57 protein-coding genes and 1 pseudogene (1 of these 58 only partly in view) are annotated in these 55,989 nt (G+C 63.0%); 39 read left to right on the top strand and 19 right to left on the bottom strand.

Going from position 1 to position 55,989, the window contains the following annotated elements:
* Positions 1 to 31 precede the first annotated feature (31 nt).
* From X738_RS58805 to X738_RS58795, 3 genes are all read left to right on the top strand, one after another.
* The gene (locus tag X738_RS58805; protein ID WP_023799419.1) at positions 32 to 1,537 is read left to right on the top strand and encodes an ABC transporter substrate-binding protein; all 1,506 of its coding nucleotides are present in this window, start codon (positions 32 to 34) and stop codon (positions 1,535 to 1,537) included.
* Positions 1,538 to 1,607: 70 nt separating this feature from the next.
* Positions 1,608 to 2,333, top strand: a complete 726-nt coding sequence (locus X738_RS58800; protein ID WP_031255006.1) for an SDR family oxidoreductase — start codon at positions 1,608 to 1,610, stop codon at positions 2,331 to 2,333.
* 31 nt (positions 2,334 to 2,364) lie between these two features.
* Positions 2,365 to 3,432: an ABC transporter ATP-binding protein gene (locus tag X738_RS58795; RefSeq protein WP_023799417.1), complete on the top strand. Its 1,068-nt coding sequence runs from the start codon at positions 2,365 to 2,367 to the stop codon at positions 3,430 to 3,432.
* Between the two features lie 32 nt (positions 3,433 to 3,464).
* Here X738_RS58795 and X738_RS58790 read toward each other — a convergent pair whose 3' ends face one another.
* The 3 genes and pseudogenes from X738_RS58790 to X738_RS58780 form a co-directional block, all read right to left on the bottom strand.
* Positions 3,465 to 3,821: a DUF488 domain-containing protein gene (locus X738_RS58790; RefSeq protein ID WP_023799416.1), complete on the bottom strand. Its 357-nt coding sequence runs from the start codon at positions 3,819 to 3,821 to the stop codon at positions 3,465 to 3,467.
* 112 nt (positions 3,822 to 3,933) lie between these two features.
* Complete coding sequence (locus tag X738_RS58785) at positions 3,934 to 5,190, bottom strand: aminopeptidase (protein WP_031255003.1); 1,257 nt, start codon at positions 5,188 to 5,190, stop codon at positions 3,934 to 3,936.
* An 82-nt stretch (positions 5,191 to 5,272) separates the two neighbouring features.
* A pseudogene (locus tag X738_RS58780) lies at positions 5,273 to 6,187 on the bottom strand (LysR substrate-binding domain-containing protein).
* A 96-nt stretch (positions 6,188 to 6,283) separates the two neighbouring features.
* Between X738_RS58780 and X738_RS58775 the strand changes: the two are divergent.
* The 3 genes from X738_RS58775 (at position 6,284) to sbmA (ending at position 9,416) form a co-directional block, all read left to right on the top strand.
* Positions 6,284 to 6,496 carry a hypothetical protein gene (locus X738_RS58775; protein ID WP_023799412.1) on the top strand — a complete coding sequence of 71 codons (213 nt, stop codon included), beginning with the start codon at positions 6,284 to 6,286 and terminating at the stop codon, positions 6,494 to 6,496.
* 359 nt (positions 6,497 to 6,855) lie between these two features.
* The gene (locus X738_RS58770) at positions 6,856 to 8,016 is read left to right on the top strand and encodes a YbfB/YjiJ family MFS transporter (RefSeq protein ID WP_023799411.1); all 1,161 of its coding nucleotides are present in this window, start codon (positions 6,856 to 6,858) and stop codon (positions 8,014 to 8,016) included.
* A 122-nt stretch (positions 8,017 to 8,138) separates the two neighbouring features.
* Entirely contained in the window at positions 8,139 to 9,416 is a 1,278-nt protein-coding gene (gene sbmA / locus X738_RS58765) for a peptide antibiotic transporter SbmA (protein WP_023799410.1), read from the top strand.
* A 28-nt stretch (positions 9,417 to 9,444) separates the two neighbouring features.
* On the opposite strand, the gene X738_RS58760 is transcribed toward sbmA, so the two are convergent.
* Positions 9,445 to 10,437 (bottom strand): polysaccharide deacetylase, encoded by a 993-nt coding sequence (locus X738_RS58760; protein WP_023799409.1) that lies wholly within the window; start codon positions 10,435 to 10,437, stop codon positions 9,445 to 9,447.
* A gap of 299 nt (positions 10,438 to 10,736) precedes the next feature.
* Between X738_RS58760 and X738_RS58755 the strand changes: the two genes are divergently transcribed.
* Both X738_RS58755 and der read left to right on the top strand, forming a co-directional pair.
* The gene (locus tag X738_RS58755; RefSeq protein WP_023799408.1) at positions 10,737 to 11,402 is read left to right on the top strand and encodes a tetratricopeptide repeat protein; all 666 of its coding nucleotides are present in this window, start codon (positions 10,737 to 10,739) and stop codon (positions 11,400 to 11,402) included.
* Positions 11,403 to 11,405: 3 nt separating this feature from the next.
* A complete protein-coding gene (der, locus tag X738_RS58750) occupies positions 11,406 to 12,836 on the top strand; it encodes a ribosome biogenesis GTPase Der (protein ID WP_023799407.1) in 1,431 nt (476 codons plus the stop codon).
* 39 nt (positions 12,837 to 12,875) lie between these two features.
* Here the strand turns inward: der and X738_RS58745 are convergent, their stop codons facing one another.
* Complete coding sequence (locus X738_RS58745; protein ID WP_023799406.1) at positions 12,876 to 13,634, bottom strand: SDR family NAD(P)-dependent oxidoreductase; 759 nt, start codon at positions 13,632 to 13,634, stop codon at positions 12,876 to 12,878.
* A 190-nt stretch (positions 13,635 to 13,824) separates the two neighbouring features.
* On the opposite strand from X738_RS58745, the gene X738_RS58740 reads away from it, so the two are divergent.
* From X738_RS58740 to X738_RS58690, 12 genes are all read left to right on the top strand, one after another.
* Positions 13,825 to 14,421, top strand: coding sequence for a L,D-transpeptidase (locus tag X738_RS58740; RefSeq protein ID WP_023799405.1), 597 nt, complete (start codon positions 13,825 to 13,827; stop codon positions 14,419 to 14,421).
* A gap of 199 nt (positions 14,422 to 14,620) precedes the next feature.
* Positions 14,621 to 14,758, top strand: coding sequence for an ABC transporter (locus X738_RS87025; protein ID WP_084646669.1), 138 nt, complete (start codon positions 14,621 to 14,623; stop codon positions 14,756 to 14,758).
* A 138-nt stretch (positions 14,759 to 14,896) separates the two neighbouring features.
* The gene (locus X738_RS58735) at positions 14,897 to 15,481 is read left to right on the top strand and encodes a hypothetical protein (protein WP_031255001.1); all 585 of its coding nucleotides are present in this window, start codon (positions 14,897 to 14,899) and stop codon (positions 15,479 to 15,481) included.
* Positions 15,482 to 15,638: 157 nt separating this feature from the next.
* On the top strand, positions 15,639 to 16,226 hold the full coding sequence (locus X738_RS58730) for a protein-S-isoprenylcysteine O-methyltransferase (RefSeq protein WP_031254999.1): 588 nt from the start codon (positions 15,639 to 15,641) through the stop codon (positions 16,224 to 16,226).
* Positions 16,227 to 16,236: 10 nt separating this feature from the next.
* Positions 16,237 to 17,016 (top strand): hypothetical protein, encoded by a 780-nt coding sequence (locus tag X738_RS58725; RefSeq protein WP_023799402.1) that lies wholly within the window; start codon positions 16,237 to 16,239, stop codon positions 17,014 to 17,016.
* Between the two features lie 14 nt (positions 17,017 to 17,030).
* Positions 17,031 to 17,903, top strand: a complete 873-nt coding sequence (locus X738_RS58720; RefSeq protein WP_373420414.1) for an SDR family NAD(P)-dependent oxidoreductase — start codon at positions 17,031 to 17,033, stop codon at positions 17,901 to 17,903.
* 287 nt (positions 17,904 to 18,190) lie between these two features.
* The gene (locus tag X738_RS58715; protein WP_031254997.1) at positions 18,191 to 19,375 is read left to right on the top strand and encodes a cell wall hydrolase; all 1,185 of its coding nucleotides are present in this window, start codon (positions 18,191 to 18,193) and stop codon (positions 19,373 to 19,375) included.
* A gap of 242 nt (positions 19,376 to 19,617) precedes the next feature.
* The gene (locus X738_RS58710) at positions 19,618 to 20,016 is read left to right on the top strand and encodes an AtpZ/AtpI family protein (protein WP_023799399.1); all 399 of its coding nucleotides are present in this window, start codon (positions 19,618 to 19,620) and stop codon (positions 20,014 to 20,016) included.
* Between the two features lie 70 nt (positions 20,017 to 20,086).
* Entirely contained in the window at positions 20,087 to 20,845 is a 759-nt protein-coding gene (locus X738_RS58705; protein WP_023799398.1) for a F0F1 ATP synthase subunit A, read from the top strand.
* A gap of 82 nt (positions 20,846 to 20,927) precedes the next feature.
* Entirely contained in the window at positions 20,928 to 21,152 is a 225-nt protein-coding gene (locus X738_RS58700) for a F0F1 ATP synthase subunit C (protein ID WP_023799397.1), read from the top strand.
* Between the two features lie 77 nt (positions 21,153 to 21,229).
* Positions 21,230 to 21,829, top strand: coding sequence for a F0F1 ATP synthase subunit B (locus X738_RS58695; RefSeq protein ID WP_023799396.1), 600 nt, complete (start codon positions 21,230 to 21,232; stop codon positions 21,827 to 21,829).
* A 10-nt stretch (positions 21,830 to 21,839) separates the two neighbouring features.
* Positions 21,840 to 22,331 carry a F0F1 ATP synthase subunit B gene (locus X738_RS58690; protein ID WP_023799395.1) on the top strand — a complete coding sequence of 164 codons (492 nt, stop codon included), beginning with the start codon at positions 21,840 to 21,842 and terminating at the stop codon, positions 22,329 to 22,331.
* A 177-nt stretch (positions 22,332 to 22,508) separates the two neighbouring features.
* Here X738_RS58690 and X738_RS58685 read toward each other — a convergent pair whose 3' ends face one another.
* Together X738_RS58685 and X738_RS58680 are read right to left on the bottom strand one after the other, a co-directional pair.
* Complete coding sequence (locus tag X738_RS58685; RefSeq protein ID WP_023799394.1) at positions 22,509 to 23,204, bottom strand: ribonuclease HII; 696 nt, start codon at positions 23,202 to 23,204, stop codon at positions 22,509 to 22,511.
* Between the two features lie 155 nt (positions 23,205 to 23,359).
* Positions 23,360 to 24,514, bottom strand: coding sequence for a PA0069 family radical SAM protein (locus tag X738_RS58680; RefSeq protein WP_023799393.1), 1,155 nt, complete (start codon positions 24,512 to 24,514; stop codon positions 23,360 to 23,362).
* Between the two features lie 151 nt (positions 24,515 to 24,665).
* Here X738_RS58680 and X738_RS58675 point away from each other — a divergent pair, with 151 nt between their 5' ends.
* From X738_RS58675 to X738_RS58655, 5 genes are all read left to right on the top strand, one after another.
* Positions 24,666 to 25,172 (top strand): glycosyltransferase, encoded by a 507-nt coding sequence (locus X738_RS58675; RefSeq protein WP_023799392.1) that lies wholly within the window; start codon positions 24,666 to 24,668, stop codon positions 25,170 to 25,172.
* Positions 25,173 to 25,373: 201 nt separating this feature from the next.
* Positions 25,374 to 25,667, top strand: coding sequence for a type II toxin-antitoxin system Phd/YefM family antitoxin (locus X738_RS58670; RefSeq protein WP_023799391.1), 294 nt, complete (start codon positions 25,374 to 25,376; stop codon positions 25,665 to 25,667).
* A gap of 153 nt (positions 25,668 to 25,820) precedes the next feature.
* A complete protein-coding gene (locus tag X738_RS58665) occupies positions 25,821 to 26,756 on the top strand; it encodes a cyclase family protein (RefSeq protein ID WP_023799390.1) in 936 nt (311 codons plus the stop codon).
* Positions 26,757 to 26,949: 193 nt separating this feature from the next.
* Positions 26,950 to 27,777 (top strand): MBL fold metallo-hydrolase, encoded by an 828-nt coding sequence (locus X738_RS58660; protein WP_245277668.1) that lies wholly within the window; start codon positions 26,950 to 26,952, stop codon positions 27,775 to 27,777.
* A 258-nt stretch (positions 27,778 to 28,035) separates the two neighbouring features.
* The gene (locus X738_RS58655) at positions 28,036 to 29,001 is read left to right on the top strand and encodes a hypothetical protein (protein WP_023799388.1); all 966 of its coding nucleotides are present in this window, start codon (positions 28,036 to 28,038) and stop codon (positions 28,999 to 29,001) included.
* A gap of 46 nt (positions 29,002 to 29,047) precedes the next feature.
* Here X738_RS58655 and moaB read toward each other — a convergent pair whose 3' ends face one another.
* The 6 genes from moaB to X738_RS58630 form a co-directional block, all read right to left on the bottom strand.
* Positions 29,048 to 29,605, bottom strand: a complete 558-nt coding sequence (gene moaB, locus X738_RS58650; RefSeq protein ID WP_023799387.1) for a molybdenum cofactor biosynthesis protein B — start codon at positions 29,603 to 29,605, stop codon at positions 29,048 to 29,050.
* Entirely contained in the window at positions 29,592 to 30,494 is a 903-nt protein-coding gene (locus X738_RS58645) for a 4-(cytidine 5'-diphospho)-2-C-methyl-D-erythritol kinase (RefSeq protein WP_031254994.1), read from the bottom strand. Before X738_RS58645 ends, moaB begins: the two co-directional genes overlap by 14 nt.
* 25 nt (positions 30,495 to 30,519) lie before the next feature.
* Positions 30,520 to 30,705 (bottom strand): membrane protein, encoded by a 186-nt coding sequence (locus X738_RS0141670; RefSeq protein ID WP_027152312.1) that lies wholly within the window; start codon positions 30,703 to 30,705, stop codon positions 30,520 to 30,522.
* A 78-nt stretch (positions 30,706 to 30,783) separates the two neighbouring features.
* Positions 30,784 to 31,650: a S49 family peptidase gene (locus X738_RS58640; RefSeq protein ID WP_023799384.1), complete on the bottom strand. Its 867-nt coding sequence runs from the start codon at positions 31,648 to 31,650 to the stop codon at positions 30,784 to 30,786.
* A gap of 86 nt (positions 31,651 to 31,736) precedes the next feature.
* On the bottom strand, positions 31,737 to 32,537 hold the full coding sequence (locus X738_RS58635) for a tRNA1(Val) (adenine(37)-N6)-methyltransferase (protein ID WP_023799383.1): 801 nt from the start codon (positions 32,535 to 32,537) through the stop codon (positions 31,737 to 31,739).
* Positions 32,537 to 32,761, bottom strand: coding sequence for a putative signal transducing protein (locus X738_RS58630; RefSeq protein WP_023799382.1), 225 nt, complete (start codon positions 32,759 to 32,761; stop codon positions 32,537 to 32,539). The genes X738_RS58635 and X738_RS58630 overlap by 1 nt, the downstream gene beginning before the upstream one ends.
* 162 nt (positions 32,762 to 32,923) lie before the next feature.
* Between X738_RS58630 and X738_RS58625 the strand changes: the two genes are divergently transcribed.
* Complete coding sequence (locus X738_RS58625; RefSeq protein WP_023799381.1) at positions 32,924 to 33,940, top strand: polyprenyl synthetase family protein; 1,017 nt, start codon at positions 32,924 to 32,926, stop codon at positions 33,938 to 33,940.
* A 158-nt stretch (positions 33,941 to 34,098) separates the two neighbouring features.
* On the opposite strand, the gene X738_RS58620 is transcribed toward X738_RS58625, so the two are convergent.
* Complete coding sequence (locus X738_RS58620) at positions 34,099 to 34,818, bottom strand: helix-turn-helix transcriptional regulator (protein ID WP_245277667.1); 720 nt, start codon at positions 34,816 to 34,818, stop codon at positions 34,099 to 34,101.
* Between the two features lie 18 nt (positions 34,819 to 34,836).
* On the opposite strand from X738_RS58620, the gene X738_RS87020 reads away from it, so the two are divergent.
* The gene (locus X738_RS87020; protein WP_245277666.1) at positions 34,837 to 35,436 is read left to right on the top strand and encodes a hypothetical protein; all 600 of its coding nucleotides are present in this window, start codon (positions 34,837 to 34,839) and stop codon (positions 35,434 to 35,436) included.
* A gap of 94 nt (positions 35,437 to 35,530) precedes the next feature.
* Positions 35,531 to 37,306, top strand: a complete 1,776-nt coding sequence (locus X738_RS58615; RefSeq protein WP_031254992.1) for a tetratricopeptide repeat protein — start codon at positions 35,531 to 35,533, stop codon at positions 37,304 to 37,306.
* A gap of 67 nt (positions 37,307 to 37,373) precedes the next feature.
* On the opposite strand, the gene X738_RS58610 is transcribed toward X738_RS58615, so the two are convergent.
* Positions 37,374 to 39,152 (bottom strand): patatin-like phospholipase family protein, encoded by a 1,779-nt coding sequence (locus tag X738_RS58610; protein WP_023799378.1) that lies wholly within the window; start codon positions 39,150 to 39,152, stop codon positions 37,374 to 37,376.
* 343 nt (positions 39,153 to 39,495) lie between these two features.
* On the opposite strand from X738_RS58610, the gene X738_RS58605 reads away from it, so the two are divergent.
* The 5 genes from X738_RS58605 to X738_RS58575 all read left to right on the top strand — a co-directional run bounded on the left by X738_RS58605 (position 39,496) and on the right by X738_RS58575 (position 47,070).
* On the top strand, positions 39,496 to 40,539 hold the full coding sequence (locus X738_RS58605; protein ID WP_084833728.1) for a glycine--tRNA ligase subunit alpha: 1,044 nt from the start codon (positions 39,496 to 39,498) through the stop codon (positions 40,537 to 40,539).
* Positions 40,540 to 40,927: 388 nt separating this feature from the next.
* Complete coding sequence (gene glyS / locus X738_RS58595; protein ID WP_023799374.1) at positions 40,928 to 43,228, top strand: glycine--tRNA ligase subunit beta; 2,301 nt, start codon at positions 40,928 to 40,930, stop codon at positions 43,226 to 43,228.
* Positions 43,229 to 43,903: 675 nt separating this feature from the next.
* Entirely contained in the window at positions 43,904 to 44,866 is a 963-nt protein-coding gene (locus X738_RS58585) for an L-threonylcarbamoyladenylate synthase (protein ID WP_031254986.1), read from the top strand.
* Positions 44,867 to 44,885: 19 nt separating this feature from the next.
* Positions 44,886 to 46,316: an FAD-binding oxidoreductase gene (locus X738_RS58580; RefSeq protein ID WP_023799371.1), complete on the top strand. Its 1,431-nt coding sequence runs from the start codon at positions 44,886 to 44,888 to the stop codon at positions 46,314 to 46,316.
* A 184-nt stretch (positions 46,317 to 46,500) separates the two neighbouring features.
* Positions 46,501 to 47,070 (top strand): DUF6101 family protein, encoded by a 570-nt coding sequence (locus X738_RS58575; RefSeq protein ID WP_023799370.1) that lies wholly within the window; start codon positions 46,501 to 46,503, stop codon positions 47,068 to 47,070.
* A gap of 169 nt (positions 47,071 to 47,239) precedes the next feature.
* On the opposite strand, the gene ubiA is transcribed toward X738_RS58575, so the two are convergent.
* Positions 47,240 to 48,223, bottom strand: a complete 984-nt coding sequence (gene ubiA, locus X738_RS58570) for a 4-hydroxybenzoate octaprenyltransferase (RefSeq protein ID WP_031254983.1) — start codon at positions 48,221 to 48,223, stop codon at positions 47,240 to 47,242.
* 162 nt (positions 48,224 to 48,385) lie between these two features.
* Here ubiA and purD point away from each other — a divergent pair, with 162 nt between their 5' ends.
* Positions 48,386 to 49,663: a phosphoribosylamine--glycine ligase gene (purD, locus tag X738_RS58565; protein WP_031254982.1), complete on the top strand. Its 1,278-nt coding sequence runs from the start codon at positions 48,386 to 48,388 to the stop codon at positions 49,661 to 49,663.
* Positions 49,664 to 49,687: 24 nt separating this feature from the next.
* Here the strand turns inward: purD and X738_RS58560 are convergent, their stop codons facing one another.
* Together X738_RS58560 and X738_RS0141665 are read right to left on the bottom strand one after the other, a co-directional pair.
* The gene (locus X738_RS58560) at positions 49,688 to 50,785 is read right to left on the bottom strand and encodes a glycoside hydrolase family 25 protein (protein ID WP_023799367.1); all 1,098 of its coding nucleotides are present in this window, start codon (positions 50,783 to 50,785) and stop codon (positions 49,688 to 49,690) included.
* Positions 50,786 to 50,960: 175 nt separating this feature from the next.
* Positions 50,961 to 51,191: a hypothetical protein gene (locus X738_RS0141665; RefSeq protein WP_031254978.1), complete on the bottom strand. Its 231-nt coding sequence runs from the start codon at positions 51,189 to 51,191 to the stop codon at positions 50,961 to 50,963.
* Positions 51,192 to 51,402: 211 nt separating this feature from the next.
* Between X738_RS0141665 and X738_RS58555 the strand changes: the two genes are divergently transcribed.
* The 3 genes from X738_RS58555 (at position 51,403) to X738_RS58545 (ending at position 54,357) form a co-directional block, all read left to right on the top strand.
* Positions 51,403 to 53,172 (top strand): acyl-CoA dehydrogenase, encoded by a 1,770-nt coding sequence (locus tag X738_RS58555; protein WP_023799365.1) that lies wholly within the window; start codon positions 51,403 to 51,405, stop codon positions 53,170 to 53,172.
* A gap of 44 nt (positions 53,173 to 53,216) precedes the next feature.
* Positions 53,217 to 53,969, top strand: coding sequence for a crotonase/enoyl-CoA hydratase family protein (locus tag X738_RS58550; protein ID WP_023799364.1), 753 nt, complete (start codon positions 53,217 to 53,219; stop codon positions 53,967 to 53,969).
* Positions 53,970 to 54,048: 79 nt separating this feature from the next.
* Positions 54,049 to 54,357, top strand: coding sequence for a type II toxin-antitoxin system RelB/DinJ family antitoxin (locus X738_RS58545; protein WP_023799363.1), 309 nt, complete (start codon positions 54,049 to 54,051; stop codon positions 54,355 to 54,357).
* 79 nt (positions 54,358 to 54,436) lie between these two features.
* On the opposite strand, the gene pdxH is transcribed toward X738_RS58545, so the two are convergent.
* Entirely contained in the window at positions 54,437 to 55,054 is a 618-nt protein-coding gene (pdxH, locus tag X738_RS58540) for a pyridoxamine 5'-phosphate oxidase (RefSeq protein WP_023799362.1), read from the bottom strand.
* Between the two features lie 41 nt (positions 55,055 to 55,095).
* Between pdxH and X738_RS58535 the strand changes: the two genes are divergently transcribed.
* Both X738_RS58535 and X738_RS58530 read left to right on the top strand, forming a co-directional pair.
* Complete coding sequence (locus X738_RS58535; RefSeq protein ID WP_023799361.1) at positions 55,096 to 55,572, top strand: RT0821/Lpp0805 family surface protein; 477 nt, start codon at positions 55,096 to 55,098, stop codon at positions 55,570 to 55,572.
* Between the two features lie 97 nt (positions 55,573 to 55,669).
* Positions 55,670 to 55,989: the start of a DnaJ C-terminal domain-containing protein gene (locus tag X738_RS58530; protein WP_023799360.1), read on the top strand. It continues 601 nt past the right edge of the window; 320 of the gene's 921 nt are visible here — the first part of the coding sequence; the start codon lies at positions 55,670 to 55,672; its stop codon lies beyond the right edge, outside the window.

Here is a 55,989-nt window from a genome sequence, read left to right as displayed (position 1 = left end):
AAAATCGCGAATTAAACCGGAGGAGTAGACAATGAAAGACAGCATCAGAAAGACGCATCTTGCCTCTGTCACCGACCGCTTCGTTCGCGGACAGATGGACCGCCGCTCGTTTCTTCGCGCAGCAGGCATTCTCGGCCTCGGCGCCGGCGCGCTCGGCATGGGCCTGGGGCGACGTCCGTTCTACGGCATCAGCCAGGCATCGGCTCAGGAGCAGGAACTGAAGCCCAGCGCCGAAATCACCAAATGGCTCTCGGATGTCGGCAAGCCCTTTGCCGGAACGACGCTTCGTCTCGCCACCGAATCGACGCCGCCGTCGAATGCCATCGCCACGCAGCTCAAGCAGTATTTCGAGGAGGCCACCGGCATCAAGGTCGAGATAGAAGTGCTGCCGCTCGAGCAGGTGCTGCAGAAGCTGACGCTCGACGTGGCCTCGAGCCTCGGCACTTACGACCTCTACTATATCGACCAGAGCTGGGCGGCGAGCTTCAGCCAGGACGTCTTCGACCCGCGCGAGCAGCTCAAGAACGCCGACTTGGCAATGCCGAACTACAACATCGACGACTTCCTGAAGCCGCTCGTCGACGGTATCGCCATGTACGAGGACCGCATGGTCGGCGTGCCCTACGACATCCCAATCTTCATCATGCAGTACCGCAAGGACGTCTGGGACGAGCTCAAGCTGCCGCCTCCGGCGACGCTGGACGATTTGCTGAAGGCATCTGCGGCGATCACCGACGCCAAGGGCCCGGACATGTACGGCACCAGCGGCCAGATGAAATCGGGCCATTACAGCCTCGAATGCGATTGGACGGCGTGGCTTTGGGGCCATGGCGGTTCGATTTTCGGCCCCGACGGCAAGTTCACTGGCAATGACGACGCCGGCTTGGCCGCCATGGCCTACTGGGACAAGCTCAAGGCGACGATGCCGCCCGGCGTCGACGGCTGGACATGGGATGGCGAGGGCCAGTCGGTCGGCCAGGGCGTCGCCGCCTCGATGCTGTCCTGGGGCGAATTCTTCCCGTTCTTCGACGATCCCAAGGCCTCCAAGGTCTCGGGCCTGATGGAAGCGATGGTTCCGCCGAAACCTGCCGCGACGCTGCGCACCGTCGAGCAGACCGGGTTCGGCGAAATTCCGGGCGTTGGTCACCAGGGCGGCTCTTCGCTCGCGGTATCGAAATACTCGAAGAGCCCGGACGCCGCCTGGATTTTCATGCAGTGGGCGACCTCAGCCGATACCCAGGCGCTGATAACCGTTCTGGGCGGCGGTACCGGGCCAACGCGCACCAGCGTCTATGACGATCCGCGCGTGCTGGCCAATGCGCGTGTCGGCGCCGGCACGACCCGCCACTTGCCGGTCGTGCGCGACACCATCGCCAACTACATGGGATCCGAGCCCGACCTGCCGGCGTGGGCAGAACTCTCGAGCGACATGATCCCGGTTGCGCTGGGCAAATACTTCGCCGGCCAGTCGGGCTCGGCCAAGGAGTCACTCGACGCCCTGAAAACCCAGGTCGACGATCTCGTCGCCAAGGGCTGAGTCTTCCCCCGGGCTGGCTGCCCTAGGGCCGCCAGCCCGGCGTATCGACAATTTTCGATTGAGGAAAGTCATGGCTGGAAAACAGCTCGTAGCAGTGACAGGAGCCAGTTCTGGTATCGGCGAGGCGGTCGCCAAGGCGTTTTCGCGCGCCGGCCACCCTGTTCTAATGATGGCCCGCCGTCTGGAGCGCATGGAGGCGCTCAACCTGCCCGACAGCATGGCCCGGCAGGTCGATGTCCGCGACCGCGCCGCGATCGCAGCCGCCGTGAAGGAGGCGGAAGCCGAGTACGGACCGGTCGACATGCTGTTTGCCAATGCCGGCATAGCGCGTCTCGCCGACATAGGGCGCCAGCCGCCCGAGGAATGGGACGAGATGATCGACATCAACACCAAAGGCGTGCTGAATTCGGTCCACGCCGTGATGTCGGGCATGATGGAGCGCCGTCATGGAACGCTGTTCATGATGAGTTCGATCGCCGGCCGAAAAATCTATCCGGATCATACGGTCTACTGCGGGACGAAATTCTTCGTTCACGCCGTGTCGGAATCGCTGCGCGACTATCTTTCCGACTATGACGTCCGCGTCGTCGTGCTTTCGCCCGGGGTGATCGAAACCGAAGTTCTGAGCGGCGTCCTCGATCCGCAGACGCTCGCCAACTACAAGGCCAACAAGCTCAAGATCGGCGGCGGCATCGGCCCGGAGCACGTCGCAGACCTCATGCTGCACGCCTACCTGATGCCACAGAACGCTCTCGTGCAGGAAATCGTCATCACACCGACCAGGCAGAAATACTGACGACCCTGACCCGGGCGTCTGGAGACAAAGAATGGCCACCGTAGAATATAAGAACATCGCCAAGAATTTCGGCAATGTCGAGGTGATGAAAGACATCTCCTTCGGCATTGCCGACCGCGAATTCGTCGTGCTTCTTGGGCCGTCGGGCTGCGGCAAGACCACGCTCCTGCGCATGACGGCCGGGCTCGAGCGGGTGACCAGCGGCGATCTTTTGATCGGCGACAGGCGGGTCAATGACGTTCACCCGCGCGATCGCGACATCGCGATGGTGTTCCAGAATTACGCGCTCTATCCGACAATGAAGGTGTTCGACAATATCGGCTTCAGCCTGGAAGTGGCGAAAGTGCCAAAGGCGGAGATCAGGAAGAAGGTCGAATGGGCGGCGGAAATCCTGAATCTCACGCCCTATCTCGGGCGCTATCCCAAGGAACTGTCGGGTGGCCAGCGCCAGCGCGTCGCCATGGGCCGCGCCATGGTGCGCAATGCCGCCGTCTTCCTTTTCGACGAGCCGCTCTCCAATCTCGACGCCAAGCTGCGCACGCATATGCGCGTGGAAATCCGTCAACTCCACAATCGTCTCGGCACAACCACGATCTACGTCACCCATGACCAGATCGAGGCGATGACGATGGCCGACAAGATCGTGCTGATGCACGCCGGCAGGATCATGCAGATCGGCACGCCCGACGAGGTCTACGAGCGCCCGAACTCGAAATATGTCGCTGATTTCATCGGCTCGCCGTCGATGAACTTCATCGCCGGCGCTGTCGAGACCGCAGGCGGCAGTCCTCGCTTCGTCGCCGAAGGCGTGTCGATCGGCCTGTCGCCGCAGATCAAGGCAACACCAGGCCAAAAGGTCATCATGGGCGTCCGGCCACACGATCTCGGCATTTCGGATACGGGTGAGATCATGGGCGAGGTCGTGCTGTCCGAAACGACCGGCGCCGATGTCCAGATTCATTTGCGCGTGGCCGGATACGATGCCGTCGCCGTGGTGCCGCGTGACGAGCGCCGCAGCGCCGGCGCCGCGATCAATCTTTCGGTGCTGCCGGGCAAGGTGCACCTCTTCGATGCGGCCACGGAACTGCGTGTCGCCTGAGCTAGCGATGACCGCGTCGGCAGAGCGCTGCCTCAGCCCTTCAGGCTGAGATAATCAGCCAAAGCCACCGCGTTGTTGTGCAACTCGTCCTGGGCGCCGTAGAGCAACGTCACCCGGCCGTTGTCGAGCAGGGCACGCAACTGGCCGACCGCCTCGCTGTTCCGGTCGAGCTCGCCGCGATAGCGCTGCTGGAATTCCATCCAGCGCGTCGGCTCGTGGCCGAACCATTTGCGCAATTCATCGCTTGGCGCGATGGTCTTCAGCCATAGCGTCAGCGCGGCGTCTTCCTTGCGGACGCCGCGCGGCCATAGGCGGTCTATGAGCACCCGCTGCCCATCGCCAGGCGAGGGCGGCTCGTAGATGCGTTTGACCCTGATATCGAGTTTCATTGCCAACTCCGGGGTTGGCCGCCATGTCGTCTTGCTGGCCATGTCGTCTTGCTGGCCATCACGGCTTGCTGGCGGCTGCTTACGCCCACTCGCCCTTACGCCCACTCGCCCCCTAAGCCCATTCGCCCTTGCGCATCACCGGCACGCGGCCGCCGTCCTTGCCGACGCCGTCGATGTCGACCTTGTCCGAACCGATCATCCAGTCGATATGGATGAAGCTCTTGTTGCCGCCGCGCGCCGCGATCTCGTCCTGAGTGAGCGAGGCGCCGTCGACAAAGCACTTCGAATAGCACTGGCCGAGCGCGATATGGCAGGCGGCATTCTCGTCGAACAGCGTGTTGAAGAACAGCAGGCCGCTCGCCGCGATCGGCGAGGAATGCGGCACCAGGGCGACCTCGCCGAGCCGGCGTGCGCCTTCATCGGTGTCGAGCACTTTTTTCAGCACATCCTCGCCGCGGCTGGCCCTGGCCTCGACGATGCGACCCTGCTCGAAACGCACCGCAATGCCGTCGATCAGCGTGCCCTGGTACGACAGCGGCTTGGTGCTCATAACATGGCCTTCGACGCGCCTTGCATGCGGCGTGGTGAAAACCTCCTCGGTCGGGATGTTCGGGTTGCAGGTGATGCTGTTCCTGGCGGTCGAGGCGCCGCCCATCCATTCATGGCCGTCGGCCAGGCCGACGGTCAGGTCGGTGCCAGGTCCGGTGAAATGCAGCGCATGGAAATTATGGCCGTTCAGCCATTCGGTGCGGCTGCGAAGCGCCGCATTGTGTGCCTTCCAGTTGCCGATCGGGTCGTCGACGTCGACCCGTGAGGCGGCAAAGATCGCGTCGGCGAGCTTCGCCACGGCGACGTCGTCGGTATCGCCCGGAAACACCTGCCTGGCCCAGGCCAGGTCGGGGTAGGCGACGATGTTCCAGTTGATGTCGAAGCCGGTGATCTTTTCCAGCGCCGGCTGATAGGCGATCGAGTTCGCCTTGTTGGCGCGCGCCACTTGTCCCGGGTCCTGTGCCGACAGCAGCGACGGATCCTCGCCGCGCACGGCCAGCCGCGCCGCATTGTTGGCGAAGGCCTTGGCCATGCCCTCGTAAAGCCAGCCGGCGGCGTGGTCGAAGCCGGCATCGGCGCCGTAGCGGAAGCGTGCCAGCGTCATCTCGTCGTCGTTGAAGATCGGCGTCACCAGGCCGGCGCCGGCCTTGTAGGCATGCTCGACGATCCGTCGCGTCAAAGGCAGCGCTGCGATCGACGATGTCAGCACCAGGTCCTGCCCCGGTTGCAATTGCAGCCCGACCTTGATGGCGACTTCTGCCAGCCTGTCGAGCTTCACCGGGTCGATCGTTGCGGAAACGCCGCGCGAATGTGTGGTCATGATCCTGCCTGTCGCGAGTGGGAGTCTGGTACTTACATAGACCGGTGCCATCGGTCTTTCCACCGTGATCGACCGGGCCTGCTCAGGCCGCGCCGGCGAGCGCGCCGAACTGCGCCATCGTCGCCTCGATCTCCTCGCGGATCCAAATCTTGAAATCGCGCACCTTGCGGCTCTCGCTCTTGCTGGCCGAGGTCACCAGCCAGTAGCCCAGCCCGCTCTCGGCGCGGACGCCGAACGGCGCGCCCAGCCGGCCGTCGGCGAGAGCATCAGCCGTCAGCAATTGCCAGCCGAGCATGACGCCGTGGCCGGCGATCGCCGATTCCAGGCAAAGCATCGGGTCGGTGAAGCGCGCGCCCTTGAGGAAGCTGACCGGCTTCACCCCGGCCGCCTCGAACCAGCTTTCCCAGCTGATCATCGCTTTTTAGTCGGTGATCGCGCAGGTCAGGGCGAGATCATCGATCGATTTCAGTTTGTCGGCGATCACCGGGGCGCAGACCGGGAAGACTTCCTGCGCCAGCAGCAGTTGCGCGCGCACGCCCGGCCATTTGCCGTCGCCAAGCCGGATGGCGATGTCGATGTCCGAGCGATCGAGATCGGCAATCCGCACCGAGGCGTCGATGCGCAAAAGCACATTCGGATGCCGGGCGAAGTGGCGTGACAGTCGAGGCAGCAGCCACTTCGAGGCAAAGGCCGGCGCAACCGAGACCACCAGCGTGCATTCGGAGGCCTCGTCGGCGAGCGCCACGGCTTGGGCGAGCTCGCGGAAACCTGCCCCGAGCCGGGCGGTGAAGACGGTGCCGAATTCGGTCGGCACCAGACCGCTTGCCGTTCGTTCGAACAGCGCCTGGCCAAGTTGCGCTTCCGTCCGCTTGACCTGCTGGCTGACGGCGCTGGCGGACACGTTGAGTTCGCTCGCCGCAGCCGAAAGCGATCCCAGGCGGGCGACGGTTTCCACGGCGCGCAGGCCGTTGAGGTGGACGCGGTTCAGCATGGCCATACAGTTTTTCTAAACCGGCACGGTTGAAATCTCAATTGAAATGCGGGGAGGAACGGCAAATTTTAAGGAACAAGCAGACCTGTGGAGGAAAACACGATGAAGATTTTGTCACTGCTCGGGGTCTTTTCCGCTGCCGGCGCGCGGCAAAGCCGGTCGCATGAAAGCGAGGCCACCCGATGGGCCACCGATCCGCTGTCGCATCCTGTGCTCGACACCATGTCGGAGCGCGAACTCGGCGACCTGCCATTCCGGATGACAGCCCGGCGCACGGCCTACGAGACGGGCACTGGCCAGGTCGGCTGCGGCTGAAATCCTCCGCACACAGAGGATTTGACTTTAATTAGACCCGAAAAGGACTGCGGGCGGTCGCTGCGGAAACGTTCGCGGGACAGCGCCCCCCTCTGTCCTGCTGGACATCTCCCCCACCAGGGGGAGATTGGCTTTCATCTCCGCTTTCGCCAAATCTCCAGAAGTTGAAGAAGGAGAGCCGGCGCCGAAGCTGCCGATCTCCCCCCTCGTGGGTATGCCCGGCAGGGCAGAGAGGGGCGCGAAGCATCGCCGACGTTCGTTCTGTACCGCCGCGGCGCTCGGATACGGTCCTTGCAACCCGCCCTGGCCCAATAAAAGGCGGATTGTCTCACCGGCTCGTGCACCTATTGTGCACTGCAATGAACATCGCTTCGCCGTCCCCTTTGCGCCTCGCATTCGCCGGCATGATTGCCCTGGCCGTTGCCATGGGCATCGGCCGCTTCGTCTATACGCCGATCCTGCCCGGCATGATGGAGGAACTTGGCCTGACGCCGGCCGATGCCGGCTGGATCGCGTCCGCCAACTATCTCGGCTATCTCGTTGGCGCGCTCGCAGCCGTCGGCGGCTGGGCGCACGGTCGCGAGCGCCTGCTGATGCTTGCCGGTCTTGCCGCCACCGCAGTCCTCACCGGGCTGATGGGCCTGGCCGACACGATGGCGGCCTTTCTCGTCATCCGCTTTCTTGCCGGTGTGGCCAGCGCCTTCGTCCTTGTGTTCATGTCCAGCATCGTTTTCGGCCATCTCGCCGCGGTCGGCCGAAACGACCTGCAGGCGCTGCATTTCGGCGGCGTCGGCCTTGGCATAGCAGCGTCCTCGGCGCTGATGGCAACACTCGTCACCGGACAGGCCGGCTGGCCGGCGGGCTGGTTCTGGTCCGCCGCGATCTCGGCCTGCGCCATTGCCGTCGTGGCCTTGCTGCTCGGCAGCACTGCGAGCGCCAACGGCGCCGATGGCCGCGAACCGGCGCTACCAAAGGACCGGTCACTCGTGAAGGTCATATTCGCCTACGGGCTGTTCGGCTTCGGCTATATCGTGACGGCGACGTTCCTGGTCGCCATCGTCCGGCAGGGCGGCGGCGGCCGCGTCTTCGAGGCCGTGGTGTGGATGGTCACCGGCCTTGCCGGAATTCCCTCGGTCTGGCTGTGGCAGAAGATCGCGGCAAAGATCGGGCTCTACCGGGCTTATGCCTGGGGGTGCCTCGTCGAGGTGGTCGGCGTCAGCGCGAGCGTCACCATGGGCGGACACATTGGGCCGCTGCTCGGCGGGTTTCTGCTTGGCGGCACCTTCATCGCCATCACCGCGCTCGGCCTTCAGACCGGAAGGCAGCTTGCCCCGCAAGCGCCACGCCGGATCCTGGCGTTGATGACGGCGTCCTTCGGCCTCGGCCAGATCATCGGTCCGATCGTCGCCGGCTTGCTTGCGCAAGCCTCCGGCGACTTCTTCCTCGCATCGATCGTGGCCGCCGCCGTGCTGCTGGTCTCTGGCGCGGTCATCTGGTCGGCTGCGCCAAAATCGCCATGATTGTGGTCTTGCTCGGTGCCGGGCATCACGCACCGGCCATTTTCATTCCGATCGATGTGTGACCTTATGCCCGCTGAACAGCAACGCCGCTGATTTGCGCATCGACCGAGGATTTCCCAACAGTGTTCGTATCCTTCTTCCCGCAGCCGAAGTTGTTTTTCACTTCGGCCGTCGCCTGGAGCCTTCTGCTCGTCCTCCTGTGGTTTTTCGGCGGCGAGCACCTTGGCACGATGCTCGGCATGCCGCCGGTCGACCCGCAGGCAGCACCAGTCATCAGCCCGATAAGATTCCTGACGCCGGCATTCCTCTGGTTTTACGGATATTTCTTCGCCGGTATGGGCGTATTCTACCTTTTCTGGGCGCTGTATTCCCCGCATCGCTGGCAGAACTGGTCGATCCTTGGCTCTGGTTTGATTATTTTCGTCACCAATTTCATCGTGCAGATCAGCGTGGCGCTCAATGACTGGCGCGGCATGTTTTACGATATGGTGCAGAAGGCGCTGACCACGCCGGGCTCCGTTTCCCCTGCCGAGCTTTACTACGGAGTATGGCAGTTTCTGTCCTTGGCGCTGGTCTATATGAGCATCGCCGTTCTGAACGTCTTTTTCGTCAGGCACTACGTGTTTCGCTGGCGCACCGCGATGAACGATTATTTTACCGCTTACTGGCCGCGGCTGCGCCATATCGAAGGGGCGTCGCAGCGCGTTCAGGACGACACGATGCGCTTCTCCGGCACAATGCAGGGGCTCGGCGTGAACTTTATCGACTCCATCATGACCCTGATTGCATTCCTGCCCTTGCTGGCCTCCCTTTCTCTCCATGTCTCAACGCTCCCAATCGTCGGAGCAATCCCTTATCCGCTGGTCATTGCGGCGATCGCCTGGTCGCTGTTTGGCACCGGCTTGTTGGCAGTCGTCGGCGTCAGGCTGCCCGGGTTGGAATTTCGCAATCAGCGGGTTGAAGCCGCGCTGCGCAAGGAACTTGTCCTCGGCGAGGACGACACGGCACGAGCGCAGCCACCAACTCTGGCCGAGCTTTTCAGAAATGTTCGCAAGAACTATTTCACTCTCTATGCACACTATGTCTATTTCGACATGGTCCGCTATCTATACCTTCAAGTCGACAACGTATTCGCTACTCTTATTCTTGTTCCGACCTTGGCAATCGGCAAGATAACATTTGGCGTTTTCCAGCAGATTGTTACCGCTTTTTCACAAGTCGCCACTTCGTTCCAATATCTCGTGAATTCCTGGCCGACCATCGTCGAGCTGATATCCATCTACAAGCGCCTGCGCGCCTTCGAGGCGACACTTGAAGGGGCGCCGCTGCCGGAAATCGACCAGGCCTATCTGGAGCGAGAGCGAGCCGGCTTGCGGCCTGAGGATCAGCCGGTAAGTTGAGAGTGACGGGGCGGCGGGCGCTTTCGGTTCAGCCGCCCACCGACGCCCACTTTTGCCGGCGTTGGCGCGAAACATAGTCGCGATAGCTGATGCACTCGACATCGGGCCTGGTGCAGACCTCGCCGGCAAAGCGCTCGAGCGCCTTCCAGTAGGCGCCGTCATTCATCAGTGTGAAATGGAAGCCGAGTTCCAGCGGAATGCGTTTGCCCTGATATTGCGCTTCGAAGGCGGCGCGAAAGGCGTCATGGGTCCGGTTGGCGAATTCGTCCGCCTGGCTCGGCCGCTCGAAGCCGCCGGAATGCCTGACATAGAGATTGTAGTCCATCGCGATCACCGGCCTTGTGTCAGGACCTTCCGGAATCTTCGGCAGTGAGAAGCGCGTGATGCCGTCGCTGGTTGGTGGCCGGGCAGGGCCGCGCGACACACCGCTCGCGTCGAACCAATAGCCCGCCCTTGGCAGCGCCTCGTAGAGCGCCTTGTTTGCCGACAGATAGGGTGCGCGAAAGCCAACCGCCTTACGTGCAATTTCGCGCCAGCCTGCGGGTTCGGAGGTAATAGCGTTGATCGAATAGGCATTTTCGAGAATGCGCTTGAACGAACCGAACTCGCTCAGCCAGTCGGCCTTGTTCCAGTCCTTGCCGTCGAAATGGCCGCAAGCGTGGCTGCCGATGTCATGGCCTTCCGAGGCGGCAAGGTTTATCTGCTCGAGCCGGTCAGCGATTTCCTGTCTCGAGGCGGCGAAGCCGATATTGGATTTGCCTGATGCCTTGCCGGGCGCCGTGTATTGCTTGCGCGTCTCCGGCGAGAGCAGGAAGACGCAGGACACGAAGTAGGTGAAATGGGCGCCGGTGCGCTGGGCCAGCGCCCGGCTGCGCTTCCATTGCAAAATATCGCGGGCGCTGTCGAACGAGATGAGGACGGCCTGCTTTGGCTTTGCCGGCGCCGGCGGGTCGGCGACAGCAGCGCCCGCCGCAGCAAGCGACGCGATCGAAAACGCAACAGCACGGGACAAACGAGGCATCAGTGTTTGATCTGGATTTTGAGGAGGGTTCGCGCACCGGCTATCGGCGAAATGTGGCGTGGGTGCGGTCGCCCTTTGCAGTCATCCTTTACATCGTCATCCGGCGATTAGCCGATTTTCCGGTCGAACCCCTTCCATGCCGGCAAAATTTCGCTAAAACGCGGGCTACCGCATCGGCCTGAAGTGCAGAATTGATTTTTTTTCAGGAAACACGATGCGCAAATTCAAAGTGTTAGAGCGTACTTTCCATGGACGCACGTCGCTCTAAACCGCCCTGAGGCGGGCAGGATGGTTTTGAGATGTCGGACGACAGTTTTATCCGCGAAGTCAACGAAGAGATGCGTCGCGATCAGGCGCATGCGCTGTGGGACCGTTTTGGTCCTGCCTTGCTTGCGCTCGCGATACTGGTGGTGGTCGGCACCGCCGCCTTCGTCGGCTATCGCTATTGGGACGAGACCCGCGCCAATCGCTCGGGCGATGCCTTCTCGCAGGCGCTGAAGCTTGCCAATGAGGGCAAGAGCGACGAAGCGCTGGCGGCCCTCGATGCGCTGGAAAAAGATGGCTACGGCGCTTATCCGCTGCTCGCCCGCATGCGGGCGGCAACCGTCAAGGCGGATAAGGGCGACGTCGCCGCCGCCGTCAAGGACTTCGACGAGGTCGCCGCCGATACGGACATTCCATCAGGCCTTCGCGAAATGGCGCGCCTCAGGGCAGCGCTGCTGCTCGTCGACCACGGTTCGTTCGCCGACGTCTCCAGTCGCGTCGAGACGCTCACCGCCGACACCAATCCGCTGCGCCATACGGCGCGCGAGGCGCTCGGCCTTGCCGCCTGGAAGGAAGGCAAGGCGACGGACGCACTGAAACTGTTCGACCAGATTGCCTCGGATGACAGCACCCCGCGCAACGCGCGCGAGCGGGCCACGTTGATGTCCGAGCTGATCCGTGGGTCGGGCGGCGTGTCGTGACAGATGACGTTCAAAGTCGCCATCATTGGCCGGCCTAACGTCGGCAAATCGACCCTTTTTAACAGGCTGGTGGGAAGGAAGCTGGCGCTTGTCGATGATACGCCGGGCGTCACCCGCGATCGTCGCGTCCATGCCGCCAAACTCTACGATCTGCATTTCGACGTCATCGACACTGCCGGCTTCGAAGATGCCGCTGCTTCGACGCTGCCGGGCCGCATGCGCGCCCAGACCGAGATCGCCATCCGCGAAGCCGACCTGATCTTTTTCACCATCGATGCCAAGTCCGGGCTGATGCCTGACGACAAGACCTTCGCCGAGATCGTGCGCAAGTCCGGCAAGCCGGTTGTCGTCGTCGCCAACAAGGCCGAGGCGCGCGGCGCCCAGGGCGGCATGCTGGAGGCCTGGGAACTCGGCCTTGGCGAGCCGATCCCGGTCTCGGCCGAACACGGCCAGGGCCTGCCCGATTTGCGCGATGCGGTGATATCAGCACTGGGCGAGGCGCGCGCCTTCGGCGAAGAAGAAGATGCAGACGAGGAGGCCGCGGCCAGCGAGGTGCTGATCGGCGAGGACATCACCGACCCGGATGCCGAGCCGAGCTATGACGATACCAAACCGCTGCGCATCGCCCTCGTCGGCCGTCCGAACGCCGGCAAGTCGACGCTGATCAATGCGCTGATCGGCGAGGAGCGGCTCCTGACCGGTCCGGAAGCCGGCATCACCCGCGATTCCATCTCCGTCGACTGGGACTGGCATGGCCGCCGCCTGAAACTGTTCGACACCGCCGGCATGCGCCGCAAGTCCCGGATCCACGAAAAGCTGGAAGTCATGTCGGTGCAGGACGGCTTGCGCGCCATCCGTTTTGCCGAGATCGTCATCATCGTGCTCGACGCCACCATTCCCTTCGAGAAGCAGGATCTGCAGATCGCCGACCTGATCATCCGCGAGGGCCGCGCGCCGGTGATCGCCTTCAACAAATGGGATATGATCGACCACCCCCAGGAACTCCTGGCGGAACTGCGCGAGAAGACCGAGCGGCTGTTGCCGCAGGCGCGCGGCATCCAGGCGGTGCCGGTCTCGGCCGAGACCGGGCGCGGCCTCGACAAGCTGATGGATGCCGTCATCAAGACGCACAGGGTGTGGAACAGCCGCGTCTCGACCGGCAAGCTCAACCGCTGGCTGGAAGGCATCCTGGCGCACCATCCGCCGCCTGCCGTCGCCGGTCGCCGGCTGAAGATCAAATATGTCACCCAGGCCAAGACGCGGCCGCCAGGCTTCGTCGTGTCCTGCTCGCGGCCGGACGCGATGCCGCAATCCTATGTCCGCTACCTCTCCAACAGCCTGCGCGAAGCCTTCGACATGCCCGGCGTGCCGATCCGCATCGCCTTGCGGACCTCGGAAAATCCGTTCGCCGGCAAGGCGAAGAAACGCCGCTGAGCGCCGCGTCTTTTGGGCGCCAGCGTCAGCCACGACGCGCTAATGGGCGGTGTAAGCTCCGTCGACCAGATGGTAGCTGCCAGTGATAAAGCTGGCCTGATCGGACAACAGGAAGCACACAAGAGCCGCTACCTCTTCCGGTTTGCCGCGCCTGCCCATCGGTTGAAGGGCTGCCATGCGCCTGGTATTGGCTAATGCCTCCGCTTGCTCCGATAGAAGAGGCGTTTCGATCCAGCCGGGGCCGACGACATTGATCCGGATGCCCATCCTCGCATATTCAATCGCAGCAACCTTGGTCAGCCCAACGACCCCGTGTTTCGCTGCCGTGTATGCGGACGCAGTCGGCAAGCCGACGGAACCGAGAATTGAGGACATGTTCACGATGGCGCCTCCGCCTCGATCCAGCATGGCGGCGATTTCGTACTTCATGCTGTAGAAAACGCCATTCAGATTGACGTTCATCAGCCTGTGCCAGTTGTCGAGCGGATAGTCTGCCGTCGCTTTTCGAACGCCGTCGATGCCGGCATTGTTTACCGCCATATCCAGTCCGCCGCATTTCTGGACAGTGAACTCGATCAGCTTTTCGACGGCTGCCGCATCCGTGACATCGACCGCAAAATCGTGGGCCCTGCCTCCTTGCGCGCTTATTTCGGCAGCCATGCAGCGCGCGGCCTCGGCATCAAGGTCGGCGACAACAATTTCGGCTCCTTCTTGCGCGAGTTGCCGTGACACAGCCGCTCCTATTCCGGAGCCTGCGCCGGTCACAATCGCGACTTTACCATGGAAGTCAGGCTTCATCGTCTCTGTCCTATGCCCATTGTGGCCTAACCGAACAGAGGCGGACGGTTATCGCAAGAAGTTTCGCTCCAATTCGCTCGTCAATCCTGTGAATTCATTTTGCCACCCCACAGCGAGACTTGGCCCGCAGGCCTTGCAATGGTAGAGACGAGGAAGGGCGGTAGATTGACCAGTTTCCTAGCAGGTAGAAATGGAAGAACACAACATTGCGCGCCGGGGGCTCGTGCTGGGAAGTCTGGCTCTGATGCTCTCCGGGTGTACGTCGACGTTACAGCAGGTGACGGAGCCGATTTCATCCGCGTTCGGACCAAGGAATGGCCTCAATCCTCGTTTCCGACGGAAGCAAGTGCGGTACGACGGAAACGAGCCGCCTGGAACGATCGTCGTCGATACTTCGCAACGTTTTCTCTATGCCGTCGAGGGCGACGGGTGGGCGACGCGCTACGGCGTCGGCGTCGGCGAGCAGGGGCTTTCGTTCAAGGGTACAGCGACCGTCGCCCGCAAGGCGGACTGGCCGTCGTGGACACCCACCACCAACATGATGAGGCGCAAGCCTCGCCTGGTGAAGTATGCAGGCGGGGTCCCTGGTGGACCAAACAACCCGCTTGGTGCGCGTGCCCTTTACCTCTATCGCAACGGGCGCGACACCTACTTCCGGATACATGGTACAAACGAGCCATGGACGATAGGCACAGCGGTATCGAACGGGTGCATCCGTTTGACAAATGACGACATCATCGACCTCTACGAACGGACTCCTTTGGGCACGACGGTGGTGGTGGTTTGATGGTGGGCAGGCCTGATCTCCGTTGCATGGTGAGCCCTGCCGGCACGTCACCGCAAGGATTTCGGCTGCAACCGAATGCCGACTGTGTCATTTCTGCACTAGGCTTTGGTGTAGATCGCAGCTAACTTGGTTGGGCTGCATATCTTTTTATTTGTGGCGATTCTATAGGCTGTTCCGCCCCTGGGGAAAGGATTGCTTGATGAGCAGAATGTTGATTGTAATGGTTGCTACCCTCGCCGTTACCAGCCTGAGTGGCTGCGCGAACGGGATCGGTAAAGGAAAGGGGAAGGCTCCTCCGCCGGAACCCGTTGCCGTAGAAGAGCCCGTGATTAAATAAGCACCGGCTTTCGGGGATTTGGGGAAGGGCCGCCAGGCCCTTCCCCATCGATATGCAGGGGCCAAGGCCGGATTCGCAGCGTACATGCGGTTGGCGGGCATAGGCTGGCACCAGGTCTGCCTCGGAGTTCTGGATGAGATGACGCTTGTAAGTGGCCGTTCAACAATTGTGGCCCTGCTCGCGCTTGTCGCGGCGTCATGTCAGTCGCAGGACAACAAGCCCCAGCCGACTTTTGTGTCCAATGAACGGGCACTGAGTACCGCGGCGATGCCGGCGCGCGCGGCCCAACGGCATTTCATCGAGTTCCGCTCCCGGTACGCCCTTACCTACGGCCATTCCTACGTGATTTTTGGACGATTGAACCAGGCGGGACGGATGGTCAACCCCGAAGTCGCGGGGCTCGCTCCGAAGTCCGATGATCCCAATGTCTATGTTCTCGGCCATGTGGCGCCCGTGCCAGCCACGACCGGGTGGACGGACGGCGACCTGGAAGATGCCTACCGGTCGGCAAGCTGGCGCGTTTTACTTACCGAAGCCGAATATAGGAAAGTCGTCGCGAGCATACGAAAGCTGCAGGCCAGCTCTCCGCTTTGGCACGCCTCACTCTACAACTGCAACGCATTCGTAGCGGACATCGCCAGATCGATGGGGTATAAGACCCCCGGTACCTGGCTCCGGCCGCAACAATTCATAACCAAGCTTCGGGAGATGAACGGCGGTTGAAATGCGATTTGCAAACCCGCTCTCGCCTCATTCGCCCGGTCAACTCCGAAAGCAGCGCGCTCTGAATGTCTTCGGTCGACAATTCGGACGCTGACATCGTTGCGACGGTTTATCGTGGTCCCAGATCGAGAAAAGGCTCCGGTGACCTGAAGTGACCATTTCTGTAGCTTCACTTGGCGAGATCATATGGGTGATCGGCCTCGTTGCCTGGTATGTGATCCGGTATCCCTTCGAGCGCCGGGCAAGGCGCGTGCGAATTGTAGCTGGCGGCCGCTCGCGTTCCGACACCGTCGGGCTTGCATCGGCTCTCCTTGGCCTGGCGATCCTGCCTGGCTTCTATGTCGCCACCGGCATCCCCGCAGCGGCTGACCATCCGGCCAGCGTGTGGTCGGTGGCGCTCGGAACCATCATCTTCTGCTCCGCGCTGTGGATTTTTCGCATGTCCCACAAGGAACTTGGCCGTAACTGGTCGATCACGCTCGAGATTCGCGAACGGCACGAACTGGTCAGCGCCGGGCCATACGCCTTGGTCCGTCACCCGATGTACACGTCGTTCCTGCTTATGGGGCTCGGCCAGCTCTTTCTGCTGCCGAACTGGGTTGCGGGCATATCCGGTTTGATTGGTTTCGCCGTCCTTTTCCTGCTGAGAGTGGACAAGGAAGAGCGTATGATGCTTGAGACTTTAGGCCCGCAATACCGTGCCTATATGGAAAGGACCAAGCGAATAGTCCCTTATCTTTATTAGAGGTCGTTTGATGCGAGGTCGAGCCATCAAGCTTTCGGCGCCCCGGCGCCTTGTTGGCGATCTGATGAGGTTTTCGATCGGCGTGCCACGGGTCGCGGTGCAGCGTCAGATGAATCTCGGCCCACTCGTAAGGGCTAGAATGGCGCAGCAGACCAGGCCCTCGTGGACCGCGATCTTCCTGAAAGGCTATGCGCTTCTCGCCCTGGAGATGCCGGAGCTGCGGCGCGCCTATGTCAAATTGCCCTGGCCGCAGCTTTACGAGTATCCGGCAAGCGTGGCCTCGATTGCCCACGAGCGCGAATATGATGGCGAGCCGGCCGTTCTGCTGAGCTGCATCAAATGCCCGGAACGCTACTCCATCACGGAACTTGAGGGGTCCATCCACGCGGCTCGATCACGGCCGATCCTCGAGGTCCCGGAGTTCCGGCGTGCCTTGCGCATGGCAGCTGCGCCCGCGCCTGTCAGGTGGCTGCTTATGTGGCTAGGGTTGAACATCGCCCGGCAAAGGGCAAATTACTTCGGTACCTTCCAACTGTCCGTCTATTCTGGTCTCGGTGCAGAATCACTCAACCCGCTGACACCATTGACCACGCTTCTGAACTACGGTCCGATCGGCAACGACGGATCGGTGAATGTCCGCATCCACTACGATCACCGGGTGATGGATGGAGCGAACGTCGCACGAGCACTGGAGCGATTCGAAAAGATTTTGAACGGCACTGTCGCCAATGAAGTGGTGCTGCTCGGTCAGGGTGTTTCCGCTCCTGCAAGACAGAGGAACGCGACGTGATTTCGCACAGTGGATTGCGGCCGGCCGTCGTCGTGATTGGCGGCTCGGGTGGAATTGGCCGGGCAATTGCGAGCGTCGCTGCACGGGAGCACGGCGCGGTTGTGCTGGTTGCCCGCTCGCCCGAGGGTTTGGCCGCCGCGGCGTCCGAGGTTCGGGAGGCGGGTGGCGAGGTATTCACGCTCGAGCTGGATCTCGTGGCAGGCGATGCGCCAATTCGCCTGGAGGGCTTTCTGTCCGCACACGGCCTGGTCTGTGATGTCCTGGTCAACAGCGCCGGCTATGGCCTGCGGGGTGCGACGACGGCGCTGCCTGTTGATGGTCAACTCGGCATCATCGATCTCAACATACATTCCCTCACAGAACTGACCCTCCATTTTCTGCCCGGAATGGTGGCGCGCCGACGGGGCGGGGTGCTCAATCTCAGTTCCGTGGCCGGGTTCCTTCCCGGACCTTATATGGCTCTGTATTTCGCCAGCAAAGGTTTCGTGCGCTTCTTCTCAGAGGCGCTTCACCAGGAATTGCGTCGAACCGGTGTGACGGTCACATGCGTGGCACCGGGCCCGGTGTCGACGGAGTTTCTCGCAAGGTCAGGCGCCAATCAGACGGTGCTCTTCAACGTCTTGCCCAAGGTGGATGCGGAATATGTGGCCGAACGTGCGTGGCGAGGGTTCAGATCCGGTCGTCGCCTCGTCGTGCCGGGAATCTCGGCCAAGTTGGCTGCCCTGGCGGCATCGCTCCTGCCTTCCGCAGCGCTGCTGCCCCTGGTCGGCCGGCTGCAACGCGGCGGCAATGATCAATGTCCCTGCGGTTCAGGTATGAAGTTCAAGAAATGCTGCGGTACCCGCCAGATCCAGCTGCGCCGGGGCCCTCGGGGAATTATCCCCTGACCGGACCAGCTCGCCACCGAAAAACCTCATTGAAGCAAGAGACCGCTCGCCGATGGCGGGCCATTAAGCATGTTCGTGGCATCGCCGTTAAGCATGTTGGTGGCAGAGAGGAGGCTCCTCCATCTCTGAACAGCGCTCTGAGGAGCGGGTATTGCGACCGTTGGAGCCGTTTCCAACAAAAGCCACCTTTGAAATGATTGGCGCTGTCGAGCTCCGTTAACGCCCCATCAAGGTTAATGCATCATCGTGCCTCTCCAGTGGGGTCCGTTGCGTTTCTGGAGAGTTCCGTGCATCGACGTGTTTTGAAGCGGCTTGTCGCTTTCGCCGGTGAGAAAAGACGTTCCTTTCTGTCTCCTCTGGTCGTTGGACTTGGCATCTGGGTCGGCTTTCCCAATGTCATCGCCTACCAGGACATGACGAGCCTGGTTTCCGGCCTCAAGGCGCCGAACGCCCGCTGGAACGCCTATGTCGAGAAATCCGTCGCCGGCTCGGTCCATGCCGCCGAAATGCCTTTCCTCGATTCCGACACCACCGGCTCGATCTCGGGTTCCGGCGTCCGGTTGCCCGGCATCGGCGCGGTGTCGTTTCGCGGCAAGGGCAGCCTGGCCAGCACGACGCCCGACGAGGACCGCATCATGCGCGCCGACAAGAAGGGCCGCATCATCATCGTCTCGCCGGTCGCGCCGCCGAAGAACTTCAATGCCGGCTCGGTGTTTGAGCGCACCTCCTCGCTGCTTCGCCCGAGCATGGACAGCGGGCTGAAGATGGCGTTCGCCAAGCCCGAGATCAAAGGCAAGGAGATCCAGATTGCCGCCGCGTTCCATAGGCGCGTCGACAAGAAGCCGGATCCCGGCGTGCCGGCCATGCTGGCCTCGCTGGTCAACAACGACCGCCCCGACGTCCTGGCGACCGCCTACGCAGCGGCCGCGCCTGACTATGCCCAGGCTTCGCCCTTCGAGGCCTTGCTTCAAGACGAGCAGCCGAACGATGGCCGCTTCATTCCGCCGGTGGCCAAGGGCGATCATTCGTGGATGCAAACCGCGCTGCCGGCGAGCGTCTTCTCGAAGCCGGAACAGGCTTGCCTCGCCAATGGCATCTATTTCGAGGCGCGCGGGGAATCGGTGCGCGGCCAGGCCGCCGTCGCCCAGGTCATCCTCAATCGCGTTCGCAATCCGGCCTATCCGAACTCGATCTGCGGCGTCGTCTATCAAAATGACAAATGGTTCAACCGTTGCCAGTTTTCCTTCGCTTGCGACGGCAGGAAGAAGCGCATCCAGAGTCCCGCCCACTACAAGACCGCGCAGGACATCGCCATGGCGGTCACTGCCGGCAAGATCTTCATCCCGGAAGTCGGATCGTCGACGCATTACTACGCCAACTACGTCAACCCGGGTTGGGCGCGGACGATGAAAAAAATGACCAGGATCGGCCTGCACATTTTCTATCGCACCTATGGCGGCGGCTGGAGCTGAGCGCTCCGGCAAGGCCCCGGGCGCGCCCGATCGAAGACCCGTCGCTGCAGGGATTCGGCCGCGACACGCCGGCGGCGGTAGCGGGCACGATGTCGCACCCTGGCAAGCTATTGATTTTCATAGGAAAAATACTTGACGATGAAGTCCTGCCCGTGGCTTGACGGGCGGGGACCCTCTAACTATGTTGCCGGCGACTTAAGAGCGGACGGACGGTGACGATCTGACCGGGGAAGGGGGTTGCGATGGCCGACAAGAATGGGCCAGACGGAACCGGAGAAACCGGCCGCGGCAAACAGCGTCAAGCCGATATCCGCGACGACGATCTTGAGCGCCGCCGGCGCGACCTTGAAGCATCGCTTGCAACAAGGCGGCCGGACCGGCTCGAGGGGAAAGACGACGCGAAAGCGGGCAGTGCGGCCGGATATGGCCAGGCGCTCAAGCTATCCAGCGAGTTCATCGCCGGGATAGTGGTTGGTGCTGGTCTTGGCTGGATCATCGACCGTGTGGCGGGGACATCGCCATGGGGTCTGATTGTTTTTTTGCTGCTCGGTTTTGGCGCCGGCGTGCTCAATGTCCTGCGCTCCGCGGGACTTATGGCGGAATTCGGACAGGGCGACAAAGCCCGCGATCCGAAAGAATGACTTGAGGCGCCGCTTGCCGGCGCAGTGAACAGGACACTAAAGCCGCGCGCGGCTTTGATGGGGATATAAAGTGGCTGCTGACAAGGTCGATCCGATCCACCAGTTCCATATCAACAAGCTGATTCCGATCGAGATCGGCGGCTACGACCTGTCGTTCACCAATTCGGCGCTCTTCATGGTCGCGACCGTCGCCGCCGCCTCGGCGTTCCTCTATCTCAGCACCTCGAGCCGCAGCCTCGTTCCCAGCCGTCTTCAGTCGGTCTCGGAAATGGCCTACGAATTCGTCGGCAACATGCTGAGGGACGCAGCCGGAACCCAAGGCATGAAGTTCTTTCCCTTGGTATTTTCGCTGTTCATGTTCGTGCTCGTTGCCAATCTGCTCGGTCTTTTTCCATATTTCTTCACCGTCACCAGCCATATCATCGTCACCTTCGGCCTTGCCGCGCTGGTGATCGGAACCGTCGTCGTCTACGGCTTCATGAAGCATGGCCTTGGTTTCCTGAAACTGTTCGTGCCGCATGGCGTGCCGGTTTACCTGCTGCCGCTGGTGGTGCTGATCGAGGTGATTTCCTTCGTTTCGCGCCCGGTCAGCCTCTCGGTTCGTCTGTTCGCCAACATGCTGGCCGGCCACATCACGCTGAAGGTGTTCTCGGGCTTCGTGGTGAGCTTGAGCGCGCTTGGCACGCTCGGCATTGCCGGATCGGTCCTGCCGCTGGCGATGGCCGTGGCGCTGACGGCGCTGGAACTGCTGGTTGCCTTCCTGCAGGCCTACGTCTTTGCCGTGCTGACCTGCATGTATCTGAACGACGCCCTGCATCCCGGGCACTGACCCAGTTGACCCAAGAGTTTCCGGCCCTGCTGCCGGGATAGAAATCGCAACGGAATTTTTTAGATCCAAAGGAGTTGAACACATGGAAGCAGAAGCAGCAAAGTTCATCGGCGCCGGCATCGCATGCCTCGGCATGGGTGGCGCCGGTATTGGCCTTGGCAACATCTTCGGCAGCTATCTGGCGGGCGCGCTGCGCAACCCGTCGGCCGCGGATGGCCAGTTCGGCCGCCTGATCTTCGGCTTCGCCGTGACTGAAGCGCTGGGCATCTTCTCCCTGCTCATCGCGCTTTTGGCCCTGTTCGGCTGAGCCCCTGTTCGGCTAACATTGGGAATTGGAAGGGCCGGCCGCAAATCGGCGGCAGGCCTGACATCAGGGGATAGTCCATGTTCGTGACATCTGCCTTTGCGCAAGAGTCCGCGCCTGCCGTCGAAGGCGGCCATACCGGCACGGAAGGCGATACGCATTCCGGCACCGGTGTGCCTGCCGAGGCGCACGGCGTGTTCCCGCCATTCGATCCGGCGACATTCCCGTCGCAGCTTCTGTGGCTGGCGATCACCTTCGGGCTGTTCTACCTGTTCCTGAAGAAGGTGGTGATGCCGCGTGTTGGCGGCATCATCGATGTCCGCAACGACCGCATCACCCAGGACCTCGACCATGCCGCCAGGCTGAAGGGCGAGGCCGATGCCGCCGTTGCCGCCTATGAGCAGGAACTGGCGGAGGCCAAGACCAAGGCCAATGCGATCGGCCAGCAGGCCAACGATGCCGCCAAGGCGGAAGCCGAAGCCGCCCGCAAGAAGGTCGAGGCAGCGCTTGACCAGAAGCTTGGCGAAGCCGAGGCTCGCATTTCGACCATCAAGGCCAATGCCATGAAGGAAGTCGGCACGATCGCCGAGGACACGGCTTCGGCAATCGTCGAGGCGCTTGTCGGCGGCAAGGCCAGCAAGGCCGAGATCGCGGCAGCCGTCAAATCCGTGGCCCGGTGAGGAGCGCATCATGGACGCCACATCACTCGCGACGCTTTGGGCCACCGTTGCCCTCGTCATTTTTCTGGCCATTGCCGTCTACGTCAAGGTGCCTAAGCTGATCGCCAAGGCGCTCGACGCCCGCGCCGACAAGATCAGCAACGAGCTTGAAGAAGCGCGTCGGCTGCGCGAGGAGGCCCAGCAACTGCTCGGCCAATACCAGCGCAAGCGCAAGGAAGCCGAGCAGGAGGCCGCCGACATCGTCGCCGCCGCCAAGCGCGAGGCCGACATGCTGGCTGCCGAGGCGCACAAGAAGACCGAGGACTATGTCACCCGGCGCACCGCGCTTGCCGAACAGAAGATCGGTCAGGCGGAGCGCGAGGCGATCGGCGAAGTGCGCGCCAGTGCCGTCGATATCGCCGTCGAAGCCGCCCGCACGCTGCTCGCCGCCAAGATTGACGCCAAGGCGGGCGCCGACCTGTTCCAGGCCTCGCTTCAGGACGTCAAGTCCAGGCTGAACTAAGCCGGGTAATCTCCCTCCTTGAGGGGGAGATGTCGCCGAAGGCGACAGAGGGGGTCGCCTCGGCGTCGCGACGCCCTATCGGATAATATGTCGAATGAAAGGAGGGGCGCGGCGCTTCACGCGCGGCTACCTCCTCTGGCCTGCCGGCCATCTCCCCCTCAAGGGGGGAGAAAGCGCTCAAGCCAGGTCGGAAAAACTCTCTTCGTCCGGCACCTCGGTGCCGCCAATCCGGAACGGTGCGAAGGACGCGCGGTGCAGCCGCGCCACCGGTCCATGCACTTCGATCGCCGTGCGGTGGCGGACCGTGGCGTAGCCCATATGGAGCTCGAAACCGTAAAGCGCGTGATGGCTGCCGCAGCCGCACATCATGCGGTCGCGCATCACCTTGGCGACGATCGAGGCTGCGGCGATCGACTGCGAGCGCTGGTCGCCCTTGATAAGCGCTTTGCCTTCGCATGGCAGTCCGGGCGGCACGTCGCGGCCGTCGGCCAGGGCCAGCTTTGGCTGCACCGAGAGCCCGACCAAAGCGCGGCGCATCGCTTCGAGGCTGGCCTTGAGAATATTGCTGCCATCGATGCCTTCCGCGCTGACCGAGGCCATCGACACGGCAAGAGCGGAGCCGAGGATTTTCAGGAACAGCGCCTCGCGCTGCAGATGGCTGAGGCGCTTGGAATCGTCGAGGCCGTCTGGAATGTTGGCGGGATCGAGCACTACCGCAGCCGCGACGACCGGCCCTGCGAGTGGGCCGCGCCCTGCCTCGTCCATTCCCGCCACCGGCCACAGGCCTTCGGCCATCGCCTTCGTCTCGAAGGAGAAATCGGGTCTCTCAACGATTTCGAAGAGAAGCGGAGAATCAGAACGCGCGCGAGCCATGTTGCGGCGAGGTTCGCATCGGCTCCGATTCTCCGCAAGCCCCTCCGGGTCGGGTGAGGCACCGGACCCGGAGGGCACCGTCTGCAGGCCCGGGGACAGGACAGGCTGGACGGGATTTTTTCATCTGCCGCCGGCAGCGGCGGCAGACGATATCTTCAAAGCAGCATCAGTTGCTCGGTTGCCTTGGCTGCGGCGACGAACTGGTCGGTCCTGAGCGACCGCCGCTCGGCGTTGAGGCCAAGCCGTTTGGCGGCGATCTCGAAGCGCCGGCCGATCTGCCAGGCATAGGGGCCGGAGCCTTTCATGCGCTTGCCCCATTCCGAATCGTAATCCTTGCCGTCGCGCATCGAGCGGATCAGCGACATGACGTGACGGTAGCGGTCCGGATAATGACGCAGCAGCCAATCCTTGAAGATCGGCGCGACCTCTAGCGGCAGGCGCAGCAGGACGTAGCCGGCCTCGCGCGCTCCTGCCGCACGTGCCGAATCGAGGATACGTTCCATCTCCTGATCGGTCAGGCCGGGGATGATGGGAGCGACCATGACCGAGGCCGGAATGCCGGCATCCGAAAGCTGCCTGATCGCCTCCAGCCGCTTGGTCGGCGTCGACGCGCGCGGCTCCATCGTTCTGGCCAGCATACGCTCGAGCGTCGTCACCGACAGCGCCACCTTGGCCAGCCCGCGTTCGGCCATGCGCGACAGAATGTCGAGGTCGCGCGTCACCAGCGCGGATTTGGTGACGATGCCGACCGGGTGGCCGCGCGCCTCCAGCACTTCGAGGATCTCGCGCATGATCCGGTACTGCTTCTCGATCGGCTGATAGGGGTCGGTGTTGGTGCCGATGGCGATGGTACGCGGCTGGTAGCCGTCCTTCGACAATTCCTTGTCGAGCAGCCGCGCCGCATCCGGCTTGGCGAACAGCTTCGATTCGAAATCCAGTCCCGGCGACAGGCCCATGAAGCTGTGCGTCGGCCGCGCGAAGCAATAGACGCAGCCATGTTCACAGCCGCGATACGGGTTGATCGAGCGGTCGAAGGAAATGTCGGGCGATTCGTTGCGGGTGACGATGGTGCGCGGCTTCTCGACCTGCACCTCGGTCTTGAAGGGCGGCAGCTCCTCAAGCGAATTCCAGCCATCGTCGAACACATGCCTGCTGACCGGTTCGAACCGGCCGGACGGGTTGATGCCGGCGGACCGGCCGCGATTGCGCTCCGGACGGATACGGACGCCGCTCTGCTCGATCATTGCATTGGCCATCTCGGCTCTTCCAGCCCCGAAGGCAGCAATGTCGGCACGTACGATCTGTTCCATCTTCGCCCTCTCCCAGGGACTGTCGGCTGGCTGTCGAATCGCTCTGTTCATGAAAATAATCCTATTTTATCCGTTGGAACAAAGCAAGAACATTTTTATGGGGCGACGCAAAAACTGGCGCTGTGCCCGGCTTTCCGCTATTCGGCTAACGATGCTCAGCGTTCTCATCCAGACCCTGAATGACGAGGAAAGACTTGCCCGCACGCTCGCCTCGCTGATCGGCGGCGCGGTCGAGGGCGTGGTGCGCGACGTCATCGTGTGCGACACCGGCTCGACCGACCAGACGCACCGCGTTGCCGAACATGCCGGCTGCCTTTATGTGGCGAGCGGCGGCATCGCTGCCGGCATCAGGCAGGCCAAGGGCGACTGGCTGCTGCTGCTGGAGCCGGGCGCGCGGTTGGGCGAGGGCTGGATCGACGAGGTCGTCGCCCACACCGCCAGGCAAACCATGCCGGCGCGATTCTCGCGGGCCCGCGGCAGCCGCGTCCCGTTCCTGTCGCGGGTGTTTTCGGGAAACCGGGCACTGGCCCAAGGGCTGGTGATCAGCAAGCGTCAGGCCGCGGCTCTATCGAAAAACGCCCGCAGCGCCGAGGCCATCGCCCGCGGCCTTGCGACCAAGAGGCTCGACGCCGAAATCTGGGTCGCGCCGGTGAAGTGACGGTCGTCTCTTTGCCGGCCAGCGGGCGAGGGAAGGTCGCGTCCTTTGCTGCGGTAGTTCTCCGCCGAGGTCGTCTTCTACGAGACCGCAGTTTATCCGGGGTTAGGCGGGATGATGTGACGCGTGGATCGGGTTGCCGACCTCTGTGTATTGCGTAAAGCCCGTAAAGCCCGTATATTCCGGAACAAAGGGGCCTCGCCGATGACCACCACCGTCACAGCCGCCGCCGTCTCGAAAAACTTCGGCGCCTATCAAGATGCCGCGGTCCGCGATCCGGTCATCATCACCAAGAACGGCCGCCCGCGCACCGTGTTGCTGGCTTACGAAGATTTTGTCCGGCTGTCGAAGCGCGATCGGCGGGTCGAGTTGACAGCAGAACTCAGCGCGGACGAAATCGCCGCGGTCGAAGCCTCCGAAATGGATCCGGATCTCGACCATCTCAATGAGGAACTCAACGGGACAAAAAGCCTGACAGCAAAAAATGCTGCCGGCTGAAATCAAAGTCGGCCACGTCTTTCGTTATTCTTATCTCTGGCATTGGCAACACCGCGAGGGGCCGCATTGGCGCGACACTCCTGGGAGGAATGCACATGCTTGTCGTCCTGCGGGAAACTCGCGATACTCGGCGACATTTCGGGGAGATCGCAGATGAATGTATCCAAATTCGTTCGTATCGCCTTGCTGGCAGCCGCTTGCTCAGTGCCGACGATCGCGGTGGCGCAGGAGTTGTCGCTTTGGTCGGTTTATGAGAACACGCTCAAATCGGCCAAGTACATCGATCTGACTCATGCCTTCGAGCCGGTGCAGCCGGTATGGCCGGGCTTCGCCAACGCCAGGTTCAAGCCGGCTGTCGCCGGGAAGGACATCGAGGGCTACGTCAAGGCCGGCGAAGAGTTCACTTACGACAAGCACGGGTTTGTCGCGACTGCCTACGAGTTGGCGACGGACCAATATGGCACGCAGCTCGATCCGCCCTCCCACTGGAACCCGCTCGGCGCAACGATCAGCGACCTGCCGGCCACCTATGCCGTGCGGCCGCTCGTCGTCATCGACATCAGCGGCAAGGTGCGGACTGACGAAGGCTATCACCTCCAGGTCGCCGATATCGAGGAGTGGGAAAAGCAGCACGGCCGCATTCCGGAAGGTTCAGTCGTCTTCGTGCGTTCGGATTGGTACAAGAAATGGTCCGATGCCGCCCGCTTCAACCAAAAACCGTTTCCAGGCGTCAGTTTGGACGCACTGAAATTCCTGCATCTGGAGCGGAAGATCCTGTTCCATGGTCATGAGCCGCTCGACACCGACACCACGCCCAATCTCGAAGGCGAACACTGGCTGCTTCACAACGATTTCACGCAGGCAGAAGGCGTCGCAAATCTCGACAAGGTGCCAGAGGCCGGTGCGTTGGTCACAATCGGCTTCGCCAAGCCGCTCGGCGGGTCAGGCGGATATGCGCGTTACATCGCTATTGCACCCGCCGACTGGACCGAGGGCGTCTCGGTCACCGAAACGCCTGGTGCGCCGCTTTCCCGGCAAACCGCGCCGCTCAAGCGCGACGAGAACGGCGTCTTCCGCCCGACGCCCTGATCGTAGACGATATCGTCGGGGCGGCAGGGCCGTGGCGCGTCCCATTCCACGCGATTTGTGGCGCAAGTCGGGACAAAAGGTTCAGACGACCAGCCCCTCCGGCGCTCGCGAAAACGTGACTGTCCCGATGATAGCCATCGCAATTGCTGGCGCTATCGTGGCATGTGCGCCAATCCTGCCACGGGAGACAGCCTTGCTCCGCCTATCCGCCGCCGTTCTGCTGACTGTGGCTTTCTGGCCGTTCGCCGCTTCGGCCCGGGACGAGCCGCCGCCGTCGAGATGCGTTGCGATCGCTGAAGCGCTGCCGTCGGCCACCTATGCCAGCTTCACGGCGCCAAAGGCGCAGCCGTCACGGCTGGCCCAGGCTTTCGTCGACGGTGACGTTACGATCACCTATGCCGGCCATTCGACCTACGTTATCGAGACACCCGCCGGCGTCAGGATCGCCACTGACTTTTCTGGCGTCTATGGCGCTGACCCGCTGCCGCGCGTCGTGACTATGAACAAGGCCCACCGCACCCACTATTCGGACCATGTCGATCCCGGTATCGAATATGTGCTGCGCGGCTGGAATCCGGACGGCGGTCCGGCGCGCCACGCCCTTGTCGTCGACGATGTCTATATCCGCAACGTGCCGACGGATATCCGCAATGGCGGCGATCTCGGCAAGGACGGCAATTCCATCTTCATTTTCGAAGTGGCTGGACTCTGCATCGGCCATCTCGGCCATCTGCACCACCGGCTGGAGGATGCGCATTACGGCGCCATCGGCCGGCTCGATATCCTTATGGTGCCTATCGACGGCGGCATGACGCTGTCGCTCGACCGGATGACTGAAATCACCGCGCGGCTCTATTCCTCGATGATCCTGCCGATGCATCGCCATTCGACCCCGATCAGCGAATTCACAGGTAGGATGGGCGACGATTTCGCGGTGGAATTCTTCTCCGGCCGGTCGCTGACGGTCTCACTGAAGACCCTGCCCGACCGGCCGACGATCATCATCCTCGACGGGGTTTGACCGCTTCGTCGCGGCCTTCTCCGCTGTGCGCGGCCTCACTACTCCACCTCGCTCAAATCACGCGCTGTCGCGAACTCAACGAGCGTTAATGCTCCGTCAAGCTTGCCAGAAGGATTCCGGGCGATCCTTTTATTGTGCATTGCACAAAGCCTGACCGGGGATTACCGTTCCTGTGATGCGGGCGGACGGGTTTGGGTAACGCCTGAGCGTTGAGCGGCCGACGTTTCGTCGGCGCCGCCCTCACAGCTGAGGATCCTTATGACCCCTGACAAATCCGGTGCTGCAAGCCTCGAGTCGATCGCTCGAAACGGCAGCCTGCTGCGCCGCATTGCCGTGCGGATTCCGACCTATCTGTCGGACCTTCGCGAGAACCCGGCATGGCTGCCGATGTTCATGCTGGCGCGTACCATGCCGGCGCGGCGGTTACATTGGCGTGGCGAAAAACCGGTTCGACCGGCACAAGAAGTCCAGGAAACGGTGTTCACTGGCATCGACCGTGATGCGGTGGTCGGCGCGCTCCGCTCGGACGGGCTCTTTTCCGGACTTGCGCTGCCGCAGTCGATTCACGAGGAGATCGCCAGCTTCGCGCAGCGCACGCCTTGCTTCGGTAATTTCGACCGTCGGCTGGAGTTCCTGCCGGCAAAGCACGCAGAGGCCGAGAAGCGCTTCGGCCGTCCCTTGCTCAGCGGCCACTTTTTCGAGCGGATCCTCGACTGTAACGCTGCGCTTACCGTGCAGCGCGATCCGCTGCTTCTCGACATCGCCGCCCATTATCTCGGCAGCCAGGCGAAGCTGATCACCACGCGCGTCTGGTGGAGCTTTCCGACGAGCTCCGCCTCCGACGCCGAGAAGAACCTGGCGTCGCTTGGCAAGTACCACTTCGATCTCGACGATTGGCGGATGCTGAAATTCTTCTTCTATCTCAATCCGGTCGATGCCGAGACTGGCCCCCATGTCTATGTCCGCGGCAGCCACAACCGCCGCACCCTCAAGCACCAGTTGACGCTCCTCGTCGGCCATCCCGCGGAAGAGGTTCTGAATGTCTACGGCGCGCAGAGTCCGATTACGCTGACCGGCGAGGCGGGATCGGGCTTCGTCGAGGATCCCTTCGGCTTCCACATGGGCACCGTGCCGACGCGCAAGCCGCGGCTGATGATGGAAGTCGGCTTCGGCGTATCGCCGCCCTCGCGCCGGCGATTCCACGGCGAGCCGGTTATTCGGTGATTTTCGGCGCTGGTTCTGGTCCCGAACAGCCTTTTGAGAACCTGGTCTAACTCGCCTTGGTGCCGCCGCGCCGCAGATGCTCGTCCAGGCGCGGCATGATCTCGACGAAGTTGCAGGGCATGTGCCGGTAGTCGAGCTGCGGCTTCAAAATGCCGTCCCAGGCGTCCTTGCAGGCGCCGGGCGAACCCGGCAGCACGAAGACGAAGGTCGCGTTGACGACGCCGCCAGTCGCCCGGCTCTGGATCGTCGAAGTGCCGATCTTGTCGTAGGAAATGCGGTGGAACACTTCGGAAAAGCCGTCCATGCGCTTTTCGAAGATCGGCTCCAGCGCCTCCGGCGTTACGTCGCGGCCGGTAAAACCGGTGCCGCCGGTGGTGATGACGACATCGATCGCTTCGTCCCTCGACCAGCCCAGAACCTTGTCGCGGATTTTCTCGCGATCGTCGGTGACGATGTCGCGGCCGGCGAGAATATGGCCGGCCTCGAGGATGCGGTCGGCCAGCGTCTGGCCGGATTTGTCGTCGGCAGGGCTGCGCGTATCGGAAACGGTCAGCACCGCGATGCGCACGGGAACGAAGGAACGCCTTTCGTCAATCCTGGCCATATGCGTCAAGCTCCGATGTCATGCTTCGCGTCGCGGCGATGAACCAGTCGGGATGGCGGCTGCGGATATCGACGGCGGCGCGTTTGGCGACATTGCCGGTCTCGAACAGCCCAAAACAGGTCGCACCGGAACCGGACATTCGCGCGAACCCCGCTCCGGCCTTGTTGAGCACCGAAAGTGCCTTGCCGATGGCAGGTTGGATCGCCCGTGCCGCAGGCTCGAGGTCGTTGCGCGTGATCTCCAGCCAATTACGGATGCTGTGGAAGTCGAGGCTGCGCGGCAGCGGCGGCAGCCCCTCATTGTCGCGATGGGAAAGCGCATTGAACACCTCGGCCGTGGAGATGGCAGTGCCGGGATTGACGAGAACCAGCCCGAGTGCGGGAAAGCCCGGCACGGCCGACAATTCGTCACCGACGCCGCGCGCGATCAGCGGCCTTGCCATAAGGCACATCGGAACGTCGGCGCCCAGCGAGAGGCCGACCCGCGCCAGGTCGGCATCGTCGAGGTCCAGTCTCCATGTCTCAACCAGCCCGCGCAGCGCCGTTGCTGCGTCGCTCGAGCCGCCGCCGACGCCGGATGCAACCGGCAGGTTCTTTTCGAGCCTGATTGCGACCGGCGGCGTATGCCGCGGACCAGCCTGTTTTCGCAGCGCATCGCGCGCTTTCACGACCAGGTTGCCGTCGTCGAGCGGGACTGCGGAGGCATATCGGCCTGACACGGAAAACCCGTCGCTGTCGGCGAGCTCGATGTCAACCCGGTCGCCGAAGCGCGTGAACACCGCCAGGCTCTCGATCATGTGATAGCCGTCGGCGCGCCTGCCGGTGACGTGCAGCGCGAGATTTATCTTGGCATGCGCATGCAATGCCCGGACCCTATTGCCGGAAGCCACTGTCTCAGTCACGAGGGGGATGATGTCAGTCCTTGGCCAGGCGGTATTCGCCGGTCTTCGGGTCCCTGACCAGCGTGCCCATTGTGCCGTTGCTAGCCTGCTTTTCGGTGCGCCGTATCTTGGCCGTCACGCGCTCGGCTTCCCTGACGAAGGAGCGATAGCCGAAATAGGCGAGCAGGCCGACTGCGATGAAGAAAATGATCTGTGGCATGTCAAACTCCTCTCGCAAGGCCGACTGCGGCGCCGGTCGGACGGTCAAACTTTCAAGTTAAACGCTTTCGCCGGTTTTTCAAAGCCCGAAGCGCGCCCATAGTGCGCGCTCTTCCGCCGCATCGATCACGCCGCTTGCGGCAGCAGCGGCGATCTCGGGCGCCGAAAAGCCGCCTCTGCTTGAGCCGAACCAGCCGAAGCGGCCGAACAGGCCGCGCGGCGCCGTGATCAGCTTGAGCTGGGTTTTTGGCCCGAAACGGGCCCTCAGCACGCTGCGCATATCGCCGAGTGCATCGACAAGGCCGAGTTCCAGTCCCTTCTTGCCTGTCCAGAACAGTCCGGTGAACAGGTCCGGGTCGTCCTTGAGCTTGGCCCCGCGCCGGTCCTTGACGAGGTCGATGAAGGTCTCGTGGACCTCGAGCTGCAGCGCCTTCAGCCGCTCGATATCTTCCTTCTTCTCTGGCTTGAACGGATCGAGCACCGCCTTGTTCTGGCCGGCCGTATGGACGCGGCGCTCGACGCCGATCTTCTTCAACAGCTCGGGAAAGCCGAACGAGGCCGACACCACGCCGATCGAACCGACGATAGACGACGGATCGGCAATGATCTCGTCGCCCGCGACCGCGATCATGTAGCCGCCCGACGCCGCCACGTCCTCGACGAAGACCAGGACTTTTTTGTTCTTCTCGCTCGCCAGGTCGCGGATGCGTCTGAAGATCAGCCGCGACTGCACCGGCGAGCCGCCCGGCGAATTGATCGAAATGGCGACCGCGGGCGCGTCGAAGGAAAACGCCTTCTCAATAGGGCCAGCGGTAGATGCCAGCGACAGGCTCGGCCGGAACGGGCCGCCGCCGGGCATGATGGTGCCGTGCAGCCGGATGACGGGAATGGTGACGATGTCGGAGCGCCAGGATTTCGGCAGCAGGCGGTTCAGGAAGCGTTTCACGGGGTCTCCGGTCAAAATTGGCTTGAAGGCATGTAGGGATTCGCCGGCCAACGGCAATGCCGCGACGCCCGGCCGGCCAAAAAGGCTCAGTCGCCGAACAGCGAAGCCATCCCGTTGTTGATCATCTCGGTCCGCTCCGTGGGGCCGTCACCAGATTGCGCGTGCAGCATCAGCGGCGGGCGGATCGACAGTTTTCCGCGTGCGCCGAGGATTGCCCTGACGACGATGCGGATCGCCGCTGCCTCGGGGCGGGGGTGGACGGCCAGCATCTCGGCGTCGCCGAAGCGGCCTGCTAACGCATCGAGGATGGCGCCGAGCTGATCGGGCCTGGCAATCACGGCAAGACCGCCGCGCGGCCTGACCACGGCAGCCGCGCTTCGGATCCAACTGTCGAACAGCCCGTCCTCCATCACATGCGCCGCCTTCCTGAGCGGGTCGGGCGTGGCGCGATCCTCGGCGGCGTTGAAGGGCGGGTTCATGATGACGAGATCGAAGGAGTTGTCGGCAAGCCCAGTGGCGGTTCGCGCCTGGCCCGACAGCGCGACGTCGGCGGCGAGCACCGAGGCGCGGTCGTTGAGATGCGCATTACCGGGGTGGGCAAGCGTCGTTGCGGCGAAGGCCGCCATTTCCGGAGACCGTTCGATGAGCACGGCCTCGGCATCAGGACAGCGCGACAGCACGGCCAGGCCTGCGGCGCCAGCACCCGCGCCGAAATCGGCAAGGCGCCCGGCGAAGGAGGACGGCACGGCAGCCGCCAGCATCATGGCGTCCATGCCGGCGCGATGGCCTGCCTGTTTCGGCTGCACCAGCCAGAACCGCCCGCGATGGAAAGCATCGACGGTATGGGCCGGCGTGTCCTGGACAAGAGTGGCGCGCGCCGCGGACATTACTTCTGGCGCATCTCGTTGGCGATGCCGGCATCCGTCAGGATACGCCGCGCCGCATCGGCCTGGTCGGCTTCGACCATGATGCGCCTGGGCAAGATGCCGATCGAACCGTCGAGCACGCTCATGTTCTGGTCGGCGACGAAACAGCCGATGCCGGCGTCGCGCATCAGCGATTCGACAAAGGAGATGATTACGGCGTCGTTGGTGCGGATAAGCTCTATCATAGGACGAAACTCGCAGGTTGCAGCGTCTATGTAAACGTGGCTGGCTTCCGTCGCCACCTCGACCGCGCCAAATCGCCTCTTGCCGTGCCTGTGGGTAGCGCCCTAGAGTCTGCTGCGGTATCGGGGTGCCGTCGTGCGCGTGACATAAGACGGGAGTTTGTCGTGGGTGTCGTTCTCAACATCGAAAACGGGAAGCGGGAAGCCGCCTCCATTAAGGATCTCATCGACCTGACTTCGGCCGATATGGGGCGCGTCAACAAATTGATCCTGTCGATGGCCGGTTCCGACGTCGAGATGATCCCGGAGATTGCCAACCACCTGATCTCTTCGGGTGGCAAGCGGCTGAGGCCGATGCTGACGCTCGCCTCAGCCCAGATGTTCGGCTATTCCGGCGAGGGCCATGTCAAGCTCGCCACATCAGTCGAGTTCATGCACACCGCCACGCTCCTCCACGACGATGTCGTCGACGAGAGCGGCATGCGGCGCGGCAAGAAGACCGCCCGCATGATCTGGGGCAACCAGGCGAGCGTGCTGGTCGGCGATTTCCTGCTTGGCCAGGCGTTTCGCATGATGGTCGATGTCGGTTCGCTGGAAGCGCTCGACATCCTGTCCAGCGCCGCCTCGATCATCGCCGAGGGCGAGGTGATGCAGCTCGCCGCCGCCAAGAACCTCGAAACCACGGAGGATGAGCATTTCGCGGTGATCAAGGCCAAGACCGCTGCCCTGTTCTCGGCCGCCGCCGAGGTCGGTCCGGTCATCGCCCAGGCGACGCGAAACGATCGCGCGGCGCTGCGCTCCTATGGCATGAATCTCGGCCTTGCCTTCCAGCTGATCGACGATGCGCTGGATTATGGCGGCACCAGCACGGATCTGGGCAAGAATGTCGGCGACGACTTTCGCGAAGGCAAGGTGACGCTGCCGGTGATCCTCGCCTACCGGCGCGGCACCAAGGCCGAACGCAGCTTCTGGAAGCGCGCCATCGAGGACAATGTCACCGATGACGCCGGGCTGGAAAAGGCAATCGGATTGATGACCCGCCACGGCGCTATCGCCGACACCATCGGGCGCGCCGGCCATTTCGGCGAGATCGCCCGCGACGCGCTGGCGCCGCTCGAAGCGACGCCGCAGAAATCGGCGCTGCTCGACGTCATCGATTTCTGCATCAGCCGGGTGAACTGAAGATATCGCCGACATTTGGCCGGCACCGCGCCGGCCCGCCATTTTGGTCTTCCCCGATGAACCATTGCGGCGGTGAAATCATGCACGTTCTGCAGCAGCATGGTTAGCAAGCAGGGCAGGGCTTCGTGACGGTCAGCGCGCCCGGCAAACTGTCGAGGTCATGAAAATGACCACGCGCTCTTCAGCAGCGCCACGAGCTCGCTCTGACGGCTGGTTTCGGTTTTCCGGAAGATTCGCTCGAGATAGGTGCGGGCCGATTTGACGGCGATGCCGATTTCCATGGCCGCCTCCTGCACCGAATGGCCGGAGGCCAGCTCGACGGCGAGCCGGGCTTCCGCCGGCGTCAGGTCGAACAGGCCTGAAAGGACATTGGGCGACGGAACAGTGGCGCCGGTACCGACCGTGGTTGCGACAACCAATACATCTGCACCCGAAAAAATATCGTGTGCGGCGCGGCGCAGCGGCAACAGCTGAATGACCAGCGCGGGCCGCCCTTTGATGGCCGCAACCGGGATGGACCGCACGACGCGGTTATCCCGGTTCTGCGCGATGGCCTGCTGGAAAAGCGCGTTTGCAGTTTGATCGGCAATCGCCATGCCACCATGGGCTGTGGGAAGGAAGGCGTCCGCCATGCCTTCGAAAAGCGGATTGGCCGTCAGCAAACGGCCCGATCCACTCATGATTACGGCCGGCAGTCCGATTTCCCGGAGAATGGATACGGCGGTCCTGGCCCGATCCAGACCCAGGCGCCCGGCGACGAGGCCGGCCCGTGCGAGGTGCGGACGCAGTCCGTTCAACAGATCGATTGCGGCCTGGTCATAACTCCCGTCCTTCAGCCAGCGCTGGAAGACAAAAAGGACAAGCTCGCCGCCAGGCATGGGGATCGCTGTGCATAGATGCGGCCCGATGCCAAACGCGGTGGCACTTTTGCGAACGGGATCGCGCTCGATCTCCTCGCAGGTGATGAAATTATCGACCCGCACAAAGCTTGCCGGCTGCGCGGCGCACATGCGCTTCACGCTCTCGGAAAACCGCCAAGTATCACGCTTCGTGAATTCGTCGAGCAAGGACTGGAGATGCGTTTCGGTGATGGCGCGGACCGGCGAATGATCGCTGACTACAAAGATCGCGCCGTTTGCCGAGCGGGAGATCGCGCTTGCCGCCGCCAATACCTCCGGCCACAGCTTGGCCGCGAACGACGCTTCGTAGATTCGATCGACAATGGCGAAGGCCTGCTGGCCCTGCGGCATTTCCAGCATCGGCATCTTCCTGGGCGAAGCAACGGCATCCATCTGCACGGTCCTACGCATCATTCCGCTGCGGAAACTATCGACGCCCGCCGCTTACGGATCGCTTACGGCATCGCGGCGCCGATGCTGCAGCAGGACAGGCCGGCAGCGCGTCAGGCCGGCAAATCGCGGTCGACGGTCGCAATTTGGCGCCTTTCCGCGTTGTTTTTGATAGCATTACCCGATTGTGAATTCGGGCCGGGTTGAAGCCTCACCCCAAAAAGGCCATGCTTAACGTGGAAAAGATCGAGTCAACGGCGATCCCGCTGACGCGGGTATGGCTTCGACTGAAAGGGATATGATGCGGCAAGGATGTGCGCGCTGGCTGACAGGGCTGGCAATTGTGACGGGCATGGCGGTCTCCGGTCTGCCCGCCTATGCCAAAGAGACCACCGAGCCAGTCAATATCACGTCGTTCTCGGGGGCCTATCTTGCCGCGCGGGTCGCCGAAGGTGACAATGATCTCGACAGCGCCATCGCCTACTACAAGCAGGCGCTCGCCTTCGCTCCCGGTGACACCTCGTTGCAGCAAAGTCTGATGCTGTCGCTGATCGCGCAGGGGCGCTTCGAAGAATCCCTGGTCTATGCCGACAAGCTCAAGACGGTTCCCGACGTCGAGCGGTTCTCGCGCCTGGCGCTGGCCGTCGGCTCCTTTCACAAGAAGGACTTTTCCAAGGCCGAATACTGGCTCAAGCTTTCGCTCGAATCCGATCTCGACCGGCTGATCTCCGGCGTGATGACCGGCTGGGCCAAGCAGGGCGCCGGCGATCCCGGCGAGGCCATGGCCTCGATCGAGAAGCTGCAGGGCCCGGACTGGTTCGGCCTGTTCAAATCCTTCCATCGCGGGCTGATCGCCGATGCCTCGGGCATGCCCGAAAAGGCGGATGCGATCTACGCCGCCACCTTGCAGGACACCGCGACCGGCGCCGCCGCGCCCGAAACCTGGATGCGCAACGCGCAGGCCTATGCCTCCTTCCTTGCCCGCAAGGGTGACAAGGACAAGGCGCTGTCCGTGCTCGATCAGGCCGAGGCATTTGCACCCGGCAAGGTCGAGATATCGGCGCTTCGCGACAGGATCACCAAGGGCGAGAAGATCGAACCCTTCGTCGCCGGCCCGTCCGACGGCGCCTCGGAAATTCTGCTCGATCTCGCCACCGCGCTCAATCGCGGCGGCGGTGAGCCGTTCGTCCGCCTCTATCTGCAATACGCCCTGGCACTGAGGCCCGACAGCGACGCGGCCCTCGTCCAACTCGCCGCCGTCTCCGAGCAGTTGAAGGACGGCGAGGGCGCCATCGCCTTCTATCGCCGCATCCCGGCCAGTTCGCCGCTGAAGACGCTGTCGGAACTGCAGCTCGGCCTCAACCTTGCAGATCTCGACCGCTATGACGAGGCCATCGCCCATCTGAAGGCGCTCGTCGAAGCGCGACCCGACGACATGCGCGCCTATCAGGCGCTCGGTGGCGTCTATGCCTCGAAGGAGGATTTCCGCTCCGCGGCCGGTCTCTATGACAAGGCGGTGGCGATGCTGAAGGCCCCGACCCGCGCCGATTGGAACATTTTCTACCAGCGCGGCATCGCCTATGAGCGACTGAAGGAGTGGCCGAAGGCCGAGCCGAATTTCCGCAAGGCGCTGGAATTGTTCCCCGACCAGCCGCAGGTTCTGAACTATCTTGGCTATTCCTGGGTGGACATGAACACCAACCTCGAGGAAGGCCTTCAGATGATCCAGAAGGCCGTCGAGCTCAGGCCGAGCGACGGCTACATCGTCGATTCGCTGGGCTGGGCCTATTTCCGCCTTGGCCGATTCGACGATGCGGTGCGCGAATTGGAACGTGCCGTTTCGTTGAAGCCGGAAGATCCGGTGCTCAACGATCACCTTGGCGATGCCTATTGGCGCGTCGGCCGCAAATTGGAAGCCACCTTCCAGTGGAACCAGGCTCGCGACCTCAAGCCGGATCCCGGCGTGCTCGCCGCCTTGCAGCAGAAACTGCTGAAGGGCCTGCCGCCGATCGAATCCAACACGGCGCAGGAAACCCCGAAGGTCAAGCCCGAACCGACGACTGCGCCAAAGGGCTGAATACTTCTGAATTCGATTATGCGGGGCTCGTCGCCGCTGTCGCTAAGGGTCTGGACCATAAGCCATGCTAATCGTGCGCGGTGCCGAGCACCGCTCGGAGCCCTGAGTCGTTCTGTTCCTCGATCCATCGGGTCGTACGGTCGTAGGCATCCGAAAACAACTCGGAATGCCGACTCCAATCCATGAAGCTGATCGTGTTGGAAACCTCCGGACAGATCAGGATATCCTCTTCGCCGACGGCAATGTCCTGCGGCCGGTGTGCCAGCATGCTCGAGGCAATGACCTGAAGCATGCTGGGAACCCGAGGCAAGCGGGCACGACCGAAAGGGTTCAGCAAGGCCAATGCCAGTTCGGAAGCTCCGGGGATGCGGTCATAGTCTATGTCGTATTTCTGCGGTGCACTCGACCCGAAGGTAACGATGACATTGGGTCCGATCTTGAGCTCCTTCATCTGCTCCAGCGGCAAATTGTTCATGATAGCGCCGTCCACCAGCATATCGCCGTCATCCGTAAAGAACGGCGGCAGGACGCCCGGGATGGAGCCGGACGCCCGAACGGCGTGCCAGAGCTTTCCACGACGGTGGACATGGGGCTGACGGCTGCTCAGATTGGTCGAAAGCGCAAAGAACGGAAGCCAAAGATCCTCGATCAGAACGTCGCCGTATTCCAGCCGAAGGGCCCGATCAAACGCTTTGTGATCCAGAAGCGCGAAATGCGGCAAGGTGGGACGGCGAAACGCCCGGCTCTTGATAAATATGTTGTGGGTGCCTCGGTCGATCTGGTCGGCATCCAAGCCTCTTGCGAAGCCGGCCATCATCGCCGCGCCGGAACTTGTCCCGCCGAGATAGTCGAAGCAAGCGCCCGCCTCAACGAAAGCCTTGTAGACGCCTAAATGAGCGCTGCCGAGGGACCCACCCCCTGCCGCCACGAAGCCCAGTGCCTTGCCCGAAATAAATCGGACCAGGCGCTGGAAATCGGACCCGTCGCCCAGCGCAACATGATGATGCTGGTCAACATAGGGTCGCTCATCGAGCCATGCAGAGGTACCGGAGACCGCAGCCGAGCGAGTGTCGTGAATTAGGACAAGCCGACTGGTCGATGGCGGATGGACCGATAGCGTCAGTTCCTCAGACGGGTTCAGGCGAGGCGAGCAGGACGCGTTGGCCAGCAACAGGACGGTATCGGCCTGGCGAATGCAGACTTGGGTCCATTCATTAGGTTCCTCATCGGCAACATAGACGATGAATTGGGCTTCCGCCTCCAGTTCGTTCAACCAGTTAAGGATCGGCTGGTCGTCGATCGGAAGACCTGGGAACTTCGCTTGGATGTCAAGCCGGGAAACGAACCGAGCGCGCGTGGCCGCGCCGAACGCTTGCCGCAGGTGCTGGATGAACACCGGTGAGAGGCGACTTCCGCCGGCTGCAATGATCGCAAGCGTTCGGATCTTGGCAGGTTCCTTGAGACGCGACGAACTCGGAGATTGGATGGCAAACCGGCGCGCCAGAAATACCGTGACCGCCTCCCTCAGGCTCGGCAATGTCTCGGCCGCCTTCTCGAAATGATTGCGACCGATTTCAAGGACGATCGAATCGCGCGCTGCAAGGACAGTGGCCATGCGGGGTAGTCCCGCGAAGAAACCGATTTCACCGATGAGTTCACCCTGTGCGATCGCGGCGACCGAGCCAGTCGAATCTCCTTTGTGTACCGTAAAGCGTCCAGACAGCACGATGAAAAACCTGTCCGACGCATCGCCTTCGCGAACCAGAACCTCACCGCGTCTCAGGACCCGACGGTCCGATTCGGCAGCTAAAGCCTCGAGCGCCAACAACGACGCCCGATCGAACATCAATGTTGCCGACAATAAACTCGCTGCAAGAGAATCGACGGAGGACATCTGAGCCATCCCTTGGGAATTCATGACTTTTGTCTCCTCGAGGGTGCTGGACGCCCCGCCGGATGATACCACACATGAGAGCCGCCGACGGCTGAGGCGCGGGACTGATCGCTGGGCGCTCTCATCTCTGGCTCCCAGGAAGGGCCACGATCAGGCCGCCACGTCCCTGCCGTTTCGCCGTATGTCACGCGTTAACTCACCCGATTGCCCTGGCTGCGGCCGGCCCCTTGCCTTGACGCTTGCCGGTGGGCGCTCTAGGGAGGGCCGCATCCCCGTCTTTCCCGTCGAGGCCGCCGTGACAGTTGATATCCCAGCCCATATGCATCCCAGCCGCTCGTTCCAGGGGCTGATCCTGACTTTGCATAACTACTGGGCGGACTATGGCTGCGTCGTTCTCCAGCCCTATGACATGGAAGTCGGTGCCGGCACGTTCCACCCGGCGACGACCTTGCGCGCGCTGGGGCCAAAGCGCTGGAACGTGGCCTATGTGCAGCCTTCGCGCCGGCCCAAGGACGGGCGCTACGGCGAGAACCCGAACCGGCTGCAGCACTATTACCAGTACCAGGTGATCCTGAAGCCGAACCCGCCCAACCTGCAGGAACTGTATCTCGGCTCGCTGGCGGCGATCGGCGTCGATCCGCTTCTGCATGATATCCGCTTCGTCGAGGACGACTGGGAAAGCCCGACGCTCGGCGCCTGGGGGCTGGGCTGGGAGTGCTGGTGCGACGGCATGGAAGTGTCGCAGTTCACCTATTTCCAGCAGGTCTGCGGCATCGAATGCGCGCCGGTGGCGGGCGAGCTCACCTACGGGCTGGAGCGGCTGGCCATGTATGTGCAGGGCGTCGACAATGTCTACGACCTCAACTTCAACGGCCGCGATGGCGCCGACAAGGTGACCTATGGCGAGGTCTTCCTGCAGGCCGAGCAGGAATATTCGCGGCACAATTTCGAATTCGCCAATACCGCGATGCTGCTTCGGCATTTCGAAGACGCCGAAGCCGAGTGCAAGGCGCTGCTCGATGCCGGCGCGCCCCTCTCCCCCCTCGAGGGGGAGATGCCCGCGGAGCGGGCAGAGGGGGTCGCCTCAGAAGGCACCGCAAGCAAGGTCCCAGCGACTCCTCCCGCGTCTGGCCACCCCCTCAAGGGGGAGGGGAACCACCGTCTGGTATTTCCCGCCTACGACCAGTGCATCAAGGCCAGCCACGTCTTCAACCTGCTCGACGCGCGCGGCGTGATTTCCGTCACCGAGCGGCAGAGCTACATCTTGCGGGTGCGCAATCTGGCGAAAGCCTGCGGCGAGGCGTTTTTGCTGACGCAGGCAGGTGGTCTGGCGGCTTAGCTCCAGAGGCTGTTTGCGATTTCGACTGATACGCTGATTGGCGATACGCCTTGGCCGCTCGAGCCAGCCATTGTCCGCAGCGCTTGTCTAACGCCGGGCATCGTGAACGTGCCATGAGCCTGCGCCGCAAAACAGGCGCTGAGCGCGAGGATCTGCAGAAATGTCGATGCCGTCTTCATAGTCGTTCAGCCAATAGTTCTCTGCCTGAGCGTTGGTCGCTTCAGCGCTGCGTTCGGTTCATGGAGATCTTTGACCCAAGGACGGATGGTCCCGCTCTGGCCCGACAGGCAGCGGCATATTTTTGGCAATCGTCCGTGGATGCGCTGATTGCATGGGACCAGCCGAGTTGCTATGCCGCCTGGACCATTTCGCCGCGTGAGCACAATTTATGCCCGACCTGCTTTTAGAACTTCGTTCGGAAGAGATTCCCGCGCGCATGCAGCGCAAGGCGGCGGGCGACCTGAAGAAGATGATGACGGACGGTTTGATCGAGGCCGGGCTGACCTATGAGGCGGCGCGCGAATATTGGACGCCGCGCCGGCTGGCGCTCGACATTCGCGGCGTGACCGCGCGCTCGAAGGACATAAGCGAGGAGATCAAGGGACCCTCGACCAAAGCGCCCGAACAGGCGGTCCAAGGTTTTCTGCGCAAGGCCGGTCTTTCCTCGATCGCCGAGGCGCATGTCCACGCCGATCCGAAGAAGGGCGACTTCTATGTCGCCCATATTGCGAAGCCGGGCCGGGCGGCCGAGACGATAATCGCTGAACTGGTGCCGGGCATCATCCGCGACTTTCCATGGCCGAAATCGATGCGCTGGGGGCCAGCCTCGGCGAAACCGGGATCGTTGCGCTGGGTGCGGCCGCTGCAGTCCATCCTCTGCACCTTCGGCCCGGAGACCGAGGAGCCGGTGGTCGTCGATTTCGAGATCGACGGCATCCGCTCGGGAAACATCACCTACGGCCATCGTTTTCACGCGCCGGGCGCCATCGGCGTGCGCCGTTTTGACGACTATGCCGCCAAGCTGGAGGCGGCGAAGGTTGTGCTCGACGCCGACCGGCGCAAGCAGATCATCCTTGCCGACGCCAGGAATCTCGCTTTCGCCAACGGGCTCAACCTTGTCGAGGACGAGGGGCTGCTTGAGGAAGTGTCAGGCCTGGTCGAATGGCCGGTCGTGCTGATGGGCGAATTCGAGCAGGACTTTCTCGCCATTCCGGCCGAGGTGATCCGACTGACGATCCGCGCCAACCAGAAGTGTTTTGTGACGCGGCCGCAGGGCGCCGGCGAGGAGCTTTCCAACCGCTTCATCCTGACCGCCAACATCGAGGCCAGCGACGGCGGCAAGGAGATCGCCCACGGCAACGGCAAGGTGGTACGCGCCCGCCTTTCCGACGCGCTCTATTTCTGGAAGACCGACCAGGGCGATTTGCCCGACCTCGACCAGTTGCAGGCATCGGCGGAAAAGTTCGGGCTCGATCTCAAAAAGCCGCTCGACCAGCGCATGGCCCGCCTCGACCATCTCGGCGTCACCTTCCACGCCAAGCTCGGCACGCAGGGTGAGCGGGTGGAGCGGATTGCCCAACTGGCTGCAGAATTGGCGCCGATAGTGGCGAGCGGAATCTCCCCCCTTGAGGGGGAGATGGCCGGCAGGCCAGAGGGGGGCGTGAAGGAACGNGCGACCCCCTCTGTCGCCTTCGGCGACATCTCCCCCTCGAGGGGGGAGATTACCGCGCTGGCACGTCGCGCTGCCGTCCTGGCCAAGGCCGACCTCACCACCGAGGTGGTCGGCGAATTCCCGGAATTGCAGGGCGCCATGGGCCGCAAATACGCGCTGCTGCAGGGCGAGCATCCCTCGGTCGCCGCCGCCGTCGAGGAGCACTATAAGCCGCAGGGCCCGTCCGACCGCGTGCCGACCGATCCCGTATCGGTGGCCGTAGCGCTCGCCGACAAGCTCGACATGCTGGTCGGGTTCTGGGCGATTGACGAAAAACCGACCGGGTCAAAGGACCCCTATGCTCTCCGCCGCGCGGCGCTGGGGGTGGTGAGGATTCTAGTCGAGAACGGTATCCGCCTGGCGCTCATGCCCACCTTCGGAAGCGCTTATAAGTGGGCGAACTATCTCGACAAGAATGCGATTACAACGCTGGAAGGGAAGGCGGAGCAAATCTACCCTTCCGACCTCCTCGCTTTCTTCCACGATCGCCTGAAAGTTTATCTGCGCGACCAGGGCGCGCGGCATGATCTGATCGATGCGGTCATCACGCCGCGGTCCGACGATCTCCTGCAAATCGTTCGTCGCGTCCAAGCCCTAGGCTCTTTCCTCGACACCGAGGACGGCAAGAACCTGCTAGCCGGCACCAAGCGCGCGGCCAACATTTTGGCCGCCGAGGAGAAGAAGAAAACGACGATCGCCGAAAATGTTGAGCCGGCTCGATTCCGGGAAGAGGCCGAGAAATCGCTGTTTGCCGCGGTGAATCAGGCCGAGAAGGAAGCCGGCCAAGCGATTCACAACGAAGACTTTTCCGCCACCATGCTGGCGCTAAGCGCGTTGCGTGAACCGGTTGATTCATTCTTCGAACGCGTTCTTGTGAATGATGAGGACCAGGCCGTGCGCGCCAACCGCCTGGCGTTGCTGGCGCGCATCCGGGCAGCGACCGACCAGGTCGCGGATTTCTCGAAAATCGCCGGCTGAGGCTTGGCAATTTAGGCGAGCGTCGTCCTGGCTGCGAACGGCTATCTGGCCTGGTCGATCTCGGGGATGGGCGTTGGTTGCGGTGTTGCGGGCTCGGGCGGGCTGTTCGTTGCGGTAATTTTTTTGTCGGATTTCGTGGCCGCCGCAGGTGCTGCGGCAGCGGTTGTCGCGGCAGGTGCGGGGCTGGGCGCCGGTGTTGCGAAGGCGTCGCCGACGATGCCGCCGCGAATGATCATCGGGCTTTGCGTGAAATCATGCTTGGGCTTGGGCTGGCTCGGGATCGCAGAAACTTTTTCATAGGTGACATCGGGCACTGGTTCGCCGAGCGCCACGATCGATGGCGTCGAGGAGTTGCCAGCCACCTTCGCCGGTTCAGGCGCACCGAGGCTGACGACGGACGGGGTCGAGGATGGNGCAGCAGGAACAACGAAGGATGAAGCCTGTGCTGTGCCCGCCGCCAGAGTGAGGCCAAGCGCCCCCAGGATACGCACCCAGACCATGATAGCTCCCCTTGCCCAACAAGCCGGCACCATAGCGTCCGGGAATTGATGCGGGCTTGCCAGGAAAGCTGGCATTTTAGCTATTGGCAATTCGCTTCCGCCCGGACTTGCCCCGTGAACGTCACCGTATTACGCACCGACATCCGTAAGGTCCCGCTTCTGTAAGGTGATGAGAGTGGCTGAGATACTTGCCGCCGGCGAGGCGATGGAGCGGGCGCTGGCGCTGCTCGAAGGGGGCGATGTCGTCGCCATTCCGACCGAAACCGTCTACGGGCTGGCCGCCGATGCCACCAATGGTGTTGGCGTGGCGCGCGTCTTCGAGGTCAAGGGCCGGCCGCGCTTCAATCCGCTGATAGCTCATGTCGCCGATCTGGCGATGGCCGATCGCATCGCGCTGTTCGATCCCGTGTCGAAAAGGCTGGCGCAGACATTCTGGCCGGGACCGCTGACGCTGGTGCTGCCGCAGCGGCCCGGCAACGGCATTCATCCGCTGGTCACCGCCGGGCTCGATACGGTCGCGCTGCGCATGCCGAAAGGCTTTGGTGGCCAGCTGATCGCCAGGCTCGGACGCCCGCTTGCAGCGCCCAGCGCCAATTCCTCAGGCAGGATCAGCCCGACGACGGCCGAGGCCGTGGCCGCCGATCTCGGTCCAAAAATCAAGCTGGTGGTCGATGGCGGCGCGACGTCGGTCGGGGTCGAATCGACAATCGTGAAGATAGAGGGCGGAAAGCTGCGGCTGCTGCGGCCGGGCGGCATTGCCGCCGAAGAGATCGAAGCGACCGCCGGCATGAAGCTGCGGCGCGGCGCGGCGGGCATCGAGGCGCCGGGCATGCTCGCCTCGCATTACGCGCCGGGTGCTGCGGTGCGGGTCAACGCCGCAAGAGTCGCAAAGGGCGAAGCCTTGCTGGCGTTCGGCCCGCGCCGTGCCGAAGGCTGGCAAGGCGCCGCCGCCTTGCGCAACCTGTCCGCAACCGGCGACCTGCGCGAGGCCGCGGCCAACCTCTTTGCCCATATGCAGGATCTCGATCGCAGCGGCGCCAAGACAATCGCCGTCGAGCCGATCCCCTCCGACGGGCTCGGCGAGGCGATCAACGACCGGCTTTCGCGCGCCGCCGCCCCTCGTGACAAGATCGATTGAGCACCATAGTTTCCCATCCATGAACGACATCTCCCGGGATATCGACCCCGCCCTCATCGACCGCTTTGCGGCAATCGTCGGCGATAAATATGCGCTTCGCGACCAGCAGGATATCGCGCCTTACCTCACGGAGAGGCGCGGCCTGTGGCATGGCCGGACGGCGCTGGTGCTGAGGCCCGGCAGCGTCGACGAGGTCAGCCGCATCATGCAGCTGGCAACCGAGACGGGAACGCCGGTCGTGCCGCAAAGCGGCAACACCGGGCTGGTCGGCGCGCAGGTGCCGGACACGTCCGGCCGCCAGATCGTGCTGTCGCTGTCGCGGCTGAACCGCATCCGCGAGATCGACGTCCTGTCCAACACGGTCACCGTCGAGGCCGGAGTCATCCTGCAGACGCTGCAGGAAGCGGCCGATGCCGCCGACCGGCTGTTTCCGCTGTCGCTTGCCGCACAAGGCTCCTGCCAGATCGGCGGCAATCTCTCTTCCAATGCCGGCGGCACCGGCGTTCTCGCCTATGGCAATGCGCGTGAGCTGTGCCTCGGCGTCGAGGTGGTGCTGCCGACCGGCGAGGTGTTCGACGATCTGCGCAAGCTGAAGAAGGACAACACCGGTTACGATCTAAAAAACCTGTTCATCGGTGCGGAAGGCACGCTCGGCGTCATCACCGCCGCCGTGCTCAAGCTTTTCCCCAAGCCCAAGGGGCGCGAGGTGGCCTTTGCCGGCCTGTCGTCACCTGAGGCGGCACTGTCCCTGTTCAGCCTGGCGATGGATCGCGCCGGTGCGGCACTCACTGCTTTCGAGCTGATCGGCCAGAGGCCTTACGATTTTACGCTTCTGCACGCGCCAGGCGTCGTGCGGCCGCTGTCCGGCGATTGGCCATGGTATGTGCTGATGCAGATCTCTTCGGGTCGCTCGGCGGAGGATGCCAGGGCCCTGATCGAAGAGGTGCTCTCAGCCGGCCTCGAGCAGGAGATCGTCGGCGATGCGGTGATTGCGGCGAGCATCGCGCAGGGCGATGCCTTCTGGAATTTCCGCGAGCTGCTGCCCGAGGCGCAGAAGCCCGAAGGCGCCTCGATCAAGCACGACATCTCTGTGCCGGTGGCGGCCATCCCGCAATTCATCGAAGAGGCGGCCGGCGCCGTTCAATCAGTCAGCCCCGGTGCGCGCGAGGTGTGTTTCGGCCACATGGGCGACGGCAATCTCCACTACAACATCTCCCGGCCGATCGGCGGCGATGACGAAGCATTTCTCGGGCTCTATCACGCCATGAACAAGGCCGTGCACGATGTGGTGCGCAGCCTTCACGGCTCGATCTCGGCCGAGCACGGCATTGGCCAGCTGAAGCGGGCTGAATTGATCGCGACAGCGCCGCCGATGGAGATCGAACTGATGCGCAGGGTGAAGACGGCCTTCGACCCGGCCGGCATCATGAATCCCGGTAAGGTTATCTGATCCTTTCGCCGTCTTGTGAATGGTTGCATTCCGATAACCATCCCCTCGAGATCAGCAAAATTTAACCGACTTTCTTAAGCGCTGCGATAAGAAGCCCGCGCTAATGTTTCCCCACAACGAGGCTGGAAAAACCGGCCCGGAGAACCGGAAGACCGGCTCTCAGGAGAGACAGGAAAGGCACGATATGAACACTGGACTGAAGCCAGTCTGGGCTGGGCGCAATATGCGCCTCGACCCACTCCGCCTGCCGCAGGTGGTGAGCTACGCGACGCGCGACGACTATGGCGACGTTACCTTCACCATCGACCATCGTGGCGCCGTCATTCGCCGCGTGCTGGAGATGAGCGGCCTGCCGGCGTTCATCGCTCTGCCCGCCAATGCGTTTCGTGGCGTGGCAGCCCGCGCAATGGAGGACCCGGACGGCAATGTCACGGTGACGCTGGAGCTTCTGCACAATGATCCGATGCTGTCGGTGCCGCTGCTGGTGGCCGACGATCTCGAGGATGTCGCCGCCGACTGGCGCGCCTGGGCCGATGCCTACCGTCTGCCGATGCTTCTGATCGAATCCGACGGCATCGCCCGCACCCTGGAGGAATCGCTTGGCGTCGCCATCAAGACATTACCCGCGCAGGACCGTCGCAGGGGTCGGCTTTCGACCATGCGTCGTCCGCGCTTCCTCGCCCGCCGCAGGGCCGGCGCCCTCGGCCTCAGGCTGGTGATCGGCGGCCAGGAGATTATTTCGCGCGACGAATAGAGCGAGCGCTTTCCCTTCTCCCCGAAGGTGGCCACGAAGCGGCCGAATGAGGGGTATTCCAGGAAACGCGAACGCCTCATTTGTTCCAACACCCCTCAACCGTCTCGGCGCTACGCGCCGATCCACCTTCTCCCACAAGGGGCCCACAAGGGGAGAAGGAAAAAAGCCGCTACACCAGCGGCTTCAGCGCCACCCACAACGCACCGCCGATCAGGCCGAGGAAGACCAGCCAGCCGACCTGGTTGTTCGACCTGAACAGAAGCATGCACTGGTCGGGATCGTCGATGTCGAGCACGGTGATCTGCCGCGCCATATGGGCGCCGGCGGCGACCAGCCCGGCCAGCGCCGGCACCGGCGCCTGCGCCGCCGCGAAGGCGATGGCGAAGCAGACCAGCGCTCCGCCATAAAACCCGACGAGCCAGGTCTTGGTGTTGTCGCCGAACAGGCGTGCGGTCGAGCGCACGCCGACGATGGCGTCGTCTTCCTTGTCCTGATGCGCATAGATCGTGTCGTAGCCGATTACCCACAGGATCGAGCCGATATAGAGCATGACGGCCGGGCCATCGAGATTGCCGAACTCGACCGCCCATCCCATCAGCGCACCCCAGGAAAAGGCAAGGCCGAGAACCAGTTGCGGCCAATTGGTGAATCGCTTCATGAACGGGTAGATGGCGACGACGGCGAGCGAGCAGATGCCGAGCAGGACGGCAAAGCTGTTGAACTGCAGAAGCACGGCGAGTCCAATCAGTGCCTGGATCACGAGAAACGCCCAGGCCTGCCGGCGCGTGACCTTTCCCGCCGGCAGCGGCCGCGAGCGCGTGCGTTCCACCTGGTTGTCGATGTCCTGGTCGACCAGGTCGTTGTAGGTGCAGCCGGCGCCGCGCATGGCGACGGCGCCGATCAGGAACAGCACGAGATACCATGGCGCCGGCAGCAGCGAGAGCAGGGGATCAGCAGGGCGTGGATGGGCACTCGCGGCAAGGGCTGCCGACCACCAGCACGGCCACAGCAGCAACTGCCAGCCGATCGGCCGGTCCCACCGGGCAAGCTGCGCATAGGGCCAAAGCCAGCGTGGCAGGATGCGGTAGACCCAGTGGCCGCTCGGCGCATCGGCGACGCGGCCCTGGGCTGCTTTCGACTGGATGGGTTCCATCGTGCTGAAGTGGCAGCAGCGGCGAACGTCGTCAAGCGTCAAGCGGGCCGAACCATTCCCTGTTCCCGTGTGGAATTGCGCTCAAAGTCTTCCAAATGTCTTGACCCATCGTACGGGGCGCAATAGCGCAGTCCTGATCGTGGAATGGCAAGGGATCTGGGCATGCGCGTATTGTTGATCGGCTCCGGCGGCCGCGAACATGCCTTGGCCTGGAAGATCGCGGCCTCGCCGCTGCTGACCAAGCTTTACGCGGCGCCCGGCAACCCTGGCATCGGCCGCGAAGCCGAACTGGTGACGCTCGACATTGACGATCATGCGGCGGTGGCCCGGTTCTGCACGGAGAAGAAGGTCGACCTCGTCGTGGTCGGGCCGGAAGGGCCGCTGGTCGCCGGCATTGCAGACGACCTCCGCGCTGAAAACATTCGCGTCTTCGGCCCGTCCAGGGCGGCGGCGCGGCTGGAAGGCTCGAAGGGTTTCACCAAGGATCTTTGCGCGAAATACGACATCCCGACCGCCGCCTATGGCCGTTTCGGCGACCTGGCGTCGGCCAGGGCCTATGTCGAAAAGATGGGCGCGCCGATCGTCATCAAGGCCGACGGCCTCGCCGCCGGCAAGGGCGTTACCGTCGCCATGAATTTGGCCGAGGCGCTGGCAGCGCTCGATGCCTGTTTCGACGGGTCCTTCGGACAGGCCGGCGCGGAGGTGGTGGTCGAGGAGTTTCTCACCGGCGAGGAGGCGAGCTTCTTTTGCCTGTGCGACGGCGTCACCGCGCTGCCGTTCGGCACCGCGCAGGACCACAAGCGCCTCGGTGACGGCGACGTCGGTCCGAACACCGGCGGCATGGGGGCCTATTCGCCGGCCCCGGTGATGACGCCGGAGATGATCGACCGCACCATGCGCGAGATCATCGAGCCGACCATGCGCGGCATGGCCGAGCTTGGCGCGCCGTTTTCCGGCGTGCTGTTTGCCGGGCTGATGATATCAGGCGATGGGCCGAAGCTGATCGAATACAACACCCGCTTCGGCGACCCGGAATGCCAGGTGCTGATGATGCGGCTGAAGGACGATCTGCTGGTCCTGCTCAACGCTGCCGCTGACGGCCAGCTTGCACATACCTCGGTGCGCTGGCGCAACGAGGCGGCGCTCACCGTGGTGATGGCGGCAAGGGGTTACCCCGGCACGCCGGAAAAGGGCTCAGTCATCCAAGGCGTCGAACAGGCCGCGGACGATGGCGTCGAGATCTTTCATGCCGGCACCGCCATCGACAGCTGCGGGCTGGTCGCCAATGGCGGCCGTGTGCTCGGTGTCACGGCGACCGGCGGCACGGTCGGCGAGGCGCAGCGACGAGCCTACGCCGCGGTCGACCGGATCGATTGGCCGCAAGGTTTTTGCCGCCGCGACATCGGCTGGCAGGCCGTTGCCCGCGAGCAGGCGCGCTGACGTACAAGATTAGCGGGGGCAAGATTAGCGGGGGCGGCGATCCAACTCGGTCGACGCAGTGCTGACCGGATCGGTAGGTGCTGCTTCAACGGCCGATGCGGAGGGCTTTTCCTTTCGCAGCCACCCCAGATAGTCGGCGATCCGGTGCGGAAGACGCAGCGCTGTCCCTACGGCAGGCATTTGCAAGCTGCCGCGGAACTTGGACCAGCCCGCGCTGAACATGGCGACCATTTCGGTGAAGCTCGGCGGTGGCGCCACGGTCGCATAGGTAAGGGTGACATTGCCGGCAAGGCCGGCCGCCCGCGAGAGAGGCAGCGGTATCGAGGCGAGGTAATCCGGCTGCGCGTCGATCAGGCCGCCGAACGGCCATTGCGCGCGCAACGCGGCGGCATCCATCGGTGCGACATTGACGTCGATGTCGTTCGGCGTGCCAGCCACCCGATAGGGGCAGCGGAACCGGCCGCAATTGGCTTTTGCCGAAAACTGCCAGAGTGCGTAGCCTTGCCAGTTGCCCATCGGAAAATGCACGCCGATGTCGGGCTTGTAGCGCGCATACCAGAGCGGCAGCCGCGACAGCAGCCGATATTTGTACTTGTTGTCGGCGATGTGCTTGGCGGTCTTGCCGTTGGTGTAGAGCACCGGAAAACGGCCAATCCGCCGATGCACATGGCGCACGAACTCCTCTGCATCCTCGAGCGACATCCATTTCGTCGGGTCGTCATCCTCGATGTCGAGGGCGAGCAGGTCGTCCGGGCCAGGTTTCGCGAAATTGATGAAATTATTGGCCTGTCCGACGGGGTTGCCGGGTCGGGCGAGGTGATAGGCGCCCCATTTCAGGCCGAGCGCCTTGGCCACCACCTTGCGTGTCTGGAACAGTTCCTGTGCCACCGCATGGCGCTTCCACAGCGCCTTGCAGAGCCGCGTCGCGGTCTCGTCGCCGAAACAGAAATACGCTGGCGGCATCCCGTCGGACGCCTTGTTGATGAAGCCGACGATGCGCTTGTCGGTGGCAAGCTCGGTCCAATCGATGGGATTGTATTCGTAGGCGTCGATCACCAGCGCCCGGTCGGCATTCTTCCAGGGCTGGGAGAAGTCCGAGGCTTGTGCCGGCGCCGACGCCATTGCCATCGCGGTCGCGACGGCGAGGAGTCCTGGGCGGCGAAGAGGGTGCGCCGGCGGCTTCAAACAGCAGATCCTTGCTGGCCAAAGCCCAATCCTGAACCGCCATGGTTAAGGAAATGCTTTCGGCGGCCCGCGGCAACCGCCGCGATCGTGCCGGGGATGGCTTTGCTGGTCATCAACGCAGGGCGAGCGGGTGGAACGGGTCGGGCGCCGGCGCCTGCGGCAGCGTTCCCTCAGCCTGGCGCTTGCGGTGATGGGCCAGCGAGCATTGCGGCGAACACAGAATGCCGCGATCCGACCAATATGCGGCGCCGTCCTCGATCTTGCCGCGATGGTGACAAAAACCTGCCGTTCGATAGGGCAGGCCGCATTCGGTGCAGCGATAGGCGTCAGGTCTGGCGAGCACGGGCGGTCCCCTCGATATTCTTGATCGGTCGCCGGTCGACTTGTCCGGCTTTTTTGCCGATTTTAGCGTGAACAATTCCAAATGCAAAATCCGCGTGACAAATCTTGACGTTTACGTAAAAAGAAGGCGGGAGAGGCGACCCAAAAAGCGAATGGTTTTGTGTCGGCACGGATATTAAGTTTCCCTGCCGGACGGAGGAGGAGCGAGCGGCATGTATCGGGCACCAGTCGAGGAAATCGCCTTCACGCTGAAGCATGTGGCCGGCCTGAAGCCGGCGCTTGACGCCGGCACCTTTGGCGACCTTGGCGAAGACCTCGTCGACGCCATTCTGGCGGAAGCCGGCCGCTTTGCCGGCGAAGAGGTTGCGCCGCTCTACAAGGTCGGCGATGAACAAGGCGCGGTGTTGAGCGGCGCGGCCGTCACCATGCCGCTCGGCTGGAAGGAACTTTATCGCCGCTGGATCGACGGCGGCTGGAACGCGCTGTCCGCGCCGGAGGAATTCGGCGGCCAGGCGCTGCCTACCATGCTGGGCGTCGCCGCGCTCGAAATGTGGAACTCCGCCGCCATGGCCTTCGGCATCGGCCCGACGCTGACCATGGGCGCGGTCGAGGCGCTCGACAAGCATGCTTCACCGGGGCTGAAGGCCAAATACCTGGAAAAGCTCGTCTCAGGCGAATGGATGGGCACGATGAACCTGACCGAGTCGCAGGCGGGCTCGGATCTGAATGCCTTGCGCGCCCGCGCCGAGCCGGCCGGCGACGGCACCTACCGCATCTTCGGCCAGAAGATTTTCATCACCTATGGCGAGCACGATCTTACCGACAACATCATCCATCTGGTGCTGGCGCGGCTGCCGGACGCGCCGGCCGGCACGCGCGGCCTTTCGCTGTTCCTGGTGCCGAAATTCCTGGTCGGCGATGATGGCGCGCTTGGCGCACGCAACGACGTCTTCTGCTCCGGGCTGGAGCACAAATTGGGCATCCACGCCTCGCCGACCTGCACCATGATCTATGGCGACGGTTTCGAAGGGACCGCCCCCGGCGCGATCGGCTGGCTGATCGGCGAGGAAAACAGGGGCCTCGCCTGCATGTTCACCATGATGAACAATGCGCGGCTCGCCGTCGGCATGCAGGGCGTTGCGGTCGCCGAAACGGCCACGCAGAAGGCGCTCGCCTACGCCAATGAACGCCGGCAAGGCAAGGCCGCGAGCTATGATGGCAACGGCATGACGCCGATCGTCCATCACCCCGACGTGCAGCGCAATCTCCTGACCATGAAGGCGCTGACCCAGATTGCGCGCGCCATCAGTTATTGCTGCGCGCACGCCATCGACCATGCGCGCGTATCCGTCGGCGATGAAGCCATCCATTGGCAGGAGCGCGCCAATCTGCTGACGCCGCTGGCCAAGGCCTTTTCCACCGATGTCGGCGTCGAGGTCGCCTCGCTCGGGCTGCAGATTCATGGCGGCATGGGATACATCGAGGAGACCGGTGCGGCAGCACTTTATCGCGACGCGCGCATCGCGCCGATCTACGAAGGCACCAATGGCATCCAGGCGATAGACCTGGTGGCGCGCAAGCTGCCGCTTGGCGGCGGCGAGCATGTGCATGGCTACATCGCCGAACTGAAATCCGTCGCCAATCAAGCGCGGACCTCGAACCTTCAAGGTTTTGGCCGCACCGCCGATGGCCTCGACCAGGCGCTCGACGACCTCAGCCAGGCGACGCGCTTCCTGCAAGGGCTGCTCGCCGACGGCCGCTCGGACGCGGCGCTGGCCGGTGCGACGCCTTATCTGCGGCTGATCTCGCTGGCGGCGGGCGGCGCCTATCTGGCGCGCGGCGCGCTTGCCGACCAAAGCCGCATCGCCGTTTGCCGTTTTTACGCCGAAAACCTGCTTGGCGAGGCGGGCGCGCTGAAGGAGCGTGTCATCGGCGGCGCCGAGAGCCTTGCCGCTGCCGGCCAGACGCTGATTTCTGCCTGACAGCCACCAGGTTAACGTTTCACGACGTTCACAAAGGATCACCCGTGACAGACCACATCCTCGTCGAGCGCCAGGGCGCCATCCAGATCATCCGCATGAACCGTCCGGACAAGAAGAACGCCTTGACGCGGGCCATGTATGCAACAATGTCCAAAGCCCTTGCCGAGGGCGACGCCGATCCGGCGATCCGCGTCCATGTCTTCCTCGGTGTTCCAGGCGCCTTCTCGTCCGGCAACGACCTTGCCGATTTCATGGTCGTCGCCACCGGCGGCGAGGGCGGCACCGAAGTCTGGGATTTCCTGATGGCGCTGGCCAGGACGGAAAAGCCGATGACCTCCGGCGTCGACGGCATCGCGGTCGGCATCGGCACCACGCTCAACCTGCATTGCGACCTGACCTTCGCCACGCCGCGCACACTATTCCGCACGCCCTTCGTCGATCTCGGCCTGGTCCCCGAGGCCGGCTCGAGCCTGCTTGCGCCGCAGATTCTCGGCCGGCAAGGCGCTTTCGCGCTGCTTGGCCTCGGCGAAGGATTTTCGGCCGAGCGGGCGAAGGCCGCCGGATTGATCTACGCAGTAGTCGAGGAGAACGAACTCGAAGCGTCCGTCCTGGCCGCGGCCAGCCAGATAGCGGCCAAGCCGCCGCAGGCGCTGAAGATCGCGCGTGACCTGATGCGCGGCTCGCGTGAAGACCTTGTTGCCCGCATCGGCCAGGAAAGCGAGCATTTTCGCGAGCGGCTCAAATCCGACGAGGCCCGCGCCGCGCTGACGGCGTTCATGACCAGGAAGAAAGGGTAGCTGGGCACCAGACGCCGGCCAAGAGTCTGGCATATGTCATGCAAATGCATTACATTGTGTGCCAGCGAAGGAGACTGTCATGCCGTCGAACGCACTGGTCCAGACCCGTATTGACGCTGAAGTGAAGGAACGCGCCACGGCGGTTCTGGAAAACATGGGGCTCACGGTCTCCGATGCTGTCCGTATCTTGTTGACGCGGACCGCCAATGAGGGCGCCTTGCCGCTCGAACTTGTCAGCAACAGTGACGCCCATGATGCCTGGTTCCGGGCAAAAGTTCAGCAGGCGCTGGAGGATACGCGGCCGGATGTTGAAGACGCCGAAGCCGAATCCCATTTTTCTGGACGGCGGGCGGCAGCGCTTCGCAAGGCGGAGGCAGGTGAGTCTTGAGGCTGGTCTGGGCGCGGTTTGCGCTCGCCGATCGCGACGACATCTTCACGTATATCGAAGCCGAAATCCCAGGGACCACTCAGGGATAAAGCCTTGTCTTGTCCCAGCCGCCCTCAGCGTTGCGCGAGAAGACAATGCGATCGTGCAGCCGGAAAGGCCGGTCGTGCCAGAACTCGATCGTCTGCGGCACGATGCGAAAACCCGACCAGTGTTTCGGTCGTGGGATCTCGCCGATCGCATGGCGCGCTGTGTATTCGGCAACGGCTTTTTCCAGTGCGAAGCGGCTCTCCAGCGGCCGCGACTGTTTCGACGCCCATGCCCCGATGCGGCTGCCGCGCGGGCGCGTCGCGTAATACGCGTCCGCTTCCGCCTCGGTGACGATCTCCACCGGCCCGCGCGCACGCACCTGCCGGCGCAGCGATTTCCAGTGAAAGCACATCGCCGCCTTCATGCTGCCAAGAATCTCGCGGCCTTTGGCGCTCTCAAAATTCGTGTAGAACACAAATCCGCTTTCATCGAACCCCTTGAGCAGCACCATCCGCACATTCGGCATGCCTTCGGCATCGACGGTCGCCAGCGCCACGCTGTTGGGATCGTTGATCTCGCTCTTTGTCGCGTCGTCAAGCCATGCGGCAAACAGGCGGAATGGCTCGGCAGCCTCGGCAAAGTCACCGCTTGTTAACTCAGTTTCGCTCATAGTTTTTCCAAATTCTATTGCCGGCCGGGGGAGATTGCCGATTGTCGCGCATCGCGCAACTTTTTGACAGCAGGCAATGGAGCCTTATTGCTTCGGCCAACGCACAAGGTGCGGTCAAGGCCGCCGCGATTGTGCTGGTCGCCTTGCCGCTTGCCGCCTGCGGTGCCGGCGGCTTCAGTTTGGAGCAGGCGGAGGTCGACCGTACGATCCTGACCAGCAGCACGCCTGCCTCTGCCATGCCGATCGACCAGGATCGCGCCTCGGACCAGGCGACGATCCGCAACGCGGTGTCTTCAGCCGATATCCAGGAACTTGGCGGGCAGGCCGTTCCGTGGGCGAATTCCGATACCGGTTCGCGCGGCTCGATCACCGAACTGGCGGAATCCAGGGACAACGGCCAGCTTTGCCGCCGCTTCACCGCCTCACGCGAAAGCTTCGACGGCGTCGCCCTGTTCAAGGGCGAGGTGTGCCTGGCCGGCGCCGGCGCCTGGCGGATGCAGGACTTCAAAGCGCTCTGATTTTCCGCCATCATATGACCGCGCTACTGGAATTTCTTCCTATGCGAGCGCATATAGATGGCAATCGTGGACTCACTCCTTCTCCAGGACAGGAAGCATGCGCGACCCCTATGAGGTGCTGGGCGTTGCCAAGAACGCATCGGCCCAGGATATAAAATCGGCATACCGCAAACTCGCCAAGGAGTATCATCCGGACCAGAATCCGGATCCCAAGGCGAAGGAGCGGTTTGCTGCGGCCAACCAGGCTTACGAGATCGTCGGCGACGAGAAGAACCGTGCGGCTTTCGATCGCGGCGAGATCGATGCCGAGGGCAAGCCGCGCTTTCAAGGTTTCGAGGGCGCCGCCGGCGGCGCCGATCCGTTCGCCGGTTTTCGCCGGCAGCAAGGGCCGGGCGGCTCGCGTTTCGAGTTTCGCTC

It is taken from the genome of Mesorhizobium sp. L48C026A00 (assembly GCF_000502375.1).
Classification (GTDB): Bacteria; Pseudomonadota; Alphaproteobacteria; order Rhizobiales; family Rhizobiaceae; genus Mesorhizobium; species Mesorhizobium muleiense.
This window is presented reverse-complemented; position numbering and strand designations above follow the sequence as displayed.

Bases quoted from the DNA above. Each gene is read 5' to 3' on its own strand.
- X738_RS58555 (WP_023799365.1), top strand. From the start codon at position 51,403: ATGTATCGGGCACCAGTCGAGGAAATCGCCTTCACGCTGAAGCATGTG.
- X738_RS58800 (WP_031255006.1), top strand. From the start codon at position 1,608: ATGGCTGGAAAACAGCTCGTAGCAGTGACAGGAGCCAGTTCTGGTATC.
- purD (WP_031254982.1), top strand. From the start codon at position 48,386: ATGCGCGTATTGTTGATCGGCTCCGGCGGCCGCGAACATGCCTTGGCC.
- X738_RS58665 (WP_023799390.1), top strand. From the start codon at position 25,821: ATGAATGTATCCAAATTCGTTCGTATCGCCTTGCTGGCAGCCGCTTGC.
- X738_RS58760 (WP_023799409.1), bottom strand. From the start codon at position 10,437: ATGCCTCGTTTGTCCCGTGCTGTTGCGTTTTCGATCGCGTCGCTTGCT.
- X738_RS58710 (WP_023799399.1), top strand. From the start codon at position 19,618: ATGGCCGACAAGAATGGGCCAGACGGAACCGGAGAAACCGGCCGCGGC.
- X738_RS58675 (WP_023799392.1), top strand. From the start codon at position 24,666: ATGCTCAGCGTTCTCATCCAGACCCTGAATGACGAGGAAAGACTTGCC.
- X738_RS58725 (WP_023799402.1), top strand. From the start codon at position 16,237: ATGCGAGGTCGAGCCATCAAGCTTTCGGCGCCCCGGCGCCTTGTTGGC.
- X738_RS58690 (WP_023799395.1), top strand. From the start codon at position 21,840: ATGGACGCCACATCACTCGCGACGCTTTGGGCCACCGTTGCCCTCGTC.
- X738_RS58610 (WP_023799378.1), bottom strand. From the start codon at position 39,152: ATGTTCGATCGGGCGTCGTTGTTGGCGCTCGAGGCTTTAGCTGCCGAA.
- der (WP_023799407.1), top strand. From the start codon at position 11,406: ATGACGTTCAAAGTCGCCATCATTGGCCGGCCTAACGTCGGCAAATCG.
- X738_RS58790 (WP_023799416.1), bottom strand. From the start codon at position 3,821: ATGAAACTCGATATCAGGGTCAAACGCATCTACGAGCCGCCCTCGCCT.
- X738_RS58795 (WP_023799417.1), top strand. From the start codon at position 2,365: ATGGCCACCGTAGAATATAAGAACATCGCCAAGAATTTCGGCAATGTC.
- X738_RS58560 (WP_023799367.1), bottom strand. From the start codon at position 50,785: ATGGCGTCGGCGCCGGCACAAGCCTCGGACTTCTCCCAGCCCTGGAAG.
- X738_RS58685 (WP_023799394.1), bottom strand. From the start codon at position 23,204: ATGGCTCGCGCGCGTTCTGATTCTCCGCTTCTCTTCGAAATCGTTGAG.
- X738_RS58635 (WP_023799383.1), bottom strand. From the start codon at position 32,537: ATGTCCGCGGCGCGCGCCACTCTTGTCCAGGACACGCCGGCCCATACC.
- X738_RS58630 (WP_023799382.1), bottom strand. From the start codon at position 32,761: ATGATAGAGCTTATCCGCACCAACGACGCCGTAATCATCTCCTTTGTC.
- X738_RS58575 (WP_023799370.1), top strand. From the start codon at position 46,501: ATGAACACTGGACTGAAGCCAGTCTGGGCTGGGCGCAATATGCGCCTC.
- X738_RS58785 (WP_031255003.1), bottom strand. From the start codon at position 5,190: ATGACCACACATTCGCGCGGCGTTTCCGCAACGATCGACCCGGTGAAG.
- X738_RS58655 (WP_023799388.1), top strand. From the start codon at position 28,036: ATGACCCCTGACAAATCCGGTGCTGCAAGCCTCGAGTCGATCGCTCGA.
- X738_RS87025 (WP_084646669.1), top strand. From the start codon at position 14,621: ATGAGCAGAATGTTGATTGTAATGGTTGCTACCCTCGCCGTTACCAGC.
- moaB (WP_023799387.1), bottom strand. From the start codon at position 29,605: ATGGCCAGGATTGACGAAAGGCGTTCCTTCGTTCCCGTGCGCATCGCG.
- X738_RS58755 (WP_023799408.1), top strand. From the start codon at position 10,737: ATGTCGGACGACAGTTTTATCCGCGAAGTCAACGAAGAGATGCGTCGC.
- X738_RS0141670 (WP_027152312.1), bottom strand. From the start codon at position 30,705: ATGCCACAGATCATTTTCTTCATCGCAGTCGGCCTGCTCGCCTATTTC.
- X738_RS58680 (WP_023799393.1), bottom strand. From the start codon at position 24,514: ATGGAACAGATCGTACGTGCCGACATTGCTGCCTTCGGGGCTGGAAGA.
- X738_RS58740 (WP_023799405.1), top strand. From the start codon at position 13,825: ATGGAAGAACACAACATTGCGCGCCGGGGGCTCGTGCTGGGAAGTCTG.
- X738_RS58770 (WP_023799411.1), top strand. From the start codon at position 6,856: ATGAACATCGCTTCGCCGTCCCCTTTGCGCCTCGCATTCGCCGGCATG.
- X738_RS58580 (WP_023799371.1), top strand. From the start codon at position 44,886: ATGAACGACATCTCCCGGGATATCGACCCCGCCCTCATCGACCGCTTT.
- ubiA (WP_031254983.1), bottom strand. From the start codon at position 48,223: ATGGAACCCATCCAGTCGAAAGCAGCCCAGGGCCGCGTCGCCGATGCG.
- pdxH (WP_023799362.1), bottom strand. From the start codon at position 55,054: ATGAGCGAAACTGAGTTAACAAGCGGTGACTTTGCCGAGGCTGCCGAG.
- X738_RS58745 (WP_023799406.1), bottom strand. From the start codon at position 13,634: ATGAAGCCTGACTTCCATGGTAAAGTCGCGATTGTGACCGGCGCAGGC.
- X738_RS87020 (WP_245277666.1), top strand. From the start codon at position 34,837: ATGCGGCCCGATGCCAAACGCGGTGGCACTTTTGCGAACGGGATCGCG.
- X738_RS58620 (WP_245277667.1), bottom strand. From the start codon at position 34,818: ATGCCTGGCGGCGAGCTTGTCCTTTTTGTCTTCCAGCGCTGGCTGAAG.
- X738_RS58695 (WP_023799396.1), top strand. From the start codon at position 21,230: ATGTTCGTGACATCTGCCTTTGCGCAAGAGTCCGCGCCTGCCGTCGAA.
- X738_RS58615 (WP_031254992.1), top strand. From the start codon at position 35,531: ATGCGGCAAGGATGTGCGCGCTGGCTGACAGGGCTGGCAATTGTGACG.
- X738_RS58545 (WP_023799363.1), top strand. From the start codon at position 54,049: ATGCCGTCGAACGCACTGGTCCAGACCCGTATTGACGCTGAAGTGAAG.
- X738_RS58670 (WP_023799391.1), top strand. From the start codon at position 25,374: ATGACCACCACCGTCACAGCCGCCGCCGTCTCGAAAAACTTCGGCGCC.
- X738_RS58700 (WP_023799397.1), top strand. From the start codon at position 20,928: ATGGAAGCAGAAGCAGCAAAGTTCATCGGCGCCGGCATCGCATGCCTC.
- X738_RS58775 (WP_023799412.1), top strand. From the start codon at position 6,284: ATGAAGATTTTGTCACTGCTCGGGGTCTTTTCCGCTGCCGGCGCGCGG.
- X738_RS58805 (WP_023799419.1), top strand. From the start codon at position 32: ATGAAAGACAGCATCAGAAAGACGCATCTTGCCTCTGTCACCGACCGC.
- X738_RS58735 (WP_031255001.1), top strand. From the start codon at position 14,897: ATGACGCTTGTAAGTGGCCGTTCAACAATTGTGGCCCTGCTCGCGCTT.